The following is a 56,902-nucleotide window of genomic DNA, read 5'->3' as shown; positions in this document are numbered from 1 at the left end:
GCGCGGGCGCGCGGGGCCTCTACCTTGCTCGGCCAGCTTTCGACGATGCGCTGGATGGTGGCGTCCGGCTCCCAGCGAATCAGTTTGACCACGTCGTCACCGGCAACCCGTTGCAGGGCACTGACCATGTCGGCCACGGTGGTGGTGACGCCCGGCAGCGGGATGATCCGCTGGTTGCCAAGGGTTTGCGGCGACAGGGTCATACCCAGCAGCATCGATTCGATGATGCGCCGCGGAGAGGTGAGGTACACCTGGGTGTCCGGGCGTACCGGGCACACGGCCGGCAGGCCCACCAGCGGCTCGCGGATGATCGAGCTGAAGAAGGTCGAAGCGGCCTTGTTCGGTTTGCCGGGGCGCACGGCCACCGTGGGCAGGCGCAGCACGCGGCCGTCCACAAACCCTTTGCGCGCATAGTCGGCCACCAGCAATTCGCCCACGGCTTTTTGCATGCCGTAGGAGGACTGCGGGGTGAGCACGGTGTTGTCATCCACCACGGCCGGCAACTCGCCGCCAAACACCGCGAAACCGCTGGCGTAAACGAAGCGCGGGGCGTTGCCCTGTTTGCGCAGGGTTTCGAGCAGCAGCATCAGGCCGTGCAGGTTGACCTGCATCCCGAGGTCAAAATCCGCCTCGGCGGCCGAGCTGACCACCGCTGCCAGGTGCCACACCAGATCCACACCATCGGTGACGCGGGCGATGACTTCGGGGTCGGCGACATCGCCCGTGACCAGTTCGATACGTGGGTCGGCGGGCAGGTCTTCGCCGGCAAAGGCGTCGAACAGCACGATACGTTCAATGGCCCGGGGTGCCTGGCCTTCGAGGGTCAGGGTGTTCAGGTCAAGCAGGCGCTGAGCCAGTTGTTTGCCGATAAAGCCGGTGCCGCCAGTGATCAGAATTCGCATGGGTTGTTCCTGTTTCTTATGATTGTTTTTTAAGTGTGCGGTGTATCAGTCGGCCTGCACGGTGCGCTGGCGCTGTTCGCCAAGGCCGCTGATGCCCAGGCGCATTTCCTGGCCGGCGCGCAGGTACACCGGCGACGGTTTGATGCCCAGGCCCACACCCGGCGGGGTACCGGTGGAAATCACATCCCCCGGTTGCAGCGACATGCAGCGGCTCAGGTAGGCAATCAGGGCCGGGATCTGGAACACCATGGTGCGGGTATTGCCGTTCTGGTAGCGCTGTCCGTCGACCTCAAGCCAAAGGTCGAGCTGGTGCGGGTCGGCGATTTCGTCGCGGGTCACCAGCCATGGGCCGAGGGGGCCGAAAGTGTCAAAACCCTTGCCCTTGTCCCAGGTGCCGCCACGCTCCAGCTGCCATTCACGCTCGGACACGTCGTTGATCACGCAATACCCGGCCACGTGGTCCATGGCGTTGCTTTCGTCGATATAGCGGCCGCCCTTGCCGATGACCACGCCCAGTTCGACTTCCCAGTCGGTCTTGGTCGAACCGCGGGGGATCTCGACGTTGTCGTTGGGGCCGCAGATGGCGCTGGTCCATTTGCTGAACACCACCGGCTCCGAGGGTACTGCCAGGCCGGACTCGGCAGCGTGGTCGGCGTAGTTCAGGCCGATGCAGATAAACTTGCCGACCTGGCCGACACAGGCGCCGATACGTGGCGAGCCAGTAACCAGAGGCAGGGTGGCGGGGTCGATTTTGCTCAGGGCGGCCAGGCTTTCGGGGTTGAGCGCGGAGCCTGCGACATCGGCGATATGGGCCGACACATCACGGATATTGCCTTGGGCATCGAGCAGACCGGGTTTTTCCTGACCTTTATCGCCGTAGCGCAGCAGTTTCATAAAAGCTCCTTTAGCCAAATAGAAGAAATCAGTGCTTTTTTTGGGAGCGGGCTTGCTCGCGATTGCATCACTGCGGTGCCACTGACACACCGGGGTGCCTGCATCGCGAGCAGGCTCGCTGCCACAGGGTTTCCCACAAAATTCTTAGTTACTCATCCCGCCATCAATCACCTGGATGGTGCCGGTGGTGTAGCTGCTGGCGTCGCTCGCCAGGTACAGGGCCAATTGGGCGATTTCTTCAGGGGTGCCGATGCGGCCCATGGGCTGGCGATCAACGAAGGCCTGATACACCTCGGCCTCGGAGCGCCCCTGTTCACGGGCCTGCTCGGCAATTCGTTGGCGCAAGGACGGGGAATCCACCGTGCCGGGGCAAATGGCATTGCAGCGAACTCCCTGGCGCACGTAATCGGTGGCCACGGATTTGGTCAGGCCAATCACGGCGGCCTTGCTCGCGGTGTAGGCAAAACGGTTGGGCACGCCTTTAACGCTGGAAGCCACTGACGCCATATTGATAATGCTGCCACCGCCCGCGGCCAGCATGCCCGGCAGGAATGCGCTGATCATGCGGTACATGGCCGTGACATTGAGGTCGAAGGAGAACTGCCACGCCTGTTCGTCACAGTCCAGCAGCGCGCCGCTGTGCACGTAGCCTGCGCAGTTGAACAGCACGTCCACCGTGCCGATCTGCTGGCTGATCGCTGCGATGGCCGCAGGCCGGGTCACGTCAAGCTGCAAGGTGGTGATGCCGGGGATATCCTGCAGCGCTTCGATATGCAGATCGGTGGCAAAGACCCGGGCGCCTGCATCGCGGAACGCCAGTACCGATGCCCGACCGATGCCCTGTGCCGCTGCGGTGATCAAAACGCGTTTGTTGGCGAGGATCATGGGAGGTTTCCATTGTTATTATTTGGCGCAACCGCTTCACACTAATGTTGCCCTGCGATAATCGCCAATGAGATATTCTCAAGCCTCAATAACCGGAGGTTATCGGATGGCGGACGTCGGATTTAATCAACTGTGTAACTGGCTGCGCTTTCGCCATCTGGTGCTGATCGGCACCCTGGCGCGCACCCAAAACATGCATGCCACCGCGCAGGAAATGAGCATCAGCCAGCCGGCGGTGAGCAAGATGCTGCGCGAGATCGAGCACCAATTGGGCTTTGAGGTATTTGCCAGATTGCCGCGCAGCATGACGCTCACCGACCTGGGCAGTCATGTGGCCCGGTTTGCCCAGATTGCATTGAATGACACCCAGCAATTTGTGGGGCAGATCAACCATCTGCGCCAGGGCGGTCACGGGTTGCTGAAGGTAGGCACCATCTATGCGGCGACGGCCATGGCCGTGCCCGCCGCCATTGTGCAGGTCAAGCAGGACTGGCCATTGCTCACCGTGCAAGTGCTGGAAGGCACCAGTGCCAATATGCTGACGCTGCTCGAGCACAAGGAGCTGGACCTGGTGGTCGCCCGGTTCACCCTCGACCGTCACCGTGAACTGTTTGATTTTCAGGCGCTGGCGCCGGAGCCGCTGTGTCTGGTCACGGGCAGCCGGCACCCGCTGGCCGGCGCCAGTGAAGTCCCGCTGGCCGACCTGGGCAGTTGGCCGTGGGTGATTTACCCCACGGGCACCCCGATGCGTGCCCGGGTGGAAAAAGCCTTTGTGGAAGCGGGCATGCAGACCCCGGAAAACACCGTGGAAACCGTGTCCTTGCAAACCACCATGCAACTGCTGCAAACCACACCGGCGGTGGCGATGCTGGCCGAGTCGATGGTCGAGCCGGAAATCCAGGCCGGGCGTTTGACGCGTCTGACGCTGCCGTTTCCGCTGGTGCTGGCCGATTACGGGGTTATCACCCGGCGCAACGAAGTTGCGCAGTGGTCGGCAAAAGCCTTTATCGATGCGCTGCTGAGCGGCCCCGATGCGCTGCGCGGCGCTCGCCAGACGCCTTGATAACCCGCAGTTATTGACTGATCCGATCTTGTGATTGGGCAGCGCGTAAAGCGCCTACTAGAGTGAGCGTCGCCCCACCTGCCGGGTAGGGGCGCAACCGCTCATGAGAGGCGCGTATGAGAACAATAAAAAGCTACAAAACCCTGACCATCTTCTTTTTGTTTCTGATCGGGGTCGTCAACTACCTCGACCGCAGCGCTCTATCCATCGCCAACACCACCATCCAGAAAGACCTGGCCATCAGCCCGATGCAAATGGGCGTGATGTTGTCGGCGTTTTCCGTTGCCTACGCCTTCTCGCAACTGCCACTCGGTGCCTTGATCGACAAGCTGGGCAGCAAGCTGGCGCTGGGCGGTTCGCTGGTGGTGTGGTCGGTGGCGCAGGCGGCGTTCGGGCTGTTCAGCAGCTACGGCCATCTGGTCGGCTTGCGGGTGTTGCTGGGCATTGGCGAAGCCCCGGTGTTCCCTTCGGCGGCCAAGGCATTGTCGGAGTGGTTCGACACCCAGGAGCGCGGCACGGCCACCGGCTGGGTGTGGTCCTCGACCTGCATCGGTCCGTGTCTGGCGCCGCCCTTGTTGACCGTGTTCATGGTGCATCTGGGCTGGCGCGGGATGTTTATCCTGACGGGCGTCATGGGCCTGTTGCTGGCGGTGTGCTGGTTCAAGTTCTACAAAAGCAAGGCCGAGTACATGGCTGAAACGGGGCGGGCAGAGCCGGTGGCCGTGCAGCAACAAAAGGCGCCGAAAGTGCGCTGGACCTCACTGTTCAAGGATCGCAACACCTGGGGTGCGTTTCTCGGGTTTATGGGCGTGATCTACATGATCTGGCTCAACCTCACCTGGCTGCCCGGCTACTTCGAACGCGAACACGGCCTGGACCTGTACCGCACCGCGTGGGTGGTCTCGCTGGCCTACCTGTTCGGCGCACTGGGCACCGTTGTTGCCGGCAAATGCTGCGACCGGCTGGTGGCACGGGGCATGCGGGTGCTGGCGAGCCGCAAGCTGATGGTGATTCTGGGCCTGCTTGGCGGTGCACTGTTTACCCTGATCGTGGCTTTTACCACCAACGTCGTGGCGTGCGTGGTCTTGCTGTGCCTGACCATGTTCTTTATCAACATCTCCAGCGCCACGGCCTGGATGATCGTCAACACCATCGTGCCTTCGGAGCGGGTAGCCTCGTTTGGTTCGATCCAGAACTTTGGCGGCTACCTGGCGGGTTCCATCGCACCGATCCTCACCGGTTTCAGCGTGCAGCAGAGTGGCTCGTTTTCCACTGCGTTCGTGATCAGTGCGGTGGTGGCGGTGTGTTCGGCATTTGCCTACTTTGCGTTGCTCAAGGAACCGCAAGTGCCGGTGGAGACGCTCAATGGTTCACCTGTAGCCGCGTGAAATGAAGTAACCCTGTGGGAGCGGGCTTGCTCGCGATGCAGGCGCTGCGGTGTATCTGAGCAACCGCGTCGATACCATCGCGAGCAAGCCCGCTCCCACAGGTTTTGTATCGTGTGAGGGATCAAAGCCATTTGGCATCCCACAAGGGATAATCGCCGATTCGTTTGACCAGTCCGGCGCGCAAAGGGTTGGCGATAACGTAACGCGCCACATGCTTGATGTCTTCGTCATGACGTAACGCATGGTCATGGTAGCCCTGCTGCCATCGACTGCCTGTTCTGCCTGTTACCTGATTGATGGCCCGGGTGCTCAACGATTTGGTGCGGCACATCAACTTATCAAGCGAGCCTTGCTCAAGGGTTATCAGCCAATGAAAGTGATCAGGCATGACTACCCATGCCAGCGATTCGGCAAGACCTTGTTCTTGTGCTTGTTTGAACTGCTCGACAACTTGTCGCCCAACACGCCAATTCAGAAAAATGGGCTCCCGATCCAGAGTGTTGGTGGTCAAGAGATAGATGCGATTCTGCTCGCTGTACCGACCACGGCGCAGGCGATGGGAAGCTGGAAGTAGAGGCATGACCAGACTCAATGAAGTTGATAAACCTCAAAGGCTAGTCACTGTCAGGCAGGCGTTACCGGCGATGGTTTAACCGTATATGTCATGGTGCATTATTTTTTGTGTGACCGGTGGCCTATGAGGAACCTGTGGGAGCGGGCTTGCTCGCGATAGCATCACTGCGGTGTAACTGAAACACCGAGGTGCCTGCATCGCGAGCAAGCCCGCTCCCACAGGGGGTTAGTTCCTCCACTTAGCTAACAGGCATCAAGGGGATTTGTGTCTGCAGATTTAACCCTGTGAACCGGCCACCCGTACCCCTTCAACCTGCTTGCCCGGCTCACGCCCAACCCTGGCCGAACGCACCAGCATCAACGCCCCCAGCACCGCCATCCCGGCCAGAAAGTACATGCCTGCATGGGGGTTATTGAAGTACCCCTCGGCCCAGGTTTTCACCGTTGGTGCCAGGAAGCCCCCGAGATTGCCCAACGCACCAATCACCGCAATCCCGCTGGCCGCCGCCGCGCCACTCAAAAAGCGCGTAGGCAAGGTCCAGAACAACGGTTGCACCGTGATAAACCCGGCCGCTGCAACACAGAACGCCAAAATCACCAGCGGCAAGCTGCCACTTAACGTCGAACCCACCATCCCCACCGCCGCCAATGCCAGCATCAGTGCGGCATAACGGGTTTGCTGGCCTTTGCGGTCGGCATGGCGGGTTACCAGATACAGCATGATCACGGTGGCAATCCACGGGATTGATGTCAGCAAGCCCACCTTCAAACCAATGCCTGTGCCCAGCAGTTCGGCGATTCGCGTCGGCAGGTAAAACAGCACGCCATACACGCTGACCTGAATGGTGAAGTAGATCAGGGTGAAGTACAGCACCACCGGGTTGAACATGGCTGCACGCCATGACGACGGACCCTTGTTGGCCTTGAGCTGCTGCTCTTTGTCCAGTTCGTGCTCGATCGCGGCCTTTTCTTCGGTGCTCAGCCACTTGGCATCCCGGGGTTTGTCGGTCAGGTAGAAGAAGGCAAAGACGCCGATGATCGACGCCGCCAAACCTTCGGTGACAAACATCCATTGCCAGCCGGTCAGGCCGAACTGGGCGCTTTCCAGCAGCCAGCCCGATACCGGGCCACCCACCATCAACGACACCGGCACGCCGAAGTAGTAGATGCCATAGGCAGAGCCGCGCTGGTTCTGCGGGAACCAGTAGGTCAGGTACAGCACCACGCCCGGTGACAGCCCGGCTTCGGCTACACCGAGCAGAAAGCGCAGGATGTAGAAGCTGGTTTCGTCGTGGGCAAACATCATCGCCGCCGACACCAGCCCCCAGGTGACCATGATCCGGCTTAACCAGATCCGTGCGCCGATCTTGTGCAGCATCAGGTTGCTCGGGACTTCAAATACCGCATAGCCGATAAAGAAAATCCCCGCACCCAACGCAAACGCCGCGTTGCTCAGGCCGGTGTCCGCCTGCAAGGCGTGTTTGGCAAAGCCGATATTGGAGCGGTCGATAATCGCCATGGCGAACATCAGCGCGACAAAGGGCAGGATGCGCCAGCGGATCTTGCTCAGCGCTTGTTGCAATACGGGGTTGGACATGGGGTGCTCCGTTTGTTTTTTTTATGGAGTACAGCGGTCAGATTTTTTTCAGGGCCGCCCGCGCATAGGCCGCGACGATCACAAAACAGCCCATCGGCAACAGGTACGCCACGGCGGTGGAGGAGTGGTCGGCCACCATTCCCATCACGTAGGGCAGCAGTGCGCCGCCGACAATGGCCATGATCATGAACGAGCTGCCGCGCTTGGTATGCGGGCCGAGGTTTTTCACGCCCATGGCAAACAGGGTCGGGAACATGATCGACATAAAGAAGAACATCGCCACCAGCGCGACCACCGAAACGCCTTCGAACCCCAGCACCACCACGGCGCTGAGCGCGACGTTGATCAGCGCGTAGATCAGCAGCAGGCGCTGGGCATTGACCCGGCCCATCAGCCAGGTGCTGAAAAAGCGGCCGAACATAAAGCTGAGCATGGCCACCGAGAGCAGATACGCGGCTTGCTGGCTGCTCATCTGTGCCCAGTGCTCGGTGACGTAGTTGATGAAAAACGCGCCCACGCCGACCTGTGCACCGACATAGAAAAACTGGGTGATTACCCCGGTGACAAACTCGCGGTGCTGCCACAGGGTTTTGTGGTCGTGCTGTTGGGCCTGGACTTCCTGCTCACGCAGGTCTGGCAGCGGGGTGCGGGCGATCAGGATGGCCACCAGCAGCACCAGGGCGGCAATCACCAGATAGGTCATTTGCAGCGATTGCGTGGTGTCAGTGCTGTTGGCGCCGCTGAAGAACAGCGCGCCGCCAATCAGGGGGCCGAAAAACTGCCCCAGGCCGTTGAACGATTGCGCAAGGTTCAAGCGTCGCTCGGCCCCGGCGGGGTCGCCCAAGACTGTGGCGTAAGGGTTGGCGGCGGTTTCCAGGCAACCCAGGCCGCAAGCGATCACAAACAGGGCGAACAGAAAGAACTGAAAGCTCTGCGCGGCAGCAGCAGGCATAAACAGCAGGGCGCCGGTGGCGTAGAGGCACAGGCCTAGCAGGATGCCGGCCTTGTAGCCGTACTTGTCCATCAGCAGCCCGGCGGGCAGGGCGATCAGGAAGTAGGCGCCAAAGTAGGCGCTTTGCAGCAGGCCCGATTGCGCCTTGCTGACGTGCAGGGTTTCCTGGAAGTGCTTGTTCAGTACATCGAGCAAGCCATAGGACAGACCCCAGAGAAAGAACAGGCAGGTCACCAGAATCAGTGCCCGGCGGTAGGACGTGACCGTACGGGTAAAAGGCGGTACTGCGACGTTCGAGTGCTTGAGTGACATGACGCATCTCCTTTTTATTGTTGTTAGAGCGGTGTTGCGTGGATCTACTTGTGGGTGCTGACCTTGTGGGAGCGGGCTTGCTCGCGATGGCATCACTGCGGTGTGTCAGGCAGACCGAGTCATCTGCATCGCGAGCAAGCCCGCTCCCACAGGGTCAGGGTCAGGGTGAATGGTGCAGGCTGAAAATCTGGCTCATCGACGCCCATTTTTCGCCGGGACGGGTCCAGGGTGTGGGCTGCTGGAAGCGCCACATCAGCGCTTCCCATTCCTGCACCCGAGGGTCGCTGGCTCCGGCCCGGGCAAAGGCTTCGGCGTTGAAGTCGGGAGCCGTGTCCATGACCATGAACAGCCGTGTACCCAGGCGCCAGATTTGCATGTCGAGCACGCCGTGCTGGCGCAGGTGGGCGCTGATCTGCGGCCAGATTTGCTGGTGCAAGCGTTCGTACTCGGCGATCAACACCGGGTCGTCGATCAGGTCCAGCGCCAGGCACTGGCGGCTCATGTCAGCGCCCGGTCCAGGTGGGTGTAGCCACCATCCACCACCAGCCATTGGCCTGTGGTGTGAGAGGAACGCGACGACAACAGAAACAGCACGCTGTCGGCGATTTCTTCAGCCGTGGTCATGCGCTGGCCGAAGGGGATTTTTTCGACGATGCTCGCCAGCTTGGCCTTGGGGTCGGCAAAGGTGTCGATCCAGCGTTCGTACAGCGGGGTCATGACTTCGGCCGGGATCACCGCGTTAACCCGAACCCCGTCGCCGAGCAACGAGGTGGCCCATTCGCGGGTCAGCGACAATTGCGCGCCTTTGGCGGCGGTGTAGCCGCTGGTACCGCCTTGGCCGGTGAGGGCGGTTTTGGAGCTGATATTGACGATGGAGCCGCGGGTAGCCTTGAGCGCGTCCACGCACAAATGGGTCATCAGGTAGTAGTGGATCAAGTTTTTTTCCAGTGACTCGACAAAGGCCGAGCGCCCGGCCTCAAGCCCTACGCCATCGTTGACCCCGGCGTTGTTGACCAGCCCGTCGATACGGCCAAAGCGTTGCAGCACGCTGGCGACGGCGGCGCGGCAGGCGTCTTCGTCGCGCAGTTCGACTTGCACAAACAGGCTTTGCGAGCCGCGCTGATCCAGTTGCCGCGCCAGCTCATCGGACAGCGGGCTATGGCCGAAAATCACCGGGGTCGCGCCTTCGTCGGCCAGCCCCAGGGTGATGGCCGCGCCAATCCCCGAGCCGCCGCCGGTGACGATAAAGACCTTGTCTTGCAGATACAGATTCATTGCATCGCTCCCTCAATGTTGTAGACGCGGCACGCCGTGCCACCCCAAATGGCCGCGCTTTGCGACACGCTGTCGACCAGGGCGCAGGTGTGCGCGTATTCACCGGCCAGCAGGCACACCGGCCAGTCGGAGCCGAACATCAGGCGTTCAGGGCCAAACAGCTCCAGGGCGGTGTGCAGATAAGGCGTCAGTTGCGCACGGCTCCAGTGTTGCCAATGGGCCTCGGTAATCAGCCCTGACAGTTTGCAGCTGACATGGGGCAGGGCGGCCAACGGTGCGAGCAGTTTGGCCCAGGCCTTCAAGTCGTTGGCCTGCACATCGGGCTTGCCCAGGTGATCGAGCACCAGATGATGCTGATCGTGTTGTTGGCACAATGTCGTTGCCACCCCCAGATCCGGGGCTTTGATCAGTACTTCATAGACCAGCCCCCGGCGCTGCAAGGTGGTTAGCCCCCGATTGAACGCCGGATTTTGCATAAACCCGGCGGGTGAGCTTTCGTCCTGCAACTGATGACGGAAGCCGCGCAAAACCGGGTTCTGCGCCCAGCGCTCCAGCGACTGTTCAAGGTCGTCAGAGCACAGGTCAACCCAGCCCACCACGGCACGAATCCACGGGTAGCGCTCAGCCAGTTCCAGCAGCTGACCGGTTTCGCTTTCACAGGCGCGGGCTTGCACGGCGATGCAGCCGTCCAGCCCGGCCGCATCCAGCAACGGCCGCAGGTCATCTGGCTGAAAGTCCCGGCGCAAACGGCCCATGTCGCGGCCTATCCAGGGATAGGCCGCAGCGTCATAGCGCCAGAAGTGCTGGTGGGCATCCAGCCGCAGCGGGAGGGTGGCAGCCATGATTCAGCCCCGATACCGGTACTGTTCGCGGGAGGCGGCTTTCATCTGGATCGAGAACCCCGGCGCCTGCGGTGGCATGTAGGCCGCATTGCGGATCACGCACGGGTCTTCAAAGTGCTCGTGCAGGTGGTCGACAAACTCCACCACCCGGCCTTCGTGAGTCCCGGCGATGCACAGGTAGTCGATCATCGACAGGTGCTGGACGTACTCGCACAGGCCCACGCCACCCGCATGCGGGCACACCGGCAGGTTGTACTTGGCGGCCATCAGCATCACCGCCAGCACTTCATTGACCCCGCCCAGGCGGCAGGCATCGATCTGCACCACATCAATGGCTTCACGCATGATCAGTTGCTTGAACACGATGCGGTTCTGGCACATCTCGCCCGTGGCGACTTTGACCGGAGCAACCCCAAGGCGGATTTTGCGATGGCCTTCGACGTCATCCGGGCTGGTGGGTTCTTCGATAAACCACGGGTTGGCGAACGACAGTTCACGGACCCAGTCGATGGCCGCGTCGACTTCCCAGACCTGGTTGGCGTCGATCATCAGCTTGCGGTCCGGGCCCAGCACTTCGCGGGCGATGCGTACGCGGCGGATGTCGTCCTGCAGGTCGTGGCCGACTTTCAATTTGACGTGGGAGAAGCCCGCGTCGACCGCTTCCTGGCACAGCCGGCGCAGCTTTTCATCGGCATAGCCCAGCCATCCGGCGGAGGTGGTGTAGCAGGGGTAGCCGTCGGCTTCGAGCAGCGCCAGGCGCCCGGCCTTGCCATGAGCGCGCTCGCGCAGCAGGGTCAGGGCTTCGGCGGGGGTGATGCAGTCGGTGATGTAGCGGAAATCAATGCAGCGCACCAGTTGCTCGGGGCTCATGTCGGCCACCAGGCGCCACACCGGCTTGCCTTCGGCCTTGGCCCACAGGTCCCAGGCGGCGTTGACCACCGCGCCGGTGGCCAGGTGAATCGCGCCCTTGTCCGGGCCGATCCAGCGCAGTTGGCTGTCGCTGGTCACGTGGCGCCAGAAGCGGCCCATGTCTTCGGCGATCCATTCCAGTTTCAAACCCACCAGCAGGCTGGACAGGGCCTTGATCGAGGCGCAGCAAATCTCGTTGCCGCGACCGATGGTGAAGGTCAGACCGTGGCCTTCCAGGCCCGGGGTGTCGGTGTCGAGAATGACGTAGGCCGCGGAGTAGTCCGGGTCCGGGTTCATCGCATCCGAACCGTCCAGCGATTGCGAGGTGGGGAAGCGGATGTCTTCAACGCGCACGGCGGTAATGGTGGTCATGGTTCAGCTCCCTGTCAGTCGGCATTCACGGTGCGTTGGTTTTGTTCGCCCAGCCCGCTGATACCCAGGCGGATATGCTGGCCGGCGCGCAGGTATACGGGGTCGGGCTTGATGCCCAGACCGACGCCGGGCGGGGTGCCGGTGGAGATCACGTCACCCGGTTGCAGGCTCATGAACTGGCTGAGGTAGCTGATGATTTTCGGGATCTGGAAAATCATCGTCCGCGTGTTGCCGTTCTGGTAGCGCTTGCCGTCCACTTCCAGCCACAGGTCGAGCTGGTGCGGGTCGGCGATTTCATCCCGGGTTACCAGCCACGGGCCAAGGGGGCCGAAGGTGTCGCAGCCTTTGCCCTTGTCCCAAGTGCCGCCCAGCTCCAGCTGGAACTCGCGCTCGGACACATCGTTGATCACGCAATAACCGGCCACGTGCTCCAGGGCGTCGCTTTCGCTGATGTAGCGCCCGCCCTTGCCGATGACCACGCCCAGTTCGACTTCCCAGTCGGTTTTGCGCGAGTTGCGTGGAATTTCGACGTTGTCGTCGGGGCCGACAATGGCGCTGGTCCATTTGCTGAACACAACAGGTTCGGCAGGGATTGCGGCACCGGTTTCGGCGGCGTGGTCGGCGTAGTTCAGGCCGATGCAGATAAATTTGCCAACCTGGCCGACACAGGCGCCGATGCGGGGCGAGCCTTCAACCAGCGGCAGGGTAGAGGGGTCGATGTCTTGCAGGCGGGCAATGCTTTGCGGGCTCAGGGTTTCGCCTGCGATATCCGTCACCACAGCGGACAAATCCCGCAGTTGGCCGTTGTTATCGAGCAGGGCAGGGCGTTCCTGGCCTTTTTCACCGTAGCGCAGCAGTTTCATAAGTAATCCTTTTTGGAGAGAGGCGGGACCCTGACCTGTGGGAGCGGGCTTGCCCGCGATGGGATCGCTGCGGTGCGTCAGACAAACCGCGTCGTGCGCATCGCGAGCAAGCCCGCTCCCACAAAGTCAAAGTCAAAGTCAAAAGCGCAGGAGTCAGTTGCTCCAGCCGCCATCAATAATTTGCGCGGTACCGGTGGTAAAGCCGCTGGCACTGGACCCCAGGTACAGCGCCAGCTGGGCGATTTCTTCGGCGGTGCCGATACGGCCCATGGGCTGGCGCGCGGCAAAGGCGGCGTACACCTCGTCTGTACTGCGGCCTTCGCGCTCGGCTTGTTCGCTGATGCGCTGACGCAGGGAAGGGGAGTCGACGGTGCCGGGGCAGATGGCGTTGCAGCGGATGTTCTGGCTGACGAAATCGGCCGCCACGGAGCGGGTCAGGCCTATCACCGCACCTTTGCTGGCGCAGTAGGCAAAGCGGTTGGGGACGCCTTTGACGCTGGACGCCACCGACGCCATGTTGATGATCGAGCCGCCGCCGTTGCTCAGCATGGCCGGCAAGAATGCGCGGATCATGCGGTACATGGCCGTGACGTTGAGGTCCAGGGCGAAGCTGAAGTCCTTTTCGCTGCATTCCAGGATGTTGCCGCTGTGCACTACGCCGGCGCAGTTGAACAGCACATCCAGCGGGCCAAGCTCTTTGGCCAGGCGCTCAATGGCAGCGGCATCGGTGACGTCTAAAAGAAGTTTGTGTGCGCCTTCGAGGGTGTCGAGGGCGGTGGCATTGATGTCGGCGGCGAATACTTCGGCGCCAGCAGCGAGGTAGGCCTGGACGCTGGCCAAGCCAATGCCCTGAGCGGCTGCAGTGATCAGCACGCGTTTGCCGGAAAGATCCATGGGTGCTCCGTGACGCTGTCGATTGTTTTTATTGTTTGACCTGCTTTACTTCGGCCTAATGGTCAGGCCATTGCAGGCGTAGCAAATGGCAAAACGACGCAAGTGTCTGGATAAGGTTTGCTATGATCGCTTTACGTTATCCGTCCAATGGTCAGGCCATTGGGCCTTTTGTAGCATGCACCTCAAGCATCAACAAGCGTCTTTTTTGTGCAAAAGTGCTTGTCGACAGCTGTCCACACCAGAGCCAATTTCACAATGCCATTTCAAGTTATTGATAACCAAAGGCTTTATCGGCAGATCGCCGATCAGCTACGCGCGTTGATCGACAGCGGCGAATTCCCGCCGGGCAGTCGTTTACCCGCCGAACGCGAACTGGCCAAGTTGCTGGGCGTGAGTCGTGCTTCGGTGCGCGAGGCGATGATTGCGCTGGAGGTCATAGGTCTGGTGGATGTGCGCGTCGGTAACGGGGTGCTGGTCTGTGAGCCGCCGGTGCAAGCGGTGTCGGATGAGCCGGTGATGGCTCAGGTCACGCGCAACCAGTGGAAAGAACTGGACCCGGAGCTGGGGATCGAAGTGGATTTCAGCGCGGAAATCCCGCCGTTCGCGTTACTCCAGGCCCGGCGCCTGATCGAGCCCGAGGCCGCAGCGCTGGCGGCAGTGAATGCCAGCGACGAAGAGCTGGCGGGCATCCGCGAAGCGTTCGAGCGCAATGTGCAGGACAATCGCGACGATTCTCACACTCACCCCGGTGACCGTCTGTTCCATATCCGCATCGCCCAGGCTTCGGACAACCCGGCCTACGCGTTGATGATTCAACATCTGTTGGGCCATCGTTACGGCAGCATGTTCCAGCGTCTGCAAAGCCATTACGGCTCGGGCGACATGCCCCATCGCTCGGAAGATGAGCACCGGCGTGTGCTGCAGGCACTGGAGCAACACGACCCCGACGCCGCGCGTCAGGCGATGGCCGAGCATCTGGATGAAGTGATCCGTATCTTCAGCCGCAGCGCTCAGTAAACCGTGACGATTACAGCCACGATTCGCTAATGCGCCGGTCCAGTTCTTCCAGGTCCGCCATGCCCAGCACCCGGGTGGTGTTCAGCCCGCGCAGGTAGCCGCGCAGCTGTTGCGCGGTGGCGTGCTGTATGGCCGGCGGTTGTTGCTCGTCGTGCAGCACATCGGCATAGAGCGGCAGGTAATCGGCTACCCGGTCGCGGTACTCGGGCAAGACGGCATCGAGAATCAGGTCGAAGGTTCGCAGTTTTTGATTGGTATTCAAGAGGCACCCTTTGTGAGATGACGGGCTGTTGTTTTGGTTACCAGCCGTTTCAATGTATCTCACGCAGGAGCTGGCAGGCCAGCTCCTTCAGGGGGTGGATTACTGGAAGGTATAGGGCGTCAGCGCGGTCGGGTCGATGTTCTGATCGACTTTGGCCATGGCGTCCTTGAGCGGGCAGAGCAGGCCTGCGCTGGTCTTGCGGCAGCCCTTGGCGCTTTCGAAGTCACCCTTGAGCGGTTTTTGTGTGCCGTCCAGTGAGGTCAGGTTGCGGATCTGGTCCATCGACTGCGCTTCAAAGGCGATGCGCAAAAAGTACTCGCCGGTTTTGACTTCCTTGTAGCGCTCAAACTGCAACGTACCAACAGGCGGGATGTTGTTTTCCAGGTAGTCCCCCAGTTTCCAGCCGAAACCGAGCATGGTCCGCAGGTAGGAAATGTTGGTGTCGTGGGCCACCAGCAGCATCAACGGTACATCGGGCGGGGTGCTGCTGGTCGTGGTGGTGGCCAGTGACGTGCCTTGCTTGAGTTCCAGCGAGATCTGGTTCATCAACTCGGAGGCGCCACGGCTGGCGATATAAGGGATGTCGTTGAGGAAGTCGTATTTGGCCTTGGTCAGCAGCATCAGGCTCGACACCTGGCTGGCGGTGCGGGCGTGGCCGAACGCGACTTTATCGAGAGGCAGGCCCTGGCTGTATTCCAGGCGGAACACTTCACCCATATTGGCGCCTGCGCTCAGGCCCTTGATCGAGAAGCGGCCCTTGGCGTTTTGCTCCAGTTGCCACGCCTGTTTACCGTACGGGCAATCGGCGGCGGGCAGGCAGGCAACCTCCCGCAGTTTTTCTTCATAGGGTTTGTAGCGCGCTTGTGCGGCTACGACGCTGCCGCCCAGGGCCTTGAGAATCTGGGCCCTGGCTTTTACCGGGTCGAGGGCGGCAAAGGGCATTTCATTGGCCTGGAACAGGGCGTCCTGCTTGCCGGCGACATAGGTCGGCTGCAAGCCACAGCCCGGGAACATGCCGTCGAGCAAGGCCTGGGCAGTGGCTTTGGTGCGTTGCAGGGGGCTGGCGTGTACCAGCAGATTTTTAGCGTCCGGGCAGCCCTGGGGGATGAGCCCGGCGGTGCGTAATACCTGGCCACGGTAGCGGCCCATTTCGACGGCGCCGGTGTAGCCGTGGCCGGTCAGATTGCCCAAGGGCACCAGCCAGGTCGGCCATTGACGCTGGGTCACGGAGGACAGCAGCTTTTCGTTGGATTCGGTGGGCGGGCGCACCCCGTGACGGCTGACTTGCACTACTTTATCCAATACGTAGCCATCGCTGGTGGGTGTCTGGGCAAAGGCGGTTGGGCTGATCATGCTGGCCAGCAGCAGGCCGGCGTACAGAGGGGGCGACGTCTTCATCGGTTTTCCTTTTAGTCATCCTGGACACAGGGCGCAGAGTCTAGTTGGCAAATTCCGGTGTGGGCCACAATCCTCGCCGGAGGATTTATTGGGTGCTCGCTTGAAATCCCGAACAGGTGATGCGTATTTTGTACACTTTGCCGTTCGCGGCCTGCACCACAACAAGGAAAGCGTCATGACGACCGATGGCCAGGGCTCACTCGCACAGCGATTGATAGGCATTGATGAGATTGAGTGCGTGACCCCCGATTTGAATGGCGTGCCCCGTGGCAAGGTGATGACCGCTGAGGGGTTTGTCGAAGGGCGGCGCTTGCAGATGGCCCGTGGCGTGCTGCTGCAATGCATCATGGGCGGTTACCCCGAGGCGCGTTTTTACGGCGGCGATGACGGCGACCTGGCTCTGGTGCCGGACCCTGCGCAGATCCATCGTCTGCCCTGGAGCGCGCAGCCCCGGGCATTGGCCATTTGCGATGCAGACGAACTGACCGGCGAAAGCTCGCGCCTGTCGACCCGTGGCCAGTTGAAGGCCGTGATCGCCCGTTATGCCGCACGCGGCCTGGCGCCGGTGGTGGCCACCGAGCTTGAGTTCTTTGTGTTTGCGCCCAACACCGACCCGAGCCTGCCATTCCGCCCGCCGGTGGGCCTGGACGGTCGTCGTGAAGACGGTTTTTCGGCGTTCAGTATCAGTTCCAATAACGGTCTGCGGCCGTTCTTCAGTGAAGTCTACGAGTGCATGGCCGCGCTGGGTCTGCCCCGGGACACCTTTATGCACGAGATGGGCGTCAGCCAGTTCGAGATCAACCTGCTGCACGGTGATCCGCTGCTGCTCGCCGACCAGACGTTTTTGTTTAAGCACCTGCTCAAGGAAGTCGCCTTAAAACATGGACTGACCGTGGTGTGCATGGCCAAGCCGCTGGCGCACACAGCTGGCAGCTCGATGCATATCCACCAGAGCGTGGTCGAACCGGACAGCGGGCGTAACGTGTTCAGCGATGAGGCGGGGCAGCCGACGGCAATTTTCCGCCACTTTATCGGCGGGCAGCAGGCCGGCATGGCTGACTTCACCGCGCTGTTTGCGCCGAACGTCAACTCCTACCAGCGGCTGTGCCACCCCTATGCATCGCCGAACAATGCGTGCTGGTCCCATGACAACCGTGCCGCCGGCCTGCGGATACCGGCCAGTTCACCGCTGGCGCGGCGGGTCGAAAACCGCTTGCCGGGGGCTGATGCCAACCCGTATCTGGCGATTGCCGCCAGCCTTGCCGCCGGGTTATATGGCATCGAGCATGAGCTGGAACCGACCGCCGCGATCCAGGGCGAATTTGAAGTGCCCGAGGCTTTGTCATTGCCATGTACCTTGCATGCCGCCCTTGAGCGTCTCAAGCACAGTCAGCTGGCGATTGAACTGTTCGGTGCTGAGTTCATCGAAGGTTACATTGCGTCCAAGAACCTGGAACTGACCAGTTTTCTTGACGAAATAACGCCCTGGGAGCGTCGCGTGTTGGCGGCTCAGGCTTAACTGTTTAAAACTGTGGTGCCGGGCCTCTTCCCGGCTGCAGATACAAGGAGCCGCACGGAAAGCCAATGCACCAAATCTGGAAGTCTTTTCGAGCGTTGTACTTTGCCTCGCTGATGATGTTGATCGGCTCCGGCCTCTTGAGTACTTATCTGGCGCTGCGCCTGGCGGCCGACAATGTCGACGGCTTGTGGATCGGCGCCTTGATGGCGGCCAACTACTTTGGCCTGGTGCTGGGCGGCAAGATCGGCCACCGGTTGATTGCCCGGGTCGGGCATATCCGTGCTTATGCCACCTGTGCCGGCATCGTCGGTGCGGCGGTGCTGTGTCACGGCCTGACCGACTGGCTGCCCATGTGGCTGCTGCTGCGGGTGATTGTCGGCCTGGGCATGATGTGCCAGTACATGGTCATCGAAAGCTGGCTCAACGAGCAGGCGGATGCCAAGCAGCGTGGCGTGGTGTTCAGCCTGTACATGATTGCGTCCTACCTGGGGCTGGTGCTCGGGCAATTGATCCTGGCGATCCATCCTGCCCTGGGGCTCGAGTTGCTGATGGTCGTGGCGTTGTGTTTTGCCCTGTGCCTGGTCCCCGTGGCCATGACCCGGCGCATTCACCCGGCGCCCCTGCATCCGGCGCCGATGGACCCCAGGTTCTTCATCAAGCGGGTGCCGCAGTCGTTGATCGCGGTGATGGGGGCCGGTTTGCTGGTGGGTTCGTTCTACGGTCTGGCGCCGCTCTATGCATCGCAGCAAGGGCTGTCGACCGAGCTGGTCGGTGTTTATATGGGCAGCTGTATTTTTGCCGGCTTGCTGATGCAGTGGCCGCTGGGCTGGTTGTCCGACCGTTACGACCGGCCGCTACTGATTCGCATCTTCGCCTTTATTCTGGCGGTGGTTTCCTTGCCGCTGGCGATCTTGCCCTCGGTACCGATGGAGGTGCTGTTTGCCGCAGGCTGCCTCAGCGCGCTGGTTCAATTTTGCATCTACCCGCTGGCCGTGGCGTTTGCCAATGACCATATCGAGGGTGAGCGCCGGGTTTCGCTGACCGCCATGTTGCTGGTGACCTATGGCATTGGCGCCAGCATCGGGCCGTTAGTGACCGGGGTGTTGATGAAATTCTTCGGCAGCCAGATGCTCTACGCGTTTTTCAGCGTGGCCGGTTTGATCCTGGTATGGCGGATTCGCCCGAATGCGGTGACCAACTTGCACCAGGTCGACGACGCGCCGCTGCATCACGTGGCCATGCCTGACAGCATGTCCAGCTCACCGCTGGTGGCCGCTCTTGACCCGAGGGTGGATGAGCAGGTGGTGCAGGATCAGATGGTGGATAACATTGAGCCAGAACCAGAACCAGAACCAGAACCAGAACTGGAGCCGGAACCCAAGCCATAAACATCTGCCCCGGTGGGAGCGGGCTTGCTCGCGATGGCAATGCCCCGCGCAGGCAAGCCGGCTCCCACAGGTTTTGCGGTGTCACTCAAGGGGGTGTTTCAGCGTTTAGTAGTCGTCTTTATCAAACTGGCGCGCCTCGCGCTGCAGTTGATACACAAAACGTTCGACCTGGCGCTGCACGCCACCGCTGATGTTGTGGAAGCGCAGACCGGCGAAGGTGATGTTGAGGCGCTCTTCAAAATGCAGATAACGCAATTCGACAGGGGTGGTGATCTGGCCGAAGGGCAGGGCGGCGGTGAAGCGCTCATACACCTGGCCCAGCTGCAGGTTTTCGCCGATATCCCCTTCAAAACGCAACTTGCAGCCAGTGGCGGACACGTCCAGCAACTTGCCCTTGATCGGTGACTTGAGCTTTTCACCGGCCACTTGCACATCAATCAGATGCGACAGTTTCAGGGCCGCGCGAAACGCGCTCCGGCGCTGGTGGTAAAGCACTTCGCGGGGTAACGCGCCGCGATAGCAGCGATGATCATGGGTGTCGTCGATGCTCAGCGGCGTGGTGCATTCCCAGGCGATGCGCACGCCTTCGTGGAAACCCTCAACCCGAAACGGTATTCCGGCCTCCAGAAAACGCTCACCTCCACGGGGGATCATTTCGTCCAGGGCCAGGGTGTTGTTCTCGCGGTTCACATCAACCACATAGCTCTGAAAGCGCTGGGTGCGATCCTGGAAAGTGATGATCAGCGGGTCATGGCTCTCTTGCAGCATCCGCAAGCTGGAGGCAATTTCCAGCGGCGTGGTAAGCACCTTTGGCGGCTGCGGAGCATCTGGGGCGTCGAACACGGTTGATCAATCTCCGGACAAAATACTGCAACACGCAAAAGAGGCATTCTGCCATCATGCTGCGTGTCTCGCTAGACAGTGTGATCGCGCAGGGTCAGGCCTGGCTGTAAGCGCGGTGCCTGTTGAGCATCGAAGTGGTACCGCGTGCGTCATACAGCGACGGAGCTTCGCCGCCGTGCAGAATGCGCAGCTGGTTGGCCGTGATCGACTGTTGGGTCTGGATCGATTGGCCGTTGAGCAGGTTGGCGGCCTGGCACCGGGCCAGCAACTGGCTCAGCACATCGCTTTGGCTGAGCAGTTGAGCGCCCACGCTTGAATGGCTGGCAAGGCTTTCGAGGCCGCTGCGGTTGGTGGCCAGGCCGAGGCTTGCCAGGATCTCGCTGCGTTTGCGGCCATGCTGCTCAAGCAGAATGATCAACGAATGCTTGCGTGCCAGGATGTTCTCCAGCACCTGCATGTCGCGGCCTTTAAGGGCGATGGACTCGTCCTGCAACAGGCCGAGCAGTTGCTCGGCGGGGGCGAGGTCATCATTGATCAGTTGCAGTAAATTTTCGTCGTGCATAAGACCCCAGGATTAAGCGTCCAAAAGCCTGGCACTGGCCACGTGGGCCTAGCGCTGGGCTTCCATGTTCAGCAGTTTGCTGGCGACCTGGTTGCTGTCGACTTTGTAGCTGCCATCGGCAATGGCCTGTTTGAGTTCGGCCACACGGTTTTTGTCGACCACGGGTTGGTCACGCAACGAGTCGCTGATCTTCTGCAACTGTTGAGCCTCTTGGCTGAGGTGTACAGATTCCCCGCTCGGGGCGCTGGCGCCGGTTTGCTCAGGGCTTTTTGCAGGGGCCGCTTGCGTGGCGCTGCCTGCTTCCTGACTGCGCGTACTGCCGGTCAAGGGCGGTGCGCTGTTGAGACGACTGAAGTCGATGACCATAACGGAAAACCTCGGGGTATTTGGACGCTTGCCATGTTTTCGGCCATACCCGGAAAAACTTTAGGCTCGATTAATCATGGCTTCACACAGAACTGTACTGATCTGCGTCAAACATACAGTGTAGGAAAGCAGGGAAACTGATGCCAACTTTCCTACAATGCCACTTCAACTTGCCCGGGTGCAGTCACTCGCGCCCGGATCACGCGCTTGGAATTCAGGTTTTTCACCCGGATCTGCTCGCTAAGGCCGCCGTCAGACAGCGCTTCGCCGGGCATCTTGACACTTAATGTGCCGCTGCGGGCGCTGATCACCACATGCTCGCCCTTGCGCACCGCGGCAGCCTGCTCCAGATGCGTGAGTGTCAGCACTTGATCGGTCACCATGGGGCGCAGCAATTTTTGCCCGACCGCCAGTTCGGTCGCGGTCAAATACCCCTGGTTGATCAGGCTGATATCCCGCTCGCGCAGGCTGACATCGGCGTAGTCGATCACCATGCCGCGCTTGAGCGGGTGAGTCACGGTGACGACATTACGGAACAGCTTGACCTGGGCCGGAACAAAGATGGTCCACGGCGAGAGCCCTTCGCAACGGATGCGAACGATGACTCGGCCCATGGGTTGTGCCGGGCTTTCGAGGGTGGCTGTCAATTCCTTGTCGCAATGGGCCAGGCGCAGGCGCGGGTCCAGATTGTTGACCTGGATCTGATATCGTCCCTGCGTCTGGCTGGTGGCCAGATAGTCTTCGACGGTGAATTCAAGAAAGCCTTGGGTCACGCCGATAAGCTGATCAGGCGATGTAAACGCGTCAGCATGGCTATAAGTGCACAGGCCCGTCAGACCGCCGACCGCCAGGACGCTCAGGCAGCAGCGGCGCAGGGTCTGGCGAAAAAGCCGGTGGCAGGAATTTGTCGTTTTTGCGTTCATGGCCGATAAAAAAGCAAGCCCCGTGCCGTTTACCGGGTAATGCGTGTCGAAACTTAAAGTTTTAAGAGGAGCTGAGTATGGCTGGGGTGATGGATGCGGTTAACCAGCGCACTCAACTGGTCGGGCAAAACCGCCTGGAGCTGTTGCTGTTTCGCCTGGATGGGCCACAGCTTTACGGGATCAATGTGTTCAAGGTCAGGGAAGTGCTGCAATGCCCGAAACTGACCATGATTCCCAAGTCCCATCCCGTGGTGTGCGGTGTGGCGAGCATTCGCGGCGCGACCATCCCGATTCTCGACCTGGCGATGGCCACGGGCTCGGGGGCCCTGAAAGATCAGAGCAACCCGTTCGTGATCATCACGGAGTACAACACCAAGACCCAGGGTTTTCTGGTGCGCTCGGTCGAACGTATCGTCAACATGAACTGGGAAGATATTCATCCGCCACCCAAGGGGACCGGCCACGACCATTACCTGACGGCCGTGACCCGGATGGACGACCAGCTGGTCGAGATCATCGATGTTGAAAAGGTGCTGGCAGAAGTTTCGCCATCGCCCGAAACCATCACCCAGGGCGTGGTCGATGTCGAAACCCGCAGCAAGGCGCTGTCATTGCGGGTGCTGACCGTCGACGATTCGTCGGTGGCGCGCAAACAGGTTGCCCGTTGCCTGCAAAGCGTGGGCGTTGAAGTGGTGTCGTTGAACGACGGCCGTCAGGCGCTGAATTACCTGCGCAAGCTGGTGGAGGAGGGCAAGGACCCGTCTGAAGAGTTTCTGATGATGATCTCGGACATCGAGATGCCGGAAATGGACGGTTACACCCTGACAGCTGAAATCCGCAACGACCCGCGGATGCAAAACCTGCACATCATTCTGCATACTTCGTTGTCCGGGGTATTCAACCAGGCGATGGTCAAAAAAGTCGGTGCCGATGACTTTTTGGCCAAATTCCGGCCTGATGACCTGGCATCCCGGGTAGTTGACCGGATCAAAGCAGCAGACCAAAGTCAGGGCCAACCCCTGGCGGTCAAAACGATTTAAGAGGCAGGACATTTGTCGACGGCTAATTTGGATTTTGAACAGTTCCGGGTTTTCCTGGAAAAAGCCTGTGGCATTTTGCTGGGTGAAAACAAGCAGTACCTCGTCTCCAGCCGGCTCAACAAGCTGATGGAACAGCAAGGTATCAAGTCATTGGGCGAGTTGATCCAACGTATCCATAGCCAGCCGCGCAGCGGGCTGCGCGAGCAGGTGGTCGATGCCATGACCACCAACGAAACCCTGTGGTTTCGCGATACCTACCCCTTTGAAGTGTTGAAGAACAAGGTGCTGCCCGAGCAGATCAAGGCCAGTCCGGGTCAGCGCCTGCGTATCTGGTCGGCAGCCTGTTCTTCGGGGCAGGAACCCTACTCGCTGTCGATGGCGATTGATGAGTTTGAGCGCAGTAACCTGGGGCAGTTGAAGGCGGGCGTGCAGATTTTTGCCACTGACCTGTCCAGCTTGATGCTCAACACCTGCAGAACCGGCGAATACGACAACCTGGCGATTGGCCGGGGCCTGTCGCCGGAGCGTTTGCAGCGCTATTTCGACCCCAAGGGGCCGGGGCGCTGGGTGATCAAGGCACCGATCAAAAGTCGTGTCGAGTTCCGCCCCTTCAACCTGCTGGACAGCTATGCAGGCTTCGGCAAGTTCGACATCGTGTTCTGCCGCAACGTGCTGATCTACTTCTCGGCAGAGGCGAAGAAAGACATCCTGCTGCGTATTCACAGCACCTTGAAGCCGGGCGGGTATTTGTTCCTGGGTGCCTCCGAGGCGCTCAACGGATTGCCGGATCACTATCAGATGGTCCAGTGCAGCCCGGGGATTATTTACCAGGCCAAGTAAGCAAAACGGGAGCCCTGGATGGCTCCCTTTTTGTAGCCGCTGCCGAAGGTTGCAATGTGGCGCGTAGCGCCAGCAAAGCCTGCTGCTACCCAATCTCGAAAACGACACGAACGCCCCTTGCCGTAAGGGCGAAACCTGTATTTTAGTTAAACGCGAATGCTGGATATGTACCCGGTATCGCAGTTACTGACACAGCGTACATATCCATTCGATGCGCCACGGCTTTCTACGGGTTTCGCCCTTACGGCGAGGCACTTTTTCCAAACGCCGAAAAAGTACCCAAAAAGGCTTGCCCCGGCGTACGGCCTTCGCTGCGCTCAGGTGTCCCTCGCGCAGGTACGCTCCGTGGGCACGCCGTGACGGGCCATCCATGGCCCAACACGGCTCTCCCGGCATCCATGCCGGGAGACCCACTGCGCAGAACCTCCACTCGGCCTCCCGAAGGGGCCGGTAGATCAAAAGCAATGCCCGCCGAGGCGGCCGACCGGCCGGCCTGTTTGGCGGCGAGGTCTGCGAGACTCGCACATCTCCTCTGTGGGAGCGGGCTTGCTCGCGATGCAAGCGGCGCGGTATTTGAGTTGAATCGCGCCGATGCCATCGCGAGCAAGCCCGCTCCCACAAGGGGTTGTGCAGTTTCAAGCCTTAACCTTTGTTTTTGCTGTAGCCACGGGATTAATCAAGCGACACGAACGCCCCTCACAGGAGGCTGAACGCAGGTGCTGTTCTGGGGGAGCCTGGGCGACCTCGGCCGTATGGCAGGGCAAGGACTTTTTGGTTCCTTTTGGGTCCTTCCAAAAGGGACTCGCCGTAAGGGCGAAACCAATATTTCAGTTAAACGCGGATGCCGGATATGTACGCGGTGGTTCTGTTGTTGCAGCTGTTAAATAACTGCCTTTACAGCGTACATATCCATTCGATACGCCACGGCGTTAGATCTGCCGCCCACACAAACCTGTACCCCCCCCCCTCCAAAGCGGCAGAAAAGCGGCAGTCAGCGGTCAACCGTTGCCGCTTTTCTGGCATTGCCGCCTCCCTCGCCCCTCCCAAAGCCTTGAAATACGGCTCTGTGCCAACTGGCACGGGGTTTGCTCTGTTCATGTCATGTAGAACCTGAATCACATCCTCAGGTCAGCCCACAAAGGTTTTTCGACATGAGCATCAGCTTCGATAAAGCGCTTGGTATCCATGAGCAGGCACTGGGCTTTCGCGCCCAGCGCGCTGAAGTACTGGCCAACAACATCGCCAACGCCGATACCCCGAACTACAAGGCTCGGGACCTGGATTTCGCCTCTGTGCTCGCTGCGCAGAACGACAAGAATCAGAGCGGCACGTTTGCGCTGAACAAGACCAACACCCGCCATATCGAAGCCCAGGGCCTGAGCAGCGGCGACGAGTCGCTGTTGTACCGTACGCCGATGCAGCCGTCGATCGACCAGAACACCGTGGACGCTCAGATCGAGCAGTCAAACTATGCAGAGAATGCGGTCAACTTCCAGGCCAGCTTCACCCTGCTCAACAGCAAATTCAAAGGGCTGATGTCGGCCCTGCGCGGGGAGTAACCCATGTCTCTAGCCAGTGTTTTCAATATTGCCGGTAGTGGCATGAGTGCCCAGACCACGCGCCTGAACACCGTCGCCAGCAACATCGCCAACGCCGACACCGTGTCGTCGAGCATCGATCAGACCTACCGCGCCCGTCACCCGGTGTTTGCCACCATGTTTCAGGGTGCGCAAAGCAGCACCGGCGACTCGCTGTTCCAGGACCAGGACGGCGCCGGTCAAGGCGTGCAAGTGCTGGGTGTGGTCGAAGACCAAAGCGAACTCCAGGCCCGTTACGAGCCAAACCATCCTTCTGCCGACGCCAAGGGTTATGTGTACTACCCCAACGTCAACGTGGTCGAAGAAATGGCCGATATGATTTCCGCCAGTCGTTCGTTCCAGACCAACGCCGAGCTGATGAATACCGCCAAAACCATGATGCAGAAGGTTCTGACCCTCGGTCAGTGATAAGGGGCGACACAAATGAGTGTGACCGATACCACCAGCGGCATGACCCTTAACCAGGTGCTTGCCAACTCCGCCCAGGTCAGGACCACCGACAACAGCGTGGGTGCGGCAACCAAAGGCGTGACCGGCAGCTCGGCGCTGGGCAAGGATGCATTCCTGCAACTGCTGGTCACCCAGCTGAAAAACCAGAACCCGCTGGACCCGCAAGACAACACCGCGTTCGTCGCCCAGCTGGCGCAGTTCAGCAGCCTGGAAGGCATCACCACCCTCAACGATACGGTCAACTCACTGTCGGGTGGCCTTCAGTCCTCGCAGGCGTTGCAGGCGTCGTCGCTGGTGGGTCGTTCGGTGATCGTGCAAACCAATGAAGCCTATGTGGACCCCGCCAGCGGCAAGCCATTCAACGGCACCGTGGTGGTAAAGGACGCCGACTCCAAGCCCGTCATCACCATCACCGATGCGGACGGTGAAGTGGTCCGCACCCTCGAGATGGGCAGCCAGAAAGCCGGTAACGCGGACTTTACCTGGGACGGCAAGGACGACGACGGCGTGCTGCTGGACAAGGGCTCGTACACCTTCACCGCGTCGAGCAAAAACGATACCGGCACCACGGCGCTCACCACCTATCTGCCCGCCACGGTTAACAGCGTGACGCTGAGCAAGACCGGTGGCGAGATCATGCTCAACCTCGCAGGCCTGGGCAGCATTGGTATGTCCAAAGTCCAGACCATTGGCCTCTAAGCCCACTCATACGCCTCAAGGAGAGAAACATGTCATTCAATATCGGCCTTAGCGGCCTCTATGCGGCGAACAAACAGCTCGACGTGACCGGCAACAACATCGCCAACGCCGCGACCACAGGCTTTAAAGCCTCGCGCGCAGAGTTTGCGGATATTTATTCGGCGAGCAAGCTGGGCATCGGCAGCAAGACCATCGGCAGCGGCGTCAACCTGGCAGCGGTCTCGCAGAACTTTGGTCAAGGCTCAGTCAACAACACCGGCAACCTGCTGGACATGGGGATTCAGGGCAGCGGCTTCTTCGTGCTGAGCGACAACGGCTCCCTGAGCTACACCCGTGCCGGTACGTTCAAGTCCGATAAAGACGGCTATGTGACCAGCTCCGATGGCACTGCACGCTTGCAGGGCTATGGCGTGGATGCGAACGGCGATATCGTCAACGGCGTGTTGACCGACCTGCGCATCGACACCTCGAACCTGGCGCCCAAGCCCACAGGCTCGGTAACGTCGGAGATCAACCTGAACTCCAGCAGCGATGCGATCGATCAGACCAAAGTCCCGTTCGATCCCACCGTAGCCACCAGCTACAACAAAAAATTCTCCACCACCGTCTACGATAGCCAGGGCAATGCGCACCCGATGGATCAGTACATGGTGAAGACCGGTGCCAATACCTGGAGCTCTTACACCCTGATCGACGGCCGTAACCCAGATGGCACTTTGCCGACGGGTCAGGGCTCCACGCCTCCAGTAGCCTCGACCATGGAGTTCGATTCGGCCGGTGCGCTGACCAAGGTCACGCAGCTCAACCCGGTCAAGGACCAGCTTGAAAACACGCTGGTGGTCAGTGGCTGGAAACCGGGTGCCATGATCAACGGCAAGTGGGACGGCAACGGTGCCGAGGCCAAAGACGGTGGCATCGTCATCAACATGGCCAAAACCACTCAGTACAACACCGACTCCTCGCGTAACCCGCCGACCCAGGACGGCTACGCCACCGGCCAGATCAACAACCTGACCATCGACGGTTCGGGCGTGATGTTCGCCAACTTCAGCAACAACCAAAGTCGTGCCATTGGCCAGATCTCCCTGGCCAGCTTCACCAACGAGCAAGGTTTGCAGCCGGTGGGCGGCACGGCCTGGAAAGAAACGTACTCCTCGGGCATGGCCGGCTACGACGCGCCGAAAATCGGCAGCCTGGGCGCCATCCAGTCCAATTCGCTGGAAGACTCCAACGTCAACCTGACCAGCGAACTGGTGGACCTGATCAAGGCGCAGAGCAACTACCAGGCCAATGCCAAAACCATCTCGACCCAAAGCACCATCATGCAGACCATTATTCAGATGACCTGATGCTGGATTGCGTGTCGCAGTAAAAAAAACCTCGCTGAGGTTTTTTTTATGGCGCAGTTTTGGTGTGCGGCCCCCCACAATGCAAAAACCCCCGCCAAACCCAACTGTTGCCAGGGTTTAACGGGGGTTTTTCAGTCAGGCGGTTTGACCCGCCTGCCAGCTCAGCTTATTGGCAAGCTTCGCAATCCGGCTCGTCAATCGCGCAGGCCTTTGGTACCGGTGCTGGACCGGCAGGGGCTGCGACGACGTCTTCACTGTTGTTGCCGTTGGAAACGGCGTTCAGCTTGCCAGTGTTGACGGTGGACTTCTCGGTGCTGGTCGCGGCCAGGGCACGGAGGTAGTAAGTGGTTTTCAGACCACGGTACCAGGCCATGCGGTAGGTCACGTCCAGCTTTTTGCCCGAAGCGCCAGCGATGTACAGGTTCAGCGACTGAGCCTGGTCGATCCACTTCTGACGGCGGCTGGCGGCGTCAACGATCCACTTGGTGTCGACTTCGAACGCAGTGGCGTACAGCTCTTTGAGCTCTTGCGGGATGCGTTCGATCTGCTGCACGGAACCGTCGTAGTACTTCAGGTCGTTGATCATGACCGAATCCCAAAGGTCGCGGGCCTTGAGGTCGCGAACCAGGTACGGGTTGATCACGGTGAATTCGCCCGAGAGGTTCGATTTCACGTACAGGTTCTGGTAAGTCGGTTCGATCGACTGCGATACGCCGGTGATGTTGGCGATGGTCGCGGTCGGTGCGATGGCCATGATGTTGGAGTTACGAATGCCTTTCTGTACACGGGCACGAACCGGTGCCCAGTCCAGGGATTCGTTCAGGTCAACGTCGATGTACTTCTGGCCGCGCTGCTCGATCAGGATCTGTTGCGAATCCAGCGGCAGAATGCCTTTGGACCACAGCGAACCCGGGAACGTCTCGTAAGCGCCACGTTCGTCAGCCAGGTCGCAAGAAGCCTGGATCGCGTAGTAGCTGACCGCTTCCATCGACTTGTCGGCAAACTCGACGGCAGCCTGGGAGGCGTAAGGAATGTGCTGCAGGTACAGAGCGTCCTGGAAGCCCATGATCCCCAGGCCGACCGGACGGTGCTTGAAGTTCGAGTTGCGTGCTTGCGGCACCGAGTAGTAGTTGATGTCGATAACGTTATCGAGCATGCGAACGGCTACGTCGATGGTGCGCTTGAGCTTGTCGGTGTCCAGCTTGCCGTTGACGATGTGGTTCGGCAGGTTGATCGAGCCCAGGTTGCAAACGGCGATCTCGTCCTTGTTGGTGTTCAGGGTGATCTCGGTGCACAGGTTCGAGCTGTGAACCACGCCCACGTGCTGCTGCGGGCTGCGCAGGTTGCACGGGTCTTTGAAGGTCAGCCATGGGTGGCCGGTTTCAAACAGCATGGACAGCATTTTGCGCCACAGGTCTTTGGCCTGGATGGTCTTGAACAGCTTGATCTTGCCCGGGTACTGGGACAGCGCTTCGTAATACTCGTAACGCTCTTCGAAGGCCTTGCCGGTCAGGTCGTGCAGGTCCGGCACTTCGGACGGCGAGAACAGGGTCCACTGGCCATCATCGAAGACGCGCTTCATGAACAGGTCAGGGATCCAGTTGGCGGTGTTCATGTCGTGGGTACGACGACGGTCATCACCGGTGTTCTTGCGCAGCTCGATGAACTCTTCGATGTCCATGTGCCAGGTTTCCAGGTAAGCACAGACAGCGCCTTTGCGCTTGCCACCCTGGTTAACGGCTACGGCGGTGTCGTTCACTACCTTGAGGAACGGAACCACACCCTGGGATTTGCCGTTGGTGCCCTTGATCCACGAACCCAATGCACGAACCGGAGTCCAGTCGTTGCCCAGGCCGCCAGCGAATTTGGACAACATGGCGTTGTCGTGGATCGCATGGTAGATGCCCGACAGGTCATCCGGCACGGTGGTCAGGTAGCAGCTGGACAGCTGCGGACGCTGGGTACCGGCGTTGAACAGGGTAGGGGTCGACGACATGTAGTCGAAGGACGACAGCAAGTTGTAGAACTCGATGGCGCGGTCTTCTTTTTGCTTCTCTTCGATCGCCAGGCCCATGGCCACACGCATGAAGAAGATCTGCGGCAATTCGAAACGCACGCCATCGTGGTGGATGAAGTAACGGTCGTACAGGGTTTGCAGGCCCAGGTAGGTGAACTGCTGATCGCGCTCGTGGTTGATCGCCTTGCCCAGTTTTTCCAGGTCGAAGGTGGCCAGAACCGGGTTCAGCAGGTCGAACTCGATACCCTTGGCGATGTAGGCAGGCAGAGCCTTGGCGTACAGGTCAGCCATCTCGTGGTGGGTGGCGCTGTCAGCTACTTTCAGGAAGCTCAGGCCTTCGGCACGCAGGGTGTCCATCAGCAGGCGAGCGGTCACGAACGAGTAGTTGGGCTCACGCTCTACCAGGGTGCGGGCGGTCATCACCAGGGCGGTGTTGACGTCGCTCAGCGCTACGCCGTCGTAGAGGTTTTTCAGGGTTTCGCGCTGGATCAGGTCGCCGTCAACTTCTTCCAGACCTTCGCAGGCCTCGGTAACGATGGTGTTCAGGCGGCCCATGTCCAGCGGCGCGAACGTGCCGTCAGCAAGGGTAATGCGGATCGACGGGTGAGCATTCACGGCGTCTTCGGCCGGAGCGCGGATGGCGCGTTCCTTGGAGCGGGCGTCACGGTAGATCACATAGTCGCGAGCCACTTTTTGCTCGCCGGCGCGCATCAGGGCCAATTCAACCTGGTCCTGGATTTCTTCGATGTGGATGGTGCCACCCGATGGCATGCGACGCTTGAAGGTTGCGGTGACCTGTTCGGTCAGGCGCGCAACGGTGTCGTGAATGCGCGACGAGGCGGCAGCATTGCCGCCTTCAACTGCGAGAAACGCTTTGGTGATGGCGACGGTGATCTTGTCATCGGTGTAAGGAACCACAGCCCCGTTACGTTTGATCACGCGCAATTGGCCTGGCGCGGTCGCAGACAGATCCAGATTTGAATCAGAACCCTGCGAGTTCTCGCGAGTTGTATCGGTTTGCATGGGGTGTCTCCACATTCTCTATGTTTGTTTGGGCACCTTTTGGGTGCCCACCGTTCCGTCCTGAAGCACTACAACCGGTGATGAGCCGGGCATAACAACTTCGGGACGTACAGAAGGGGGGTTCGAGCCCCTTCCGTTCCGAAGTCTTGGGTGACGCATACCGCTTAAAACCGTATTCCTTCGCGGTGACAGTATTTTTACTGCAACACCCGGGCCGCTTTCCTACTTTTATGCTGGAAAGCGGTCGCCATCCGCATGAGCGGTTTGGTTTACAAGAATACGTTTGGTTCAGCCAAACAGGCGCGAGAAAAGGGCTTGAATATCTCGTCTGAGTTGTGCTTGGTCTTTTTTGCCTAAAACCCTACATATGGGGTTTTCTGGCGGAATAGATACAAGATATGCGTTTTGGTGAGTCTCTGCAACGTAGGATCTCGGCTTGAATCCATGTTTGATTTGTGTATGAAAGTGTAAAAAGCGACGTAGGCCCCATGGGTACGGCATTAGACCGTTTGTCACCAAATTTTGCCGAATTAAGCTTGCCGTACTGAATTTTGAGGGCGCGAACCCTACCACAAAAAACAGCGCTGTCCGAACGCATTTTCAGGCGGGTGCAAAGATAGGAAAGGTCAAGGGGGTATTGCCCAAAAGAAGTGTCGCAAAGGCCCGTCAGGGCCTTTGCGCCAATTGGGCGAAATTACAGCAGTTCGAAGCTTTTTTGCTGAACGTTCTGCGAGTCCAGGCCAATTTGCACGTTGAACTCACCCGGCTCGGCGAGGTGCTTCAACTGTGCGTTGTAAAACTTCAGGTCGTTCTCGTCGAGGGTGAACTGCACCACTCTCTGCTCGCCGGGTTTGAGCATGATTTTCTGGAAGTCCTTGAGTTCCTTGACCGGGCGGCTCATGGACGCGGTGACGTCCTGCACATACAGCTGGACTACCGTCTCGCCGGCACGCTTGCCGGTATTTTTTACCGTCACGCCGGCCGTCAGTGTGGCGCCGGGCTTCAGGGTTTTGGCCGAGAGGCTGACATCCGACACGCTGAAATCGGTGTAGCTCAAGCCGTAACCGAACGGGTAGAGCGGGCTGTTGGCCTCATCGAAGTACTGTGAGGTGTAATTGCCCGGTTTGCCCGGAGTGAACGGCCGGCCAATGCTCAGGTGGCTGTAGTACATCGGAATCTGGCCAACAGAGCGCGGGAACGTAATCGGTAATTTGCCTGACGGGTTGTAGTCGCCGAACAGCACGTCGGCGATGGCATTGCCACCCTCTGTGCCGCTGAACCAGGTTTCCAGCACCGCGTCAGCCTGCTGCTGCTGGAGATCGATCGACAACGGGCGGCCGTTCATCAATACCAGCACCAACGGCTTGCCGGTAGCCTTGAGCGCCGTGATCAGTGCGCGCTGGCTGGCAGGGATGTCCAGATTGGTGCGGCTGGACGACTCGTGGGACATGCCCCGCGACTCACCCACCACCGCGACCACCACATCGGCCTGCTGCGCTGCCTTGACCGCTTCGTCAATCATCACCTGCGCCGGGCGCGGGTCGTTGACCACTTCGGGGGCATCGAAGTTCAGGAAATTCAGGTAGTCGACGATTTTCTGGTCGTCAGTGATGTTGGCGCCACGGGCGTAAATCAAAGTGCCCTGTTGGCCGAGTGCAGTGCGCATGCCGTCGTAGACGGTGACAGACTGCGCCGGCTGACCGGCTGCCGCCCAACTGCCCATAATGTCGATCGGGGCCTTGGCCAGCGGGCCAACCAGGGCAATGCGCGCCTGTTTGGCCAGGGGCAGGGTTTGGGACTCGTTTTTCAGCAGCACCAGGCTCTTGCGCGCCACTTCACGGGCTTCGGCACGGTGCAGGCGGCTTTCGGCCTTGGTGTCGGCCGGGTCATCCTCAGCCTTGCCGATACGCAGGTAAGGGTCTGCAAACAGGCCCATGTCGTATTTGGCGCCAAGCACTTCACGCACGGCGTTATCCAGATCGCTCTGCGGCACCTCGCCGGACTTGAGCAGGCCCGGCAATTCTTCGCCATAGGCCTTGTCGTTCATGCTCATGTCGATACCGGCCTTGATCGCCAGCTTGGCGGCCTCGCGGCTGTCTTTGGCCACACCGTGCTTGATCAGTTCGTTAATCGCGCCGTGGTCGCTGACCGCCACGCCTTTAAAGCCCCAGTCCTTGCGCAGCAAGTCCTGCATCAGCCACATGTTCGAGGTGGCGGGTATGCCATTGATCGAATTCAGGGCCACCATCACGCTGCCAGCACCGGCATCAATGGCTGCGTGGTAAGGCGGCAGATAATCCTGATACATGCGTGTCGGGCTCATGTCGACGGTGTTGTAGTCCCGTCCACCTTCGACTGCGCCATACAGGGCGAAATGCTTGACGCTGGCCATGATGTTGCCAGCCAGGGCCGGGGATGCGCCCTGGTAGGCCTGCACCATGACCCGTGCGATGCGCGAGACTAAATAGGTGTCTTCGCCGAAACCTTCAGAAGTGCGGCCCCAGCGCGGGTCGCGGGCGATGTCCACCATTGGAGCGAAGGTCAGGTCGATGCTGTCGGCGCTGGCCTCTTTGGCTGCCACACGACCGCTCAGGCCAATGGCATCCATGTCCCAGCTGGAGGCGAGGCCCAGGCTGATCGGGAAAATGGTGCGATGACCGTGAATCACGTCATAGGCAAAGAACATCGGGATTTGCAGACGGCTGCGCATGGCGGCGTCTTGCATCGGCCGGTTTTCGTCGCGGCTGATGGAGTTGAACGTGCCGCCGATACGGCCTGCGGCGATTTCCTTGCGGATCATTTCGCGGGGCATTTCCGGGCCGATGCTGATCAGGCGCAGTTGGCCGATCTTTTCGTCCTCGGTCATTTTTTGCAGCAGTTGCGCAACAAACACGTCTTTGGGCGCAAGGGGGGCGGGCGGGGTCTGTGCCCACACGGCGGGACTGGCCAGGCTGATGACGATGCCCAGCAAACACATATTTCTCATTGGACTCTTCTGCGCAGCCGCTCACTTGAAGCGAGGGAAGCCCGCGCTCGTGCAGCGATATTGTTCTGGAGGGATGACAGTGCTACTCGAATCAAGGAATTGACCTACCTTTAGATTGGAGTATTCCTGCATGGCAGGCAGTCTTTTAGCTGATTCGCCGCGAGCAATCCAGTGTTGCCGGGAGTTTTTAGGCGTGGTGCGTGGTCAATAAACCTAATGTCGTTATTTCGGAGCGTCACTCGATGGGAATACAAAGCGTTAGAGCCTTGGGCTGGAAAGTTGTCGCACTTGTGGCCTTAAGCAGCCTGCTGGCAGGGTGCGGGATCAATACCATCCCGACCCTCGACGAGCAGGTGAAGGCGGCCTGGTCGCAGGTGCAGAACCAGTATCAGCGTCGCTCGGACTTGATCCCCAATCTGGTCGAGACGGTCAAGGGGGCGGCCAAACAGGAGCAGGCCACCCTGACCGCGGTGATCGAGGCGCGGGCCAAGGCCACCTCGATCCAGGTCGACGCCAGCACGCTGAATAATGCGGAAAAACTCAAGCAGTTCCAGGAGGCGCAAAATCAGCTGACGGGAGCCTTGAGTCGATTGATGGTGGTGTCCGAGCGTTACCCGGACCTCAAGTCGAACCAGAACTTCCTCTCGCTGCAGTCACAACTTGAAGGCACGGAAAACCGCATCAGCGTGGCCCGCCGCGACTTTATCCTCGCCGTGGAGCGTTACAACACTGAAATTCGCACCTTCCCGGGGCGTTTGTGGCATGCGGTGATGTACAGCGACCTGCCGGTCCGCCCGACCTTTGAAGCCACCACCCCGGACGCCGACAAAGCGCCAGAAGTGAAGTTCTGACCTGATGCGCAATACCCGTAGCAGCTGCCGAGGAACGAGGCTGCGTTCGGCGGCGCAGCCGTCGCAAAATCATTAATCGCGGTGCATCAAATGCACCTCAGGTTCAGATTTCACGACCGCTTCGCGCTCGAACGCAGCCTTCGTTCCTCGGCAGCTGCTACGCAAAACGCCTTCTCCTTTCAATCAGCGAGGTGCCGATGCGCGTATTAAAACCGGGGTTGGGTCTGCTGCTCTGGCTATTTATAGCCACGGCCCAGGCGTTGACCTTTCCTGCGCTCAGCGGGCGGGTGGTGGATGACGGGCAAATGCTTGATCCCGCTACGCGCGAGCAATTGACACAAACCCTGCAAGCCCACGAAAAAGCCACTGGCGAGCAAGTGGTCGTGGTCACCGTGCCCGACCTGCAAGGTACCCCGATTGAAGACTTCGGTTACCAATTGGGCCGGGCCTGGGGTATCGGCCAAAAGGACAAGAACAACGGGGCACTTCTGATCGTTGCCCGGGACGACCGCAAGTTGCGCATTGAGGTCGGCTATGGCCTGGAAGATCGGCTCACTGACGCCCAGTCCTCGGTGATCATCAATCAGGTCATCACTCCGGCCTTCAAGGCAGGGAACTACAACCAGGGGATCAGCGACGGTGTTGGCGCCATCCTGCAGGTACTGGGCGGCGTTCCCTTGGCCGAACCGGCCTACGCCAGCGGGCAAGGCGACGGCAGTGACTTCGTGGGTGAGCACCCGGGCGTGGTTTTGCTGCTGTTTTTGTTGTTCGTGGTGGTCGTAGCTGCCTGCCAGTTCTATGGCATCTGCAACTCCGGTGGGGGTGGCTCGCGCTCCGGAGGCTTTGGCGGGGGCGGTTTCGGCGGTGGCGGCGCAGGGGGCGGTTTTCGCGGCGGTGGTGGCAGCTTTGGCGGCGGCGGAGCTTCTGGCGGCTGGTAACTCACTTTTCAACGAGTATCGATATTTATGGCTTTGTTAACCCAAGAGCAACAACAGCAGGTCGCAGAGGCCGTCACCCGTGCCGAACAGCGCACGGATGCCGAAATCGTGACCGTACTGGCGCCCCGCGCCGACGATTACAGCTACATCCCCTTGCTGTGGGCCAGCCTGATTGCCCTGGTGGTTCCGGCCCTGGCGCACTTCTTGATAGGCGGGCTGCAGATTTACGGGCTGTTGATGCTGCAATGGGCCAGCTTCGTCTTCCTTAGCCTGATCTTTCGCATCCCGGCGATCACCACCCGCCTGATTCCGCCCCGTGTGCGGCATTGGCGGGCCAGTAACCTGGCGCGGCGCCAGTTTCTTGAACAAAAACTGCACCACACCGAGGGGCGCACTGGCGTGCTGATTTTTGTCAGCGAGGCGGAGCGTTATGTCGAAATCCTTGTAGATGAAGGGATATCCCGTCATCTGGACGACAGCGATTGGGGCACTATCGTCAACGACTTCGTTCGCCGCGTGGCGCTGGGGCATACGGCTGAAGGCTTTATTACCTGCATCGATGCCTGTGCCGAAGTGCTTGCGCAGCACATACCTAAAACTCAGCCGCGTAACCAATTACCGAATCGGTTGGTGATGTTGTAATTGCTTGTTTTTGAAGTTTCCGACACTTCGCTCAGAGGTGTCGGATTTTATAGTGATTAGTTTGTGCTCTTGTTTCTTATGTATTTGTAAGTTAATTCCTGCTGGGTGGTAGTGTGGGTCTCGATATTACTGATGTTTAATTTTGTGAAAATTCCTGTTGCCATTTTTTTGAATGATGGCTAGGTTTTATTGTGTGTCAGTTTTTGAATGTGTATTGGATTATCGTTGCTGCATAGGGATGGCGATTTGGGAGGAAGGGATTGAACCTCACGTGCAGAGAAAAGCAAGTGCTTGATTTGTTGATGCAAGGGCGCACAAACAAGAATATAGCGCGGTGCTTGAGTATCAGTAATTTTACGGTCAGGGATCACGTTTCATCATTGCTGGCTAAATATGGGGTTGAGAATCGCATGGTGCTAATAATAGTTGTCGGTCGAATGGGGGAAGGGGCAGAGGGTATGTATGGCCCCCTACATCGGTAGGGTTGCTGGTTTAAGGCTTGGAGTTTAATTTAAGTCCATATGGGTTTGAGGCTAAAGTGAAGAGATCATCTTTTTATATTCCGCCTGGGTATGTGGCAACCCGCTGTGAATTGGTGTTTATGTTCTTGTGTGGTCTGGTCATGTTTGGGGTTGGTCTAATGATGTGGGATGCGTTGATTGAAATTCCCCCCGTGCCTCAAAAACTGGTGTTGCGCAGTGCTTATGTTACTGGGCCTTTGAGGATTTCCAAGGCAAAAGCAAGTTTGCATTTTAACGTGGTGCGCGATAAAGGGGAGTACAGTTACAAGATTGAGTTTTTTCATACTGAGACTGGTGAATTGAATATTTACAAGTTTAAGAGGTTGTGGGTGGCTGTAGATTCGGGCAGTGATAATCAGTTTGTATGGGCGGTTTATGATGATGAGTTTCGATTAATGATGAGCCGTCAGCAGATAGAGTGGTGGTCAAAATATAGTAATGGTGGCGGTTATATTATGATTATTTATTCGTGCTTGGCGACAGGTTACTTTGTTTTTTTTATGATTAGGTGCGGTATTTATAATCGATATTGCTACAAGGGGTTATTTAATGAGGATAGAGAGAGTTGACGATTCAGTTTATGTCATTGATGATTTTTTGACAGAGGCTGAAGAGAGTGAGATCAATGTTCAGCTTAAGGGGGCGGTGTGGCGGTATAACTGGCCAAACTATGAGGAATTACCCTTTGTGAGGCCATGCTGGCATGTATTTAAAGCAGGCAAGGGGCGCCCGTTGGGTCAGTCAAGTCTTGAGGAATTGAGGGGCAATCAGTCTTGGGGTTTTTTGACGGGTGTGTGGGAGCGATTTCTGGCATTGCATAAATTTAAAGCGACCTTGTTAGGTGTTTATGCAAATGGGCAGACATTCGGGCAGGACACGATTATTCATCGAGATAATAAGGTTCATCCGGGGTTAACGATTATCGTATTTTGCAATGAATATTGGCCGACTTCTTGGGGTGGCGAGCTGATTTTTTACGATGATACTAAAGAAAACATTATTAAGGCGGTACTTCCTAAATCAAAGAGAGTGGTTGTGTTCGATGGGCGAATCCCCCATGCCGCTCGATCACCTTCGGTCAAGTGCGATCAGGTCAGGATGACTCTGGCGTTTAAAACAATAATTGAGGAATAACAGATGGCGGGAAAGGCAGAAATAATTGTAGGTGTTTTAAATGATGGTATTACTGTTGGAGCGGGTGCGGCAGCAGTGGCTGATCAGTTTGTAGTAAATAGTAATGGTATGGTGCTTTTGAATCAAACTGCGCAGGCCGGAGCAGTCGTTGCGAGTGTTACTTCAATCACTAGGTTGGCGGGCCCCTATGTGCCGATTGTTAGTGTGCCAACGAATATTGTTGCAGGCACCATAACCTTTTTGAAAATTGGAATTGATGTTAGGGAGGGCGAGGGTATCAGCGATGGCGATGTAGTAAGCCTTGTTGGGAACGTCGCTGGAGTAATAGGGACAATGACTGTGTTGGCAGGTGCAAGCGCTGGATTGGTAGGGTTTTTTGCATTGGTTTCTGTAGGTGCAGGCTTGCATGCAATTAGAAATTCTCAAGCAGTTAAGCAAATTATAAAATCTGCTAGTGATTTCTTTATAAATTCGCCTTCCGACAATTACCTCGATTATATGTGCGCGCCGGATATGAGGATTGTTGATCGAAATACCATCAGAATGGCGTATGCGAATATGATGCTGTCTTGCAACTGGACATCGGATACAGGTGAATTGCTGCCGTCTTCTGTGGTGGTGCCCGATGAAACGAGCAGTGGCGGGGCTGGCGGAGGCAGCCGTGGTCCAGTATTCGGTGGTACATACAGTCCATCAGGCCCCGTAATTCCTACTGCACCGCCACCGCCTCATAATGTGGGCAATGTTGGTATTAGTATTATTGTTGGCGGCAACACCTATGATGCGGGTGATCAATATGGATGTTGCACGGGAACCAGCGATGGTTATATGTAATTGTTTGATTTAGTCAATAATAGGTTTTATTGGTTTTAATTGGATGTCTCACTTGTTACGTACTCTGTACATTTGCCGGCCGGCATCTCTTTGGTTTGACTGACTCGAAAAGGCACGTATTGAGCCGATAACCTAATCCTCTCGTATAGCACCTAAAATTACCCCGTGCCCTGCGCGCCCAACCCGCCTAAAATACCCGCCATTGTTTTTCCGATTCCCCCCCCCCTCCTGCACCCCCGAGGCACCTTTTTCAATGTCAGTGACTGCTCCCACCGCCCCGTCTGTGCCGGATCATCGTGCGCAATTTTTGAACCTGCTGGAAACCGGTCTGGCCCAGAACTCCTTTATCAAGCTGGTGCTGGCCAAGTACGTCGGCCCGGAGGCCGAGTTGCAGCGGGTCATCATCAAGCAGGTCACGGTCAAGGATCAGCCTTGCCTGTCGTTTGTATACCGCTACAAAACCCGCGATATCACCAAGAATTTCCCGCTGGAAGAGGGCGTGGCCAACATTGCTGCGCTGCTGCCGGAAGCGTTCAAGAACGCACACTTGCTGACGCTGACCGACGAAGTGCAGCTGGAATACAGCAAGAAGGGCAAAAGCTCGCTGTTCAAAGGCAAAAGCCAGCAAGAGCGGGAAGTGCCGTCAGCTGAGCACAACCGTGAGAAAAATCGCTTTTTGGACCTGACGCGTCCATTTCTCGCGGATCTGGGGGTCACCAACAAGCAGCAAGAGCTGATCCCGGCGATGTCACGCAAGTGGAAGCAGATCAACAAGTTTATCGAGGTGTTTTCCCACGCCCTGAGCAACTCGCCGCTCAAGCTCGACCAGCCGATCAAAGTGGTGGATTTTGGTTCGGGCAAGGGTTACCTGACCTTTGCGATCCACGATTACCTGCGCCACAGCCTGCAAGCCGAAGGTGTCGTGACCGGTGTTGAGCTGCGTGAAGACATGGTCACGCTGTGCAACAACGCCGCCCAGCGGCTGGAACATCCCGGCCTGACATTCCAGCATGGCGATGTGCGCAGTTTTGCGCCCACCCCGATCGACGTGATGATCGCGCTGCATGCCTGTGACATTGCTACCGATTACGCGATCCATATGGGGATTCGTTCCGGGGCGGCGATCATCATGTGCTCGCCGTGCTGCCATAAACAGATCCGTCTGCAAATCCAGAGCCCGGCGCTGCTCAAGCCGATGCTGCAATACGGCCTGCACCTGGGCCAGCAGGCCGAAATGGTGACTGACAGCCTGCGTGCCCTGTTCCTTGAAGCCTGCGGTTATGAAACCAAGGTGTTCGAGTTCATCTCCCTGGAACACACCAACAAAAACAAGATGATCCTCGCGGTCAAACGCGCCGAACCGCTGGACCCGGCGCAACTGTTGGTGAAAATCCAGGAGCTCAAGGCGTTCTACAACATTCAGGAACACTGCCTTGAAACCTTGCTGCAGGCAGATGGTTTGTTGAAGTAAGCCTGTAGTACCTGGCTATTACCCGTGTAGGCGCTCAGGAGGTACCTTGGCTACTCTTAGTGGCCCAAGGTCTACCTCAAAGGAGCACGTACCATGGCAGCGAAAAAGATTCTGATGCTGGCTGGCGATTAGGTCGAAGACTACGAAGTGATGGTGCCGTTTCAGGCGCTGTTGATGGTCGGTCATCAGGTGCATGCGGTCTGCCCGGGTAAAACCTCGGGCCAGACCGTGCGCACCGCCATCCACGACTTTGAAGGCGACCAGACTTACAGCGAAAAGCCGGGCCATCTGTTTGCCCTGAATTTTGATTTCGACAAGGTTAACGCCAGTGATTACGACGCGCTGGTGGTGCCGGGTGGCCGTGCGCCGGAATACCTGCGCTTGAACGAAAAAGTGCTGGAGCTGGTACGTGACTTCGACAAGGCGGGTAAACCGATTGCCGCCGTGTGCCACGGGGCGCAACTGCTGGCTGCGGCCGGAACGCTGGAAGGTCGTGAGTGCAGCGCTTACCCGGCTTGCGCCCCAGAAGTTCGTCTGGCGGGCGGCACCTACATCGATATCGATGTGACCAAGGCCCATGTGCAGGGCAATCTGGCCACGGCACCGGCCTGGCCTGCGCACCCTGCGTGGCTGGCGGCGTTCCTTGGGTTGCTCGGTACGAAGATTACTTTGTAAGAAGAGGGTGTGGCCATGTGTGAGCTTTATGTCAAAGCCGATCCGATTTTGTATGAGTCGCGCTCGCGGTCATTGCGTATTTGCGGCGTGGTCACCACCTTGCGCCTGGAAAACCAGTTCTGGGACATCCTCAGTGATATCGCCCAGAACGACGGCATGACCACCAACCAGTTGGTGGCCAAGCTGTACGAAGAGGTGATGGATTACCGGGGTGAAGTGGTCAACTTTGCCTCGTTCCTGCGCGTGAGCTGCACCCGGTATTTGAGCCAGCGCCGGGTGCAGGCGCCGGAGTTGAGTGTGGTCGGGCACAAGCATCAACGGCCGTGAATCTGTGGGGGGCAGCGCCCGCCAAATCTGATCCAGACACATCAACTGTGGGAGTGGGCTTGCTCGCGATGAAATCAACGCGGTTTGTCAGAGACACCGTGCTGCCTGTATCGCGAGCAAGCCCGCTCCCACAAAAATTTCAGCACCGGCTAAATCTGATCCAGACAACATAAACTGTGGGCCCGAGCCCTTTGCCTCGTTCCTGCGCGTGAGCTGCACCCGGTATTTGAGCCAGCGCCGGGTGCAGACGCCGGAGTTGAGTGTGGTCGGGCACAAGCATCAACGGCCGTGAATCTGTGGGGGGCAGCGCCCGCCAAATCTGATCCAGACACATCAACTGTGGGAGCGGGCTTGCTCGCGATGAAATCAACGCGGTTTGTCAGAGACACCGTGCTGCCTGTATCGCGAGCAAGCCCGCTCCCACAAAAATTTCAGCGCCGGCTAAATCTGACCCAGACAACATAAACTGTGGGCCCGAGCCCTTTGCCTCGTTCCTGCGCGTGAGCTGCACCCGGTATTTGAGCCAGCGCCGGGTGCAGGCGCCGGAGTTGAGTGTGGTCGGGCACAAGCATCAACGGCCGTGGATCTGTGGGGGGCAGCGCCCGCCAAATCTGATCCAGACACATCAACTGTGGGAGCGGGCTTGCTCGCGATGAAATCAACGCGGTTTGTCAGAGACACCGTGCTGCCTGTATCGCGAGCAAGCCCGCTCCCACAAAAAATTTCAGCGCCGGCTAAATCTGACCCAGACAACATAAACTGTGGGCCCGCGCCTGCTCCCACAGTTTTTGTCCCCTTCAGGAATTGTCACTTCTCAGGTTCTAGAAGAACCGCGTCACGCTGATCTTGGCATTACGGCCCTGGCTGTAGGCATTGTCTCCGCTGAGCATCGGGCGATAGCTTTTGTTGAATAGGTTATCCACGGTGAAGTTGACTTCGGTGCCTTTGAGGTAAGCCTGTTGCGGCTTCCAGTTGGCGAATAAGCCCTGCACGTTGTAGCCGTCGTTGGCGTAGTGATCCCAGTAACGGTCACCCAATGCGGTCAAGGGCCCGGGGCCATACTGGTCGCTCGGCAAGCGGTCGGTCTTGCGCACGAACTCACCCTTCCAGCCTACGCGAGCATCCAGGCTCGGTATTTTGGTGCCCAGTACGGCAATCCATTTCGGCGCGGGTACGTCACGCGCCCACACATCTGGACCCCAGGGGTTGGTATAGGCGCCTTCGTGTTTACCTGTCATCCATGCGTACGACAGCGAGCCGAAGAGGTAGGTCGATTCGTAGAAACTTTCGACCTCAAAGCCCTTGATGGTCACGCTGCCAATATTGCGGTAATTCGGCATGTTGGGGCCGCACGCTGTGCTCATGCTGACATCGGCTGTTTGTGCGGCGCAGCCAACACCCGTGGCTTTGAAAATCTCATCGTCGATCTTGTTGCGGAACAGGGTGGTACGGATCAGTGCGTGGTCGTTCTCGCCAAAGATCTGGTCGAAGGTGGTGATGTTGCCCGCCCGCCAGCCGGTGATGCGCTCCGGGTCGAGGCCCAGGCTGCTGGAGGTGCGGCTGCCAATGCCCTGGACTTCGTACTGCTCGTCAATCACCGGGGCGCGCCAGGTTTTGCTGTAGTCGGCAAACAGGGCGGTCTTGGGGGTTATTTTCCAGAATGCTGACAGGCGAGGCGACCAACCTGTGTAGGTCTTGTTGCTGTAGTCATGGCCCAATTCCGGGTGGTTATAAAACGGTGCGTCGTTTTCCTGGCCGCGGTTGAGCACATGGTCGTAGCGCATTGAGGGGGTCAGGGTGAAATCCCCCAGGGTGATGGCGTCCTGGATATAGAAGCTGTTGGTGTCGACCTTGCCCCTGGGCATGAAGTTGGGCTGGTAGTGGCCGTAGTTGTATTTCTCGCTTTCATAGCTCCCCCCCGGCATCCACATGTCCACATCACGCTGGTGCTTGCGAATTTGCACGCCGGTGGTCAGTGCATGGTCCAGCGGGCCACTGGCAAACAGGCTGATGTTCTCGATCTGGAGCATGTCGTCGGTGTAGCCGGTTTCCATCTTGCGCCCGCCGCTGGTGGGCTGGGTGAAGGACTTTTCGCCGCGCTTGTCGGTTTGCTCGGTGTTGGAGTGCGAGTACTTCACCTCCAGATCCACCAGCGGGTTGTCCAGCGGCTGGTATTTGTATTTGGCCGACCAGGTGGTGTCGAGGGTTGAACGGTTGGACAAGTACCGCTGGGAGGCGATGTCATAGCCAAATTTGTCGATGTTGGCCTGGCTGGGAGGGGCCGGGTAACTGACCGCCGAAAAAGGCACCCACAGGTAATTGTTCGAGCGCGAGTAGGACATGCCCACGCTGTGTTCGTCATTGAGGTGCAGGTTGAGCTTGAGCAATTGCCCGTCCAGGTCCTGGGCCGTATTGGGCAGGCGTCGCGGGTTTACCGGGTACTCATGGCGGGGGTCGGGCATGTTGTCGGCCAGCTTCATGTCGTCGCCATCGCGTTTGGTGTAGTACACCAGCGCATCGGCGCGTCCATCGTCGGTGCGGCCATATACGGCGCCGCTGTATACCTGTTGATGGTCGTTGCTGCTGTAACCGTACTTGAGCATGGCGCCGGTATTCTTGCCCTCTTTGAGCAAGTCGGCCGCGTCTTTGGTTTCCATGTGCACCACGCCGGCAAAACCGCCATTGCCGGTGTGTATGTCGTGGGGGCCTTTCTCGACTTCCAGGCGCTTGATCAGCTCGGGTTCGATGAAGATCGTGCCTTGCTTGTAACGCTCAAAGCCGCTTTTGGTCGCCCCGTCCACGGTCATCTGAACATCTTCGGCTTCGCCCATGCCCCAAATGTTGATGGTCTGACCGCCCGGCTTGAGCGAGCCGCCGAGGTTGATGCCCGGCAGGGTGGCCAGCAGGCTCGGGATGTTATTGGCCTGATACTGATTGATTTGGGTTTGGGTCATGGTCGACTTGCCGACGTTGCTGGAGTCGACTTCGTTGCCGTTGCCCACCACGCTGACCGCCCCCAGCTCCAGGCTGTTGCTGGTGGTGGTGCCGTCTTCCCGGGGCCGTACAACGTAGGTGCGATCGACCTGGATCAGGCTGAAATCGGTGCCCTTGAGCAGTAACTGGATGGCCTGTTGTGGTGTGTAGTCGCCCTTGAGCGCAGGGGCCTTGATGTTGCGCAACAAGTCTTCATCGAACAGCAGCTGGATTTTTGCCTGCTGTGCCACCTCACTGAGCGAACTGGCCAGCGATTGCGTCGGCAGTTGCAACTGGATCGATTCGGCGTGGGCTTGCAGGCTGAGCACCAGGCACGCGGCGAGCAGTGTCGGGCGTGTGCACAAGTGCGAGAAGTGATGTGGTGCGCGAAACATGAAATCCCCCGGTGCGGCAACAAAGGCCAAAAAGACATGCGTTAGCAACGCAGACCGAAGGAAGACGCGGCGGGCGGAAAAAACCACATATGCGAATGCAAAATATTCTCATATGTTTTTAGCGCGGTTCGATGCGGATTTTTCCGTTGTCCAGCAGCACGGTTTTTACCGGGATCAGCGCGGGCAGGGCTTTGACCAGCGCCATCGGGTCGTTGACATTCAGGTTGCCCGAGACCTTGTAGCGGCCCAGCGGACCCTCGGCCAGTTGAATCATCCCCGGGCGATACAGATCAAGCTCGTCCACCAGGCTGGCCAGTTCGCGATTGCGGAAGGACAGGTGCCCGCTGCGCCAGTCAGCGACTTCGCCGGGGCTGAGGTTTTGCTCTTGAGTGGACGCCCTGGCGTAATCGTAAGTGGTGCGTTGTTGGGCTTTGATCAGCGTTGAGGTGTTGGCATCCGGCATAAACGCCACTTGCCCGTGGGCGACGCTGACCACCAGTTGGTGCTGGCTGCGGCGCACATCAAACCCGGTGCCGACCACCCGGATGCTCGCATCGCCGGCATGCACCACCAGCGGCTGTTCTTTGTTGGCGGCCACCTCGATATAGAGCTGGCCCTTGTCCAGATAGATATCGCGTTGATACGCGCCGAAGTCGATGCGCAGCCGCGTATTGGCATTGACGCTCAGGGTACTGCCGTCGGGCAGCAAGACTGTTTGTGTGCCCTGGGGCCGGGTGGCGACGTACTGCTGGTGGAGCGACACCGGCGCGCCGAGGCTCAGCGAAAACAGGGCGCAGAGCAGGGCAAGCGCGGTGGGCAGGGCGAAATTTGAATGTTGCTTGCAATGCTGCAAGGCGAAGGCAATGTGCTTTTCGACCATGCTGACGGAGATCCCCATGCGCTGGGCAATCTGGGCCTGACTCAAGCCTTCAAAGCGGTGCAGCATCAGGGCTTCGCGGCGCCTGGGCGGGAGCTCGGCGAGTACCGCCTTGAGCTGTTCCAGGCGCTGCAGGCGTTGGGCTGCGGCCATTGGTTCATAGCGCTCATCGCTCAAGGGCTCGGGTTCACTCTCGACGTGCTCGCTGTGAACGGCCTGTCGCACCTGCTGGCGCCGCCAGTGGTCGCGCAACAGGTTACGTGCCATCTGGAACAGGAATGCCCGTGGCTGCTCGACCTTGGCCCGATCCTGATAACCCAACCATTGAGTGAACACATCCTGCGTCATGTCAGCGGCGTCGCTGGCGTTGTCAGTGCGTTTACGCAGGAAGTGCAGAATTTGCGTGTAGAACTCGCGCAGTGATTCAGCCACCAATGGGTCGGATTTGAGGCGGGACATGGAAATCCTTGAGGGGCAGTACAGCCAATAATTCGCGAATGGTATCGAGAACCATTGCTATTTGTCTCTCTCTAAACGACGGGCTCCGGCTAATTCCTGCGGATAAATGGATAAATGCCTCATGCACGCTTTACTGAGGGGGAAGCAAACACGTTAAACACTCAGGAGAAAGGCAATGTCTGGTTGGTACGAATTGAGCAAAACCAGTAGCGGGCAATTTCGGTTTGTGTTGAAGGCGGCGAATGCCGAAACGATTTTGGTGAGTGAGCAGTACACCACGGTGGCGGCAGCCAAGAACGGGATTGCGTCTGTGCAGGCCAACAGCCCGCTGGACGAGCGTTATGACAGGAAGGAGGCCAAGGACGGCAAGCCGTACTTCAACCTCAAGGCCGCCAATCACCAGATCATCGGTACCAGCGAGCAATATTCCTCCGAGGCCGCCCGGGAAAAAGGGATTGCAAGCGTGAAACACAATGGACCGACGACGGTAGTTAAAGAGAAGTTGTGAAGTAGGGTATTTCCGCCGCATTTGTAGTCGCTGTTGGAGGCTGCGAGGACCCAAGACAACGGGTTGCTGTACTACCCTTCGCAGCCTGCGGCAGCGACTACCAGGGCTTACTCTTCGACCGGCACCGAATGACGGGTGTAGCCCAATGGGTGGGTTTTCGAGTTATAGAAGCGCAATGTCAGCTTTTTCTCTGCAAATAGCGCCGTGTAGTGGTTTTTTTGGAAGCGGATGAACGCTTCGCTGCGCGGGTAGATCGAGATGCACAGGGTTTTGAGCGGCGCCTGTTGCAGGGCATCGATCAGGTGCCGGTCTTGTTCGCCCAGGCTGTGGCCAAAGATGCACAGCGCGTCTTTATGAGTCATCAGCTGTTCATGGCAATAGGACAGGTAATCGCTGTAGCGAATGGATTTGCGTTTGTCCTCGCTGGTGCTTTCGCTGACAAATAACGGCACGTCATCCAGTGCGCTGATCGAGTGATTGATTGCGAAGTTGCTTAACAAGGTGGGCTCATTGGCCGTGATCTTGCGCGCCTTGCCTTCCTGGTTTTTGACCAGGTGCAGAGCCCCGTGCAGGTACAGCACGCGGGTGGCTTTGGTTTTGCGCATCGCCGCGCCCGGCTCAAAGGTGGAGCCCTGGGTATCGAACAAATCGTTAAAGCCTTTGGGCGATTGCATCACCGCCCAGGGCGCGAGCAAGTCGTAGTTGCTGCAGAACACCGTGGCATACCGCGCCAGCTCTTGATTCCAGCAGGTCAGGGTTTCGGGTTGCATCAGGCGCCAGGGGATGTGGACGCCCTGGGTGCTGTTGATCAACGCTTCCTTGATCGCGTAATAGCGCTTGCGTGGCGAAGCCGAGTTGATGGCCAGCGCCTTGTTGACCTTGCTCGCAGTTTTGAGGGCGCTCAGGACGTGCTCGAAGTTGCGGGTGCCCAGGGCCTCGAACACGCTGAGTTCGGTCTGGCTGAGGGGTTTTTCGGCGACGCTTTTGGTTTTATCGAACAGCGAGTCGTAATAAAAGTCATGCCACACGGCCATGCTTGCACCGTTGCCTACCAGCAGCCCGCTGCACGCTGTGCTGGCGCTTAATGCGTTCCAGTCTTCAAGTTCGGTATCAAATTCCTGGAAGGGTGTCATCGCAAAATCGTCTCAAGGCAGTGGCGGTGGCGGACTTTATCACGCTCAAGTGTTGAGCCAGATCAACATTGCTCAAGTGTGTCTGGAGGAAGCTGTAGGAACCGACTTAGCCAATGACCCGCCAAGAGGGCTCGACATGACTAGCACTTTCTTTATTCCCGCCGTAAATATCATGGGCAACGGATGCCTGGATGAAGCCATGGATGCGATCCGCAATTATGGTTTTCGCAAGGCATTGATCGTGACTGACGCGGGGCTGGCCAGGGCGGGGGTTGCGACGCTGATCGCTGAAAAGCTCGCGTTGCAGGACATCGACTCGATGGTTTTTGATGGCGCCAAGCCGAACCCGAGCATTGGCAATGTCGAGGCGGGGCTGGTGGTGCTCAAGCAACATCACTGCGACTTTATTGTGTCGCTGGGCGGTGGTTCGCCCCATGACTGCGCCAAGGGCATTGCATTGTGCGCTACCAATGGCGGGCATATCCGTGACTACGAAGGTGTCGATCGCTCGGCCAAGCCGCAATTGCCACTGGTCTCGATCAACACCACGGCCGGTACGGCCAGTGAGATGACGCGTTTTTGCATCATTACCGACGAAGAACGCCACGTAAAAATGGCCATTGTCGACCGCAACGTGACGCCGCTGCTGTCGGTCAATGACCCTGAATTGATGGTGGCCATGCCTAAAAGCCTGACCGCGGCGACGGGTATGGATGCGCTGACCCACGCCATCGAGGCTTATGTGTCGACGGCGGCCAACCCGATTACCGATGCCTGCGCAATCAAGGCGATGGAGCTGATCAGTCAGAACCTGCGTCAGGCGGTGAACGACGGCAAGGACCTGACAGCGCGCGAGAACATGGCTTACGCGCAGTTCATGGCGGGTATGGCTTTTAACAATGCGTCGCTCGGGTTTGTGCACGCCATGGCGCACCAGTTGGGCGGTTTCTACGACTTGCCACACGGTGTGTGCAACGCGGTGTTGCTGCCACATGTGCAAACCTTTAACGCCACTGTGTGCGCGTCCCGCTTGACCGATGTGGCACACGCGCTGGGCGCCGATGTGCGGGGTCTGAGCCCGGAGGAGGGCGCACAGGCGGCCATCGCGGCGATTCGTACTCTGGCGCGTGATGTTGAAATCCCTGCCGGTCTGCGAGATCTGGGGGCCAAGCTGGATGACATCCCGATCCTGGCCACCAATGCGCTGAAAGATGCCTGCGGCTTTACCAATCCGCGCAAGGCAGATCAGGGGCAGATTGAGGAGATTTTCCGTAACGCGTTTTAAGCGACTGGCGGGTTTGGCTGTTGTGGGAGTGGGCTTGCTCGCGATGCGGGCAACGTGGTCTTTCAGGCAAGTCGGGGTAGGGCTTTCGCGAGCAAGCCTGCTCCCCCACAAAGCAGCTGATGACTTGTCTCAAGGCATAAAAAAACGGCCGGGTTATTAACCCGGCCGTTTTTATGTCTGACGTTTAAAAGCGCTTACTGCACTTCAACTGCCAGGCTGTCGCTGATTTTCTTCTGCCAGATAGCCGGGCCGGTGATGTGCACCGACTCGCCTTTGCTGTCGACTGCCACAGTCACTGGCATGTCTTTAACGTCGAACTCGTAGATCGCTTCCATGCCCAGTTCGGCAAAGGCTACGACGCGCGACTTCTTGATGGCCTGAGCCACCAGGTAGGCAGCGCCGCCCACAGCCATCAGGTACACGGCCTTGTGGTCCTTGATCGCTTCGATAGCGGTAGGGCCGCGCTCGGATTTGCCGATCATGCCCAGCAGGCCGGTTTGATCGAGGATCTGGCGGGTGAACTTGTCCATCCGCGTGGCCGTGGTCGGGCCGGCAGGGCCAACCACTTCGTCGCGCACCGGATCAACCGGGCCCACGTAGTAGATGAAGCGGCCTTTGAGGTCAACCGGCAAGGTTTCACCCTTGTTCAGCATTTCGACCATGCGCTTGTGCGCAGCGTCACGACCGGTGAGCATTTTGCCGTTCAGCAGGACAGTCTCGCCCGGCTTCCAGCTTTGCACGTCTTCCGGGGTCAGGGTGTCAAGGTTGACACGGCGGGCCGACGGGCCTGCTTCCCAGACGATCTGCGGGTAGGCATCCAGCGGCGGCGCTTCGAGTTCGGCAGGGCCGGAACCGTCGAGCACAAAGTGCGCGTGACGGGTGGCCGCGCAGTTCGGGATCATGCACACCGGCAGGGACGCTGCGTGGGTCGGGTAGTCCATGATTTTTACGTCGAGCACGGTGGTCAGACCGCCCAGGCCCTGGGCGCCGATGCCCAGCTGGTTGACCTTCTCGAACAGCTCGATGCGCATCTCTTCGATGCGGCTGGACGGACCGCGCTTGATCAGGTCGTGAATGTCGATGGACTCCATCAACACTTCCTTGGCCATCACTGCCGCTTTTTCAGCGGTGCCGCCGATGCCGATGCCGAGCATGCCCGGTGGGCACCAGCCCGCGCCCATGGTCGGAACGGTCTTGAGCACCCAGTCAACGATCGAGTCGGACGGGTTGAGCATGGCCATTTTCGACTTGTTTTCGGAGCCGCCGCCTTTGGCCGCCACGTCCACTTCCACAGTGTTACCCGGGACGATGGAGTAGTGGATGACCGCAGGGGTGTTGTCCTTGGTGTTGCGACGAGCGCCTGCCGGGTCGGCCAGGATCGAAGCACGCAGGACGTTTTCCGGCAGGTTGTAAGCGCGACGCACGCCTTCGTTGATCATGTCGTCCAGGCCCATGGTGGCGCCAGTCCAGCGCACATCCATGCCCACACGCACGAACACGGTGACGATGCCGGTGTCCTGGCAAATCGGGCGATGGCCAGTGGCACACATGCGCGAGTTGATCAGGATTTGCGCCATCGAATCACGGGCTGCTGGCGATTCTTCGCGCAGGTAGGCCTCGTGCATGGCCTGGATGAAGTCCACGGGATGGTAGTAGGAAATGAACTGCAGGGCGTCAGCAACGCTCTGAATCAGGTCGTCTTGCTTGATCACGGTCATGGGTCGCGCTCCTCTGTAAGACGGGAACATTCAATCAATAAGGTGTTTGCGACCTTTGTGTTTCGGTCTGTCGAAAACATCTTTGCTGGGCATACCGGGCACGCATGACCGGTACAAAAAAGGCGCGGCAGTATAACCCGGCACACTCTTTGATACACCCGTAGAGGCAAAACTTGTAGCCGCTGCCGAAGGCTGCGATAAAGATCTATCAATCAACATATACCCCACGTGGGAGCGGGCTTGCTCGCGATGCAGGCTACACGGTGAACCTGGTACACCGCGGTGATGCAATCGCGAGCAAGCCCGCTCTCACCGGTTTACCCTGCGGAGGCCTGAGTGCCCGAACTACACGTCGCCGACCGGAACTGGTCGGTTGCCCAGAACGCCAATCTGCTCGATAGCCTGAATCAGGCCGGGGTGGCGGTGCCTTACAGTTGCCGGGCCGGCAGTTGCCATGCCTGCCTGGTGCGCTGTGTGCGTGGCGAACCGGCCGACCTCAAGCCCGAGGCGCTGGCCCGGGGGCAGCGCGAGCAAGGCTGGCGCCTGGCGTGTCAGTGCCAGGTGGTAGAGGACCTGGTGCTGGAGACGTTCGATCCGTCCCGTGACGGTTTGCCGGCCGAGGTCGCCGAGCTCCACTGGCTGAGCCCTGCCGTGCTGCGCTTGCGACTGTTGCCGCAGCGCCCTCTGCGTTACCGCGCCGGCCAGCACCTGGTGTTGTGGACGGCCGGGGGTGTTGCGCGCCCGTACTCGCTGGCCAGCCTGCCCGAAGAAGACCGTTTTCTGGAGTTCCACATCGATTGTGCCCACCCCGGCGAGTTCGTCGACGCGGCGCGGCAGTTTAAAGTCGGTGATGCGGTGCGTTTGGGCGAGCTTCGCGGCGGTGCGTTGCGTTATGACTCGGACTGGCAGGAGCAGCCGCTGTGGCTGCTGGCGTCCGGCACAGGGTTGGGGCCGCTGTTTGGTGTGCTGCGCGAAGCCCTGCGTCAGGATCATCAGGGGCCGATCCGGCTGGTCCACGTGGCCCGGGACAGCACCGGGCACTACCTCAAAGACGACGTGCAGGCCCTGGCGCTCGATCATCCGAACCTGCAGGTCGAGTGGCTTGAGCGTGCGCAGTTGCCGGAGTTCCTGGGGCAGCTGCGGCTTGCCTCGCGCCAGACCCACGCCCTGGTCTGCGGCCACCCCGACAGTGTCGAGGCGTTTGCCAAGCGCTTGTTTCTGGCGGGGCTGGCGCGCAATCGATTGCTGGCGGATGCCTTTTTAACCCGCAGCTAAATAAAAAAGCCCCGCCTGATCACTCAGGCGGGGCTTTTTTGTTGGGCTGGGGCCGGTTCAGGCTCAGACCATTTTGTCGCCGACATGCAGGATCTTCATGCCGTTGGTGCCGCCCACGGTGTGGTAGCTGTCGCCTTTGGTCAGGATGACCCAGTCGCCATTCTGTACGACGCCCAGCTTGAGCAGTTCGTCGATGGCAGCCTGGCTGACTTTTTCTGGCGGCAGGGATGCCGGGTCGAACGGTACGGTGTAAACGCCACGGAACATCGCTGCGCGCGCCTGGGTTTCACGGTGCGGGGAGAACGCGTAGATCGGTACCGAAGAACGGATGCGGGACATGATCAACGGCGTGTAACCGCTTTCGGTCAGGGCGATGATCGCCTTGACACCCGGGAAGTGGTTGGCGGTGTACATGGCCGCCAGCGCGATGCTTTGGTCGCAGCTTTCGAAGGTCTTGCCGATGCGGTGGCTGGAGGTTTTGCTGGTCGGGTGCTTCTCGGCGCCGACGCAAATGCGCGCCATGGCCTGCACCGCTTCCAGCGGGTAAGCACCGGCAGCACTTTCAGCCGAAAGCATCACGGCGTCGGTGTAGTCGAGAACGGCGTTGGCAACGTCGGACACTTCTGCACGAGTTGGCATCGGGTTCTGGATCATCGACTCCATCATCTGGGTTGCCACGATCACTGCCTTGTTGTGGCGGCGTGCGTGCAGAATGATTTTCTTCTGGATGCCTACCAGTTCGGCATCGCCGATTTCAACGCCCAGGTCGCCACGGGCAACCATGACCGCGTCACTGGCTTTGATCAGGCCGTCGAGGGTTTCGTCATCAGCGACCGCTTCAGCGCGCTCGATCTTGGCAACCAGCCAGGCGGTACCGCCAGCTTCGTCACGTAATTGGCGGGCGTATTCCATGTCCGCAGCATCGCGCGGGAACGAAACGGCCAGGTAGTCGACTTCCATTTCGGCAGCAAGCTTGATGTCAGCCTTGTCTTTCTCGGTCAGGGCTGGCGCGGTCAGACCGCCGCCGCGACGGTTGATGCCTTTATGGTCGGACAGCGGGCCGCCGATCAGCACGGTGCAGTGCAGCGCGTCGTCGGTGGCGGTGTCTACACGCATGACCACACGGCCGTCGTCGAGCAGCAGCTCGTCGCCTACGCCGCAGTCTTTGACCAGGTCGGGGTAGTCGATGCCGACGACTTGCTGGTTGCCTTCGGTCAACGGATGGCTGGTGGAGAAGGTGAATTGATCACCGATCTTCAGCTCGATCTTTTTGTTGGCGAACTTGGCGATACGAATTTTCGGGCCTTGCAGGTCACCCAGCAGGGCAACGAAGCGACCATGCTTGGCGGCGATTTCACGCACCAGCTTGGCACGAGCCTTGTGCTCATCGGGAGTGCCGTGGGAAAAGTTCAGACGGGCAACGTCCAGGCCAGCGAGGATCAGCTGTTCCAGCATTTCCGGTGAATTGCTGGCAGGGCCAAGTGTGGCAACAATTTTGGTTCGACGAACAGACATGCAGAGACTCCTGAGTTCAAGCGCTGCCAAAGGCTACTATGGTCTTTGGCTGTAGTCATTGTTCCTCTGCACTACTTTCTGCATAAGTTGTGGTGCATCGGGTCGGTTGCCCTGAAGAATTTGCCCATAGGGTCGATACACTTCTGAGAACAGGAGATACCCATGCGAATTTTGCTCGTTTTACTGTTGGTCGCCAGTGTGAGCGGCTGTACCCGCTGGTCGATGAACCACCACCTGAACAATGCTTACCGTGCTTATGACCGGGGTAATTGCGAAGCGGTGATGCTGGAGTTGTCCGAGGTTGATCGCGACAGCCGCAGCCGTCCGTATATCTGGCCGCAAACGGCAATGCTGCGCGGGTTGTGTCTGGAACGTACGAAGTTCTACCTGGATGCGGCCCAGACCTACCAATACATCATCAACGAATTCCCCAAGAGCGAGTATGCCTATCGGGCCAGGGCGCGGATCGAGACACTGCGCATTCTGAAATTCATCCCGGGCCCCGGGGCCACCACTCAGGCTCTGCCCGCAACCATTTGATGATGGTTGAAATTTAAGCTGGTCATTAGCCCTTTTTTAACTACTATCAACTACGTTTGAATGGTTTTTGTTTATTCATAGATCCAAAAAAGGTGTTACCGCTCGGAGCAGGCTGTTGCTCAGGGCTCAAGGTGAGTGCGTGCAGGGCAGGTGCGGGCGGTTTTCTTGGCTCAGCTGTGCGGGCAGGGCATTTCAAAGCGCTAGCGCGGCCATGCTTAATGGCCTTTTATAGTGATCTTGAACATGGTTATAGAACGGCTTATCGAGCGTCATCAACTGGGGTTTTTCTTGGCGGTGTTCAATCGGTTCACGGACAAGCCCTTGGGTTATTTGGGCAATGTGTCGGATGGCGGGTTGATGCTAATCAGCCAGCTGCCGATGCTGGTGGATGCCAACTTCGAGCTGCGGCTCAAGCTCCCCGGCACCGATGGCGGCCCCCAGTTTATTGATCTGACGGCGCGATGCCTGTGGTGCCGGGAGGATGTTACGCCGCATTGCTATGACTCCGGTTTTATCCTCTATCAGCCGCCTGCCGAGTACGCCGTGCTGATCAGCACCTTGCAGCGCTACTTCAGCTTTCAGCCTCTGCAGGCTTCTGCCTGAGGGGTTGAGCGCCTAGACTGGTGGGGTCTACTGCTCAGGAACCCCCCGTGACCTCTATTTTTTGGTACGACTACGAAACTACCGGTATCAACCCGCGTTCCGACCGGGCCGTTCAAGTGGCCGGTATCCGCACCGACCTTGAGCTCAATGAGATTGACCAGCCCGTCAATCTCTACTGCCAGCCCAGCGACGATATCCTTCCTCACCCGATGGCCTGCCTGATTACGGGGATCACCCCCAGTCGCCTGGAAGACAAGGGTTTGGGCGAGGCGGAGTTCATGACCCGCACCCATGCTCAACTGGCGATGCCTGGCACCTGTGGTGCGGGCTACAACTCCTTGCGCTTTGATGACGAGGTCACGCGCTACAGTCTGTACCGAAACTTCTTCGACCCCTACGCACGTGAGTGGCAGGGGGGCAACAGCCGCTGGGATTTGATTGATGTAGTGCGTACGGCCTATGCCCTGCGTCCTGAAGGGATCGTCTGGCCTGAGGACGATGGGCGGGTGACGCTCAAACTGGAGCGATTGACGGCGGCGAACGGAATTGATCACGGTCAGGCCCACGATGCTTTATCCGATGTACGCGCAACCATTGCCCTGGCCCGGTTGATTCGTGACAAGCAACCCAAGTTATATGAGTGGTTGTTCCAGTTACGGACTAAACAGCGGGTGCTGGATCAAGTTCGCCTGTTGCAGCCGATGGTGCATATTTCCGGGCGATTCTCTGCGGCCAGACATTATGTCGGCGTGGTACTGCCACTGGCATGGCACCCGAAGAATCGCAATGCGCTTATTGTGTGCGATCTGCACTTTGATCCTCAGCCATTACTGGATATGGATGCCGAGACTTTACGCACACTGCTTTATACCCGGCGTGAAGATTTGCCCGAAGGGCAATTGCCGGTTCCGCTCAAACTGATACAGATTAATCGTTGTCCGGTGGTGGCGCCCTTGAATGTAGTGCGTGCTCAGGATCAACAGCGTTTGCAATTGGATATGCCACTCTATCAAGCGCGAGCCCGCAGCCTTACTGAGGCGCAGGAAGTTTGGCAGGATAAGTTGAACGCTATTTATGCTCGCGAAGACTTTGCCCCCAGTGAAGATCCCGAGCAGCAATTGTATGGCGGCTTTCTCGGTGATCGGGACCGTCGGCTGTGTGAGCAAGTGCGGCTCAGTGATCCCGAGCAATTGGCCAAAGATGATTGGCCCTTTGATGATGAACGCTTGCCCGAATTGTTATTTCGTTACCGTGCCCGAAACTTTCCCCATACCTTGAGTGCGCAAGAACTGGAGCGCTGGCATGTATTCTGCCAGCAACGTTTGTCGGACCCTGCCATGGGGGCGCCCATGACCCTGGACAGCTTCACCCGGGCTGCAGACGAGCTCTCCCGCAGTGCTACACCGGCGCAGTTGAAGCTGCTGGATGAGTGGCAGCGATATGCACAGGCATTGAGTCGCCGGGTGGGGCTCGGCCAGGCGACGGATAACATGGATTAAAAAACAGGCAATAAAAAACGCCAGCAAGCTGGCGTTTTTATTGGCATCGCAAAAGGTCTGCGTGCGCGGTGTCACTTAGTCAAGCAAAGTAGCCCAACCTTCAACCACGTCGCTGCCCCACTTGGCTTTCCACTCTTTCAGAGTTTTGTGGTTGCCACCTTTGGTTTCAATCACTTCACCATTGTGTGGGTTCTTGTATTGTTTAACCTTACGGGCACGTTTGGTGCCGGTGGTTTTAACAACACCGCGTGGTGCTTTGCTTACTTTGGATTCCGGGTCCAGAAGCGCGATGATATCGCGTAGCGATTTCTGGTACTCGCCCATCAGGGTGCGCAGTTTGCCTTCAAATTCCAGCTCGGTTTGAAGTTTGTCGTCTTCCGACAGGTTCTTCAGGCGGGCTTGCAGTTCTTTGATGGCTTCTTCTGTTGCGCGGTATTCGTTGATCAAGGACATGAGGATAACCTTATGTTGAAAAGGGTCAGCAGGGATACAGTGGCGCAATAGTAGTCAGACAGTTACTGCAAGTAAACATGTAAGGGCGGATTAATTTAAATTTTTATTCATTAACTTTCGATGGATCAATATGCGGGCGCTATTAATTAGGGGGATGTGCGAGGGTTAATAATGACGGCGGTTGCAGGAGCTGAGTGCAACACGGTTATTGAATTGAAGCCGGAGCATCATGCCGCATAGCCAAGGCTTCCTGCATCACCTCTCCCATGACTTCG

At 58.7% G+C, this 56,902-nt stretch carries 52 protein-coding genes and 4 pseudogenes (1 of these 56 cut by a window edge); 29 read left to right on the top strand and 27 right to left on the bottom strand.

Annotated features, from left to right (window positions below; all coding sequences use genetic code 11):
• The 3 genes from denD to ACZRMS_RS15395 form a co-directional block, all read right to left on the bottom strand.
• On the bottom strand, positions 1-902 hold the 5' portion of the coding sequence (gene denD, locus ACZRMS_RS15405) for a D-erythronate dehydrogenase (protein ID WP_463995934.1). The gene continues 73 nt to the left of window position 1, outside the view; only the first 902 of its 975 coding nucleotides appear in the window; the start codon lies at positions 900-902; the stop codon falls past the left edge of the window.
• Positions 903-947: 45 nt separating this feature from the next.
• Positions 948-1,796, bottom strand: coding sequence for an ureidoglycolate lyase (locus ACZRMS_RS15400; RefSeq protein ID WP_463995933.1), 849 nt, complete (start codon positions 1,794-1,796; stop codon positions 948-950).
• A gap of 144 nt (positions 1,797-1,940) precedes the next feature.
• Positions 1,941-2,681, bottom strand: coding sequence for an SDR family oxidoreductase (locus ACZRMS_RS15395; RefSeq protein ID WP_463995932.1), 741 nt, complete (start codon positions 2,679-2,681; stop codon positions 1,941-1,943).
• Between the two features lie 106 nt (positions 2,682-2,787).
• Between ACZRMS_RS15395 and ACZRMS_RS15390 the strand changes: the two genes are divergently transcribed.
• Both ACZRMS_RS15390 and ACZRMS_RS15385 read left to right on the top strand, forming a co-directional pair.
• The gene (locus ACZRMS_RS15390; RefSeq protein WP_463995931.1) at positions 2,788-3,744 is read left to right on the top strand and encodes a LysR family transcriptional regulator; all 957 of its coding nucleotides are present in this window, start codon (positions 2,788-2,790) and stop codon (positions 3,742-3,744) included.
• Between the two features lie 116 nt (positions 3,745-3,860).
• On the top strand, positions 3,861-5,132 hold the full coding sequence (locus ACZRMS_RS15385) for an MFS transporter (protein WP_463995930.1): 1,272 nt from the start codon (positions 3,861-3,863) through the stop codon (positions 5,130-5,132).
• 121 nt (positions 5,133-5,253) lie between these two features.
• On the opposite strand, the gene ACZRMS_RS15380 is transcribed toward ACZRMS_RS15385, so the two are convergent.
• From ACZRMS_RS15380 to ACZRMS_RS15340, 9 genes are all read right to left on the bottom strand, one after another.
• Positions 5,254-5,712: an REP-associated tyrosine transposase gene (locus tag ACZRMS_RS15380; RefSeq protein WP_463995929.1), complete on the bottom strand. Its 459-nt coding sequence runs from the start codon at positions 5,710-5,712 to the stop codon at positions 5,254-5,256.
• Between the two features lie 270 nt (positions 5,713-5,982).
• Positions 5,983-7,302, bottom strand: coding sequence for an MFS transporter (locus tag ACZRMS_RS15375; RefSeq protein ID WP_463995928.1), 1,320 nt, complete (start codon positions 7,300-7,302; stop codon positions 5,983-5,985).
• A 37-nt stretch (positions 7,303-7,339) separates the two neighbouring features.
• Entirely contained in the window at positions 7,340-8,566 is a 1,227-nt protein-coding gene (locus ACZRMS_RS15370) for a sugar MFS transporter (protein ID WP_463995927.1), read from the bottom strand.
• 160 nt (positions 8,567-8,726) lie between these two features.
• Positions 8,727-9,068: an L-rhamnose mutarotase gene (locus ACZRMS_RS15365; protein ID WP_261739277.1), complete on the bottom strand. Its 342-nt coding sequence runs from the start codon at positions 9,066-9,068 to the stop codon at positions 8,727-8,729.
• A complete protein-coding gene (locus ACZRMS_RS15360) occupies positions 9,065-9,841 on the bottom strand; it encodes an L-fucose dehydrogenase (RefSeq protein ID WP_463995926.1) in 777 nt (258 codons plus the stop codon). The genes ACZRMS_RS15365 and ACZRMS_RS15360 overlap by 4 nt, the downstream gene beginning before the upstream one ends.
• Positions 9,838-10,683: an amidohydrolase family protein gene (locus ACZRMS_RS15355; RefSeq protein WP_463995925.1), complete on the bottom strand. Its 846-nt coding sequence runs from the start codon at positions 10,681-10,683 to the stop codon at positions 9,838-9,840. The genes ACZRMS_RS15360 and ACZRMS_RS15355 overlap by 4 nt, the downstream gene beginning before the upstream one ends.
• Before the next feature lie 3 nt (positions 10,684-10,686).
• Positions 10,687-11,964 carry an L-fuconate dehydratase gene (locus ACZRMS_RS15350; protein WP_463995924.1) on the bottom strand — a complete coding sequence of 426 codons (1,278 nt, stop codon included), beginning with the start codon at positions 11,962-11,964 and terminating at the stop codon, positions 10,687-10,689.
• 14 nt (positions 11,965-11,978) lie between these two features.
• Positions 11,979-12,827: a fumarylacetoacetate hydrolase family protein gene (locus ACZRMS_RS15345; RefSeq protein WP_463995923.1), complete on the bottom strand. Its 849-nt coding sequence runs from the start codon at positions 12,825-12,827 to the stop codon at positions 11,979-11,981.
• Positions 12,828-12,980: 153 nt separating this feature from the next.
• Positions 12,981-13,721 (bottom strand): SDR family oxidoreductase, encoded by a 741-nt coding sequence (locus tag ACZRMS_RS15340; RefSeq protein WP_463995922.1) that lies wholly within the window; start codon positions 13,719-13,721, stop codon positions 12,981-12,983.
• 255 nt (positions 13,722-13,976) lie between these two features.
• On the opposite strand from ACZRMS_RS15340, the gene ACZRMS_RS15335 reads away from it, so the two are divergent.
• The gene (locus tag ACZRMS_RS15335; protein WP_463995921.1) at positions 13,977-14,738 is read left to right on the top strand and encodes a FadR/GntR family transcriptional regulator; all 762 of its coding nucleotides are present in this window, start codon (positions 13,977-13,979) and stop codon (positions 14,736-14,738) included.
• Between the two features lie 10 nt (positions 14,739-14,748).
• Here the strand turns inward: ACZRMS_RS15335 and ACZRMS_RS15330 are convergent, their stop codons facing one another.
• Positions 14,749-15,000, bottom strand: a complete 252-nt coding sequence (locus ACZRMS_RS15330) for a hypothetical protein (protein WP_463995920.1) — start codon at positions 14,998-15,000, stop codon at positions 14,749-14,751.
• A gap of 99 nt (positions 15,001-15,099) precedes the next feature.
• Entirely contained in the window at positions 15,100-16,398 is a 1,299-nt protein-coding gene (locus tag ACZRMS_RS15325) for a histidine-type phosphatase (RefSeq protein ID WP_463995919.1), read from the bottom strand.
• Positions 16,399-16,675: 277 nt separating this feature from the next.
• Here ACZRMS_RS15325 and ACZRMS_RS15320 point away from each other — a divergent pair, with 277 nt between their 5' ends.
• Both ACZRMS_RS15320 and ACZRMS_RS15315 read left to right on the top strand, forming a co-directional pair.
• The gene (locus tag ACZRMS_RS15320) at positions 16,676-17,917 is read left to right on the top strand and encodes a glutamine synthetase family protein (protein WP_463995993.1); all 1,242 of its coding nucleotides are present in this window, start codon (positions 16,676-16,678) and stop codon (positions 17,915-17,917) included.
• 65 nt (positions 17,918-17,982) lie between these two features.
• Positions 17,983-19,305: an MFS transporter gene (locus ACZRMS_RS15315; RefSeq protein WP_463995918.1), complete on the top strand. Its 1,323-nt coding sequence runs from the start codon at positions 17,983-17,985 to the stop codon at positions 19,303-19,305.
• 105 nt (positions 19,306-19,410) lie between these two features.
• Here ACZRMS_RS15315 and ACZRMS_RS15310 read toward each other — a convergent pair whose 3' ends face one another.
• From ACZRMS_RS15310 to flgA, 4 genes are all read right to left on the bottom strand, one after another.
• Positions 19,411-20,148 (bottom strand): flagellar brake protein, encoded by a 738-nt coding sequence (locus tag ACZRMS_RS15310; RefSeq protein ID WP_463995917.1) that lies wholly within the window; start codon positions 20,146-20,148, stop codon positions 19,411-19,413.
• A 94-nt stretch (positions 20,149-20,242) separates the two neighbouring features.
• Entirely contained in the window at positions 20,243-20,710 is a 468-nt protein-coding gene (locus ACZRMS_RS15305; RefSeq protein WP_463995916.1) for a flagella synthesis protein FlgN, read from the bottom strand.
• A 48-nt stretch (positions 20,711-20,758) separates the two neighbouring features.
• Complete coding sequence (flgM, locus tag ACZRMS_RS15300; RefSeq protein ID WP_463995915.1) at positions 20,759-21,076, bottom strand: flagellar biosynthesis anti-sigma factor FlgM; 318 nt, start codon at positions 21,074-21,076, stop codon at positions 20,759-20,761.
• 152 nt (positions 21,077-21,228) lie between these two features.
• Positions 21,229-21,999 carry a flagellar basal body P-ring formation chaperone FlgA gene (flgA, locus tag ACZRMS_RS15295; protein ID WP_463995914.1) on the bottom strand — a complete coding sequence of 257 codons (771 nt, stop codon included), beginning with the start codon at positions 21,997-21,999 and terminating at the stop codon, positions 21,229-21,231.
• A 77-nt stretch (positions 22,000-22,076) separates the two neighbouring features.
• Here flgA and ACZRMS_RS15290 point away from each other — a divergent pair, with 77 nt between their 5' ends.
• The 6 genes from ACZRMS_RS15290 to flgE all read left to right on the top strand — a co-directional run bounded on the left by ACZRMS_RS15290 (position 22,077) and on the right by flgE (position 27,975).
• Complete coding sequence (locus ACZRMS_RS15290) at positions 22,077-23,039, top strand: chemotaxis protein CheV (protein WP_463995913.1); 963 nt, start codon at positions 22,077-22,079, stop codon at positions 23,037-23,039.
• Between the two features lie 12 nt (positions 23,040-23,051).
• The gene (gene cheR / locus ACZRMS_RS15285; RefSeq protein WP_463995912.1) at positions 23,052-23,879 is read left to right on the top strand and encodes a protein-glutamate O-methyltransferase CheR; all 828 of its coding nucleotides are present in this window, start codon (positions 23,052-23,054) and stop codon (positions 23,877-23,879) included.
• A 1,151-nt stretch (positions 23,880-25,030) separates the two neighbouring features.
• The gene (gene flgB / locus ACZRMS_RS15280) at positions 25,031-25,438 is read left to right on the top strand and encodes a flagellar basal body rod protein FlgB (protein ID WP_321838096.1); all 408 of its coding nucleotides are present in this window, start codon (positions 25,031-25,033) and stop codon (positions 25,436-25,438) included.
• A gap of 3 nt (positions 25,439-25,441) precedes the next feature.
• The gene (flgC, locus tag ACZRMS_RS15275; protein ID WP_463995911.1) at positions 25,442-25,885 is read left to right on the top strand and encodes a flagellar basal body rod protein FlgC; all 444 of its coding nucleotides are present in this window, start codon (positions 25,442-25,444) and stop codon (positions 25,883-25,885) included.
• Between the two features lie 15 nt (positions 25,886-25,900).
• Positions 25,901-26,626: a flagellar hook assembly protein FlgD gene (flgD, locus tag ACZRMS_RS15270; RefSeq protein ID WP_463995910.1), complete on the top strand. Its 726-nt coding sequence runs from the start codon at positions 25,901-25,903 to the stop codon at positions 26,624-26,626.
• 29 nt (positions 26,627-26,655) lie between these two features.
• Positions 26,656-27,975, top strand: a complete 1,320-nt coding sequence (gene flgE / locus ACZRMS_RS15265; protein ID WP_463995909.1) for a flagellar hook protein FlgE — start codon at positions 26,656-26,658, stop codon at positions 27,973-27,975.
• 166 nt (positions 27,976-28,141) lie between these two features.
• Here flgE and ACZRMS_RS15260 read toward each other — a convergent pair whose 3' ends face one another.
• A complete protein-coding gene (locus tag ACZRMS_RS15260; RefSeq protein WP_463995908.1) occupies positions 28,142-31,015 on the bottom strand; it encodes a ribonucleoside-diphosphate reductase subunit alpha in 2,874 nt (957 codons plus the stop codon).
• A gap of 694 nt (positions 31,016-31,709) precedes the next feature.
• Positions 31,710-34,001, bottom strand: a complete 2,292-nt coding sequence (gene bglX, locus ACZRMS_RS15255; RefSeq protein WP_463995907.1) for a beta-glucosidase BglX — start codon at positions 33,999-34,001, stop codon at positions 31,710-31,712.
• Between the two features lie 242 nt (positions 34,002-34,243).
• On the opposite strand from bglX, the gene ACZRMS_RS15250 reads away from it, so the two are divergent.
• From ACZRMS_RS15250 to ACZRMS_RS15195, 12 genes and pseudogenes are all read left to right on the top strand, one after another.
• Positions 34,244-34,852: a LemA family protein gene (locus ACZRMS_RS15250; protein ID WP_463995906.1), complete on the top strand. Its 609-nt coding sequence runs from the start codon at positions 34,244-34,246 to the stop codon at positions 34,850-34,852.
• 197 nt (positions 34,853-35,049) lie between these two features.
• The gene (locus ACZRMS_RS15245; protein ID WP_463995905.1) at positions 35,050-35,790 is read left to right on the top strand and encodes a TPM domain-containing protein; all 741 of its coding nucleotides are present in this window, start codon (positions 35,050-35,052) and stop codon (positions 35,788-35,790) included.
• Between the two features lie 27 nt (positions 35,791-35,817).
• The gene (locus ACZRMS_RS15240; protein WP_463995904.1) at positions 35,818-36,432 is read left to right on the top strand and encodes a TPM domain-containing protein; all 615 of its coding nucleotides are present in this window, start codon (positions 35,818-35,820) and stop codon (positions 36,430-36,432) included.
• 302 nt (positions 36,433-36,734) lie between these two features.
• Positions 36,735-36,914, top strand: a complete 180-nt coding sequence (locus ACZRMS_RS15235; protein WP_463995992.1) for a LuxR C-terminal-related transcriptional regulator — start codon at positions 36,735-36,737, stop codon at positions 36,912-36,914.
• Between the two features lie 17 nt (positions 36,915-36,931).
• On the top strand, positions 36,932-37,522 hold the full coding sequence (locus tag ACZRMS_RS15230; protein WP_463995903.1) for a hypothetical protein: 591 nt from the start codon (positions 36,932-36,934) through the stop codon (positions 37,520-37,522).
• A complete protein-coding gene (locus tag ACZRMS_RS15225) occupies positions 37,503-38,087 on the top strand; it encodes a 2OG-Fe(II) oxygenase (protein ID WP_463995902.1) in 585 nt (194 codons plus the stop codon). Before ACZRMS_RS15230 ends, ACZRMS_RS15225 begins: the two co-directional genes overlap by 20 nt.
• 3 nt (positions 38,088-38,090) lie before the next feature.
• The gene (locus ACZRMS_RS15220) at positions 38,091-38,921 is read left to right on the top strand and encodes a hypothetical protein (RefSeq protein ID WP_463995901.1); all 831 of its coding nucleotides are present in this window, start codon (positions 38,091-38,093) and stop codon (positions 38,919-38,921) included.
• A 253-nt stretch (positions 38,922-39,174) separates the two neighbouring features.
• Positions 39,175-40,392 (top strand): class I SAM-dependent methyltransferase, encoded by a 1,218-nt coding sequence (locus ACZRMS_RS15215; RefSeq protein ID WP_048359720.1) that lies wholly within the window; start codon positions 39,175-39,177, stop codon positions 40,390-40,392.
• A gap of 93 nt (positions 40,393-40,485) precedes the next feature.
• A pseudogene (locus ACZRMS_RS15210) lies at positions 40,486-41,067 on the top strand (DJ-1/PfpI family protein).
• Between the two features lie 15 nt (positions 41,068-41,082).
• Positions 41,083-41,394: a ribbon-helix-helix domain-containing protein gene (locus ACZRMS_RS15205; RefSeq protein ID WP_463995900.1), complete on the top strand. Its 312-nt coding sequence runs from the start codon at positions 41,083-41,085 to the stop codon at positions 41,392-41,394.
• Positions 41,395-41,584: 190 nt separating this feature from the next.
• Positions 41,585-41,686: pseudogene (locus ACZRMS_RS15200) on the top strand (ribbon-helix-helix domain-containing protein); the annotation flags it as partial.
• A 190-nt stretch (positions 41,687-41,876) separates the two neighbouring features.
• Positions 41,877-41,954 (top strand): annotated as a pseudogene (locus ACZRMS_RS15195) (ribbon-helix-helix domain-containing protein); the annotation flags it as partial.
• Between the two features lie 261 nt (positions 41,955-42,215).
• Here the strand turns inward: ACZRMS_RS15195 and ACZRMS_RS15190 are convergent.
• The 3 genes and pseudogenes from ACZRMS_RS15190 to ACZRMS_RS15180 form a co-directional block, all read right to left on the bottom strand.
• The gene (locus ACZRMS_RS15190; protein ID WP_463995899.1) at positions 42,216-44,762 is read right to left on the bottom strand and encodes a TonB-dependent receptor; all 2,547 of its coding nucleotides are present in this window, start codon (positions 44,760-44,762) and stop codon (positions 42,216-42,218) included.
• A gap of 118 nt (positions 44,763-44,880) precedes the next feature.
• A complete protein-coding gene (locus ACZRMS_RS15185) occupies positions 44,881-45,525 on the bottom strand; it encodes a FecR family protein (RefSeq protein WP_463995991.1) in 645 nt (214 codons plus the stop codon).
• A gap of 72 nt (positions 45,526-45,597) precedes the next feature.
• A pseudogene (locus ACZRMS_RS15180) lies at positions 45,598-46,098 on the bottom strand (RNA polymerase sigma factor); the annotation flags it as partial.
• A 175-nt stretch (positions 46,099-46,273) separates the two neighbouring features.
• Between ACZRMS_RS15180 and ACZRMS_RS15175 the strand changes: the two are divergent.
• Complete coding sequence (locus ACZRMS_RS15175; RefSeq protein ID WP_463995898.1) at positions 46,274-46,606, top strand: YegP family protein; 333 nt, start codon at positions 46,274-46,276, stop codon at positions 46,604-46,606.
• Between the two features lie 107 nt (positions 46,607-46,713).
• Here ACZRMS_RS15175 and ACZRMS_RS15170 read toward each other — a convergent pair whose 3' ends face one another.
• Positions 46,714-47,739, bottom strand: coding sequence for a DUF4917 family protein (locus ACZRMS_RS15170; protein ID WP_463995897.1), 1,026 nt, complete (start codon positions 47,737-47,739; stop codon positions 46,714-46,716).
• A gap of 136 nt (positions 47,740-47,875) precedes the next feature.
• Here ACZRMS_RS15170 and yiaY point away from each other — a divergent pair, with 136 nt between their 5' ends.
• Positions 47,876-49,024, top strand: coding sequence for an L-threonine dehydrogenase (yiaY, locus tag ACZRMS_RS15165; RefSeq protein WP_463995896.1), 1,149 nt, complete (start codon positions 47,876-47,878; stop codon positions 49,022-49,024).
• 194 nt (positions 49,025-49,218) lie between these two features.
• Here the strand turns inward: yiaY and ACZRMS_RS15160 are convergent, their stop codons facing one another.
• On the bottom strand, positions 49,219-50,742 hold the full coding sequence (locus ACZRMS_RS15160) for a fumarate hydratase (RefSeq protein ID WP_048359712.1): 1,524 nt from the start codon (positions 50,740-50,742) through the stop codon (positions 49,219-49,221).
• 336 nt (positions 50,743-51,078) lie between these two features.
• Between ACZRMS_RS15160 and ACZRMS_RS15155 the strand changes: the two genes are divergently transcribed.
• Entirely contained in the window at positions 51,079-52,017 is a 939-nt protein-coding gene (locus tag ACZRMS_RS15155; protein ID WP_463995895.1) for an iron-sulfur-binding ferredoxin reductase, read from the top strand.
• A 63-nt stretch (positions 52,018-52,080) separates the two neighbouring features.
• Here ACZRMS_RS15155 and pyk read toward each other — a convergent pair whose 3' ends face one another.
• Entirely contained in the window at positions 52,081-53,532 is a 1,452-nt protein-coding gene (gene pyk, locus ACZRMS_RS15150; protein ID WP_048359710.1) for a pyruvate kinase, read from the bottom strand.
• Between the two features lie 162 nt (positions 53,533-53,694).
• On the opposite strand from pyk, the gene ACZRMS_RS15145 reads away from it, so the two are divergent.
• The 3 genes from ACZRMS_RS15145 (at position 53,695) to sbcB (ending at position 56,174) form a co-directional block, all read left to right on the top strand.
• Complete coding sequence (locus ACZRMS_RS15145) at positions 53,695-54,072, top strand: tetratricopeptide repeat protein (protein ID WP_463995894.1); 378 nt, start codon at positions 53,695-53,697, stop codon at positions 54,070-54,072.
• Positions 54,073-54,315: 243 nt separating this feature from the next.
• Positions 54,316-54,675 carry a PilZ domain-containing protein gene (locus ACZRMS_RS15140; RefSeq protein WP_463995893.1) on the top strand — a complete coding sequence of 120 codons (360 nt, stop codon included), beginning with the start codon at positions 54,316-54,318 and terminating at the stop codon, positions 54,673-54,675.
• Between the two features lie 47 nt (positions 54,676-54,722).
• Positions 54,723-56,174 carry an exodeoxyribonuclease I gene (gene sbcB, locus ACZRMS_RS15135; RefSeq protein WP_463995892.1) on the top strand — a complete coding sequence of 484 codons (1,452 nt, stop codon included), beginning with the start codon at positions 54,723-54,725 and terminating at the stop codon, positions 56,172-56,174.
• Positions 56,175-56,249: 75 nt separating this feature from the next.
• Here the strand turns inward: sbcB and mvaT are convergent, their stop codons facing one another.
• A complete protein-coding gene (gene mvaT, locus ACZRMS_RS15130) occupies positions 56,250-56,627 on the bottom strand; it encodes a histone-like nucleoid-structuring protein MvaT (protein WP_016782206.1) in 378 nt (125 codons plus the stop codon).
• Between the last annotated feature and the right edge of the window lie 275 nt (positions 56,628-56,902).

Source organism: Pseudomonas sp. B424 (assembly GCF_055408345.1).
Note: the sequence above shows the minus strand (reverse complement) of the source record. Positions and strands in the feature narration are given on the sequence as shown.

Bases quoted from the DNA above. Each gene is read 5' to 3' on its own strand.
- ACZRMS_RS15395 (WP_463995932.1), bottom strand. From the start codon at position 2,681: ATGATCCTCGCCAACAAACGCGTTTTGATCACCGCAGCGGCACAGGGC.
- ACZRMS_RS15245 (WP_463995905.1), top strand. From the start codon at position 35,050: ATGCGCGTATTAAAACCGGGGTTGGGTCTGCTGCTCTGGCTATTTATA.
- ACZRMS_RS15385 (WP_463995930.1), top strand. From the start codon at position 3,861: ATGAGAACAATAAAAAGCTACAAAACCCTGACCATCTTCTTTTTGTTT.
- ACZRMS_RS15305 (WP_463995916.1), bottom strand. From the start codon at position 20,710: ATGCACGACGAAAATTTACTGCAACTGATCAATGATGACCTCGCCCCC.
- ACZRMS_RS15240 (WP_463995904.1), top strand. From the start codon at position 35,818: ATGGCTTTGTTAACCCAAGAGCAACAACAGCAGGTCGCAGAGGCCGTC.
- ACZRMS_RS15140 (WP_463995893.1), top strand. From the start codon at position 54,316: ATGGTTATAGAACGGCTTATCGAGCGTCATCAACTGGGGTTTTTCTTG.
- ACZRMS_RS15340 (WP_463995922.1), bottom strand. From the start codon at position 13,721: ATGGATCTTTCCGGCAAACGCGTGCTGATCACTGCAGCCGCTCAGGGC.
- ACZRMS_RS15380 (WP_463995929.1), bottom strand. From the start codon at position 5,712: ATGCCTCTACTTCCAGCTTCCCATCGCCTGCGCCGTGGTCGGTACAGC.
- ACZRMS_RS15260 (WP_463995908.1), bottom strand. From the start codon at position 31,015: ATGCAAACCGATACAACTCGCGAGAACTCGCAGGGTTCTGATTCAAAT.
- ACZRMS_RS15360 (WP_463995926.1), bottom strand. From the start codon at position 9,841: ATGAATCTGTATCTGCAAGACAAGGTCTTTATCGTCACCGGCGGCGGC.
- ACZRMS_RS15390 (WP_463995931.1), top strand. From the start codon at position 2,788: ATGGCGGACGTCGGATTTAATCAACTGTGTAACTGGCTGCGCTTTCGC.
- flgD (WP_463995910.1), top strand. From the start codon at position 25,901: ATGAGTGTGACCGATACCACCAGCGGCATGACCCTTAACCAGGTGCTT.
- ACZRMS_RS15225 (WP_463995902.1), top strand. From the start codon at position 37,503: ATGAGGATAGAGAGAGTTGACGATTCAGTTTATGTCATTGATGATTTT.
- bglX (WP_463995907.1), bottom strand. From the start codon at position 34,001: ATGAGAAATATGTGTTTGCTGGGCATCGTCATCAGCCTGGCCAGTCCC.
- ACZRMS_RS15220 (WP_463995901.1), top strand. From the start codon at position 38,091: ATGGCGGGAAAGGCAGAAATAATTGTAGGTGTTTTAAATGATGGTATT.
- ACZRMS_RS15365 (WP_261739277.1), bottom strand. From the start codon at position 9,068: ATGAGCCGCCAGTGCCTGGCGCTGGACCTGATCGACGACCCGGTGTTG.
- ACZRMS_RS15335 (WP_463995921.1), top strand. From the start codon at position 13,977: ATGCCATTTCAAGTTATTGATAACCAAAGGCTTTATCGGCAGATCGCC.
- ACZRMS_RS15205 (WP_463995900.1), top strand. From the start codon at position 41,083: ATGTGTGAGCTTTATGTCAAAGCCGATCCGATTTTGTATGAGTCGCGC.
- ACZRMS_RS15355 (WP_463995925.1), bottom strand. From the start codon at position 10,683: ATGGCTGCCACCCTCCCGCTGCGGCTGGATGCCCACCAGCACTTCTGG.
- ACZRMS_RS15215 (WP_048359720.1), top strand. From the start codon at position 39,175: ATGTCAGTGACTGCTCCCACCGCCCCGTCTGTGCCGGATCATCGTGCG.
- ACZRMS_RS15320 (WP_463995993.1), top strand. From the start codon at position 16,676: ATGACCGCTGAGGGGTTTGTCGAAGGGCGGCGCTTGCAGATGGCCCGT.
- pyk (WP_048359710.1), bottom strand. From the start codon at position 53,532: ATGTCTGTTCGTCGAACCAAAATTGTTGCCACACTTGGCCCTGCCAGC.
- mvaT (WP_016782206.1), bottom strand. From the start codon at position 56,627: ATGTCCTTGATCAACGAATACCGCGCAACAGAAGAAGCCATCAAAGAA.
- flgM (WP_463995915.1), bottom strand. From the start codon at position 21,076: ATGGTCATCGACTTCAGTCGTCTCAACAGCGCACCGCCCTTGACCGGC.
- ACZRMS_RS15175 (WP_463995898.1), top strand. From the start codon at position 46,274: ATGTCTGGTTGGTACGAATTGAGCAAAACCAGTAGCGGGCAATTTCGG.
- ACZRMS_RS15160 (WP_048359712.1), bottom strand. From the start codon at position 50,742: ATGACCGTGATCAAGCAAGACGACCTGATTCAGAGCGTTGCTGACGCC.
- ACZRMS_RS15250 (WP_463995906.1), top strand. From the start codon at position 34,244: ATGGGAATACAAAGCGTTAGAGCCTTGGGCTGGAAAGTTGTCGCACTT.
- flgA (WP_463995914.1), bottom strand. From the start codon at position 21,999: ATGAACGCAAAAACGACAAATTCCTGCCACCGGCTTTTTCGCCAGACC.
- flgB (WP_321838096.1), top strand. From the start codon at position 25,031: ATGAGCATCAGCTTCGATAAAGCGCTTGGTATCCATGAGCAGGCACTG.
- ACZRMS_RS15145 (WP_463995894.1), top strand. From the start codon at position 53,695: ATGCGAATTTTGCTCGTTTTACTGTTGGTCGCCAGTGTGAGCGGCTGT.
- yiaY (WP_463995896.1), top strand. From the start codon at position 47,876: ATGACTAGCACTTTCTTTATTCCCGCCGTAAATATCATGGGCAACGGA.
- ACZRMS_RS15375 (WP_463995928.1), bottom strand. From the start codon at position 7,302: ATGTCCAACCCCGTATTGCAACAAGCGCTGAGCAAGATCCGCTGGCGC.
- ACZRMS_RS15370 (WP_463995927.1), bottom strand. From the start codon at position 8,566: ATGTCACTCAAGCACTCGAACGTCGCAGTACCGCCTTTTACCCGTACG.
- ACZRMS_RS15170 (WP_463995897.1), bottom strand. From the start codon at position 47,739: ATGACACCCTTCCAGGAATTTGATACCGAACTTGAAGACTGGAACGCA.
- ACZRMS_RS15235 (WP_463995992.1), top strand. From the start codon at position 36,735: ATGCAAGGGCGCACAAACAAGAATATAGCGCGGTGCTTGAGTATCAGT.
- ACZRMS_RS15345 (WP_463995923.1), bottom strand. From the start codon at position 12,827: ATGAAACTGCTGCGCTACGGTGAAAAAGGCCAGGAACGCCCTGCCCTG.
- flgC (WP_463995911.1), top strand. From the start codon at position 25,442: ATGTCTCTAGCCAGTGTTTTCAATATTGCCGGTAGTGGCATGAGTGCC.
- ACZRMS_RS15190 (WP_463995899.1), bottom strand. From the start codon at position 44,762: ATGTTTCGCGCACCACATCACTTCTCGCACTTGTGCACACGCCCGACA.
- ACZRMS_RS15315 (WP_463995918.1), top strand. From the start codon at position 17,983: ATGCACCAAATCTGGAAGTCTTTTCGAGCGTTGTACTTTGCCTCGCTG.
- ACZRMS_RS15290 (WP_463995913.1), top strand. From the start codon at position 22,077: ATGGCTGGGGTGATGGATGCGGTTAACCAGCGCACTCAACTGGTCGGG.
- ACZRMS_RS15325 (WP_463995919.1), bottom strand. From the start codon at position 16,398: ATGAAGACGTCGCCCCCTCTGTACGCCGGCCTGCTGCTGGCCAGCATG.
- flgE (WP_463995909.1), top strand. From the start codon at position 26,656: ATGTCATTCAATATCGGCCTTAGCGGCCTCTATGCGGCGAACAAACAG.
- ACZRMS_RS15400 (WP_463995933.1), bottom strand. From the start codon at position 1,796: ATGAAACTGCTGCGCTACGGCGATAAAGGTCAGGAAAAACCCGGTCTG.
- ACZRMS_RS15350 (WP_463995924.1), bottom strand. From the start codon at position 11,964: ATGACCACCATTACCGCCGTGCGCGTTGAAGACATCCGCTTCCCCACC.